This window comes from Aeromicrobium sp. EU05-FHT14F07 (assembly GCF_058790455.1).
On record NZ_JBYTCR010000016.1, the window covers coordinates 32,276 to 86,809 of the forward strand.

Below are 54,534 nucleotides of genomic sequence, written 5' to 3' on the forward strand. Positions count from 1 at the left end.
CCTGCACCCGACTCCTCCCTCCCCCACCCCCCCCCCCCTCCCCCCCCCCACCCCCCCCCCGGGACGCGGATCAGCTCAGGATGCTGACGCCTCCAGGACCGACGAGCAGCGCGACGACGATCAGCACCGCGCCCCACAGGATGTCGCCGCGGATGATGCGCAGCACGCCGAAGATGCCGATGACGACCGCGGCGATCCACAGGATGGTGTCCCACATGATGGTGCTCCCTCCCGCCGGCCCCGGGTGGGCCGAACGTCCCGCCACCGTAGGACCGCGCCGCCCGACCCGCACCTGGAGCGCGGTCCGCTCCTCCGGTGACGGGTGGGAGGATGAGCGGATGCGCGCCATCGTCCTCGACGCCGTCCGCGCGGACCCCCAGGTCCGCGACGTCCCCGCCCCCTCGGCGCCGCCCGGTGGCGTCGTCGTGGAGGTCCGCGCGACCGGCCTGTGCCGGAGCGACTGGCACGCCTGGGCCGGGCACGAGGACCTCGCCTTCCCGCACGTCCCCGGGCACGAGCTGGCGGGCGTGGTCTCCGAGGTCGGCGCTGGCGTCACCCGGTGGGCCGTGGGCGACCGCGTGACCACACCCTTCGTGTGCGGCTGCGGTCGCTGCTCGTGGTGCCGCGGCGGAGACGCGCAGGTCTGCCCCGACCAGCAGCAGCCCGGGTTCACGCACTGGGGCTCGTTCGCGCAGCACGTCGCGCTCCACGCGGCCGACACGAACCTGGTGGCCGTCCCCGACGACGTCGAGCTGGCCACCGCGGCAGCGCTCGGCTGCCGGTTCGCGACCGCCTACCGGGCTCTGGTGGCGCGGGCGCGCGTCGCCGCCGACGAGTGGGTCGTGGTCGTCGGTGCCGGTGGTGTCGGGCTCAGCGCGGTGATGATCGCCCACGCGCTCGGTGCCCGGGTGGTCGCCGTCGACCGCACCACCGCGGCGCTCGACGTCGCACGTCGGCTCGGTGCCGACCACACGCTGCACGCCGGCGACGACGTCGAGAACGCCGTCTTCGAGCTCACCGGCGGAGGCGCCCACGTCTCGGTCGACGCCGTGGGAAGCGAGGCGACGAGTGCCACGGCCCTGCTGAGCCTGCGCCGACGTGGCCGTCTCGTGCAGGTGGGCCTGCTGCCCGGGGTGGAGGGACACCCCCGGGTGCCGATGGAACGCGCAATCGCCTGGGAGCTCGACCTGCTCGGGAGCCACGGCATGGCCGCCCGCGACTACCCCGAGATGATGGCGCTGGTCGCCGACGGGCGCCTACGTCCGGACCTGCTGCTCGAGCGCACCGTCGACCTCGACACCGCGGCCCGCCTCCTGCCGACCTTCGACACCGCCACCGTCGCGGGCCTGACGATCATCGACCCCTGGCGCTGAGTCAGGCGCCGTACCGTTCCCACAGCAGCTGGGAGCCGGCCTCGGCCCCGACGTCGTGGACGCGCTGCAGGTTCCGCCCACCACGCTCGAACGTGGCGTGCACGGCGGCCGGCACCTCCGGCCAGGGCACGGGGTCGTCCAGCCAGCGGCAGTCGCGGACGTGCTGCAGGTCCAGAGACGCTGCCTCGGGTGACACGTCGAAGCGCCACTCCCCTGTCACACGGCCGAGCCACAGCTCACCGGCGACGTCGCGGGTCCAGACGAACGCGCCCCGCTCGACCGCCGCGAAACGGCCCAGCCGTGCGGCCAGGCGGTCGCCGTGACGTCGAGCCACCTGTGCGACGGCGGCGTCGAGATCGTCCGGCGGTTCAGGCAACCGCCCACCGACCCCGACGAGACCACGCCGCAGCGCGTGCGTGACGGCTGCGGCGTGGTCGACGGCGTCGTCACGCGAGCGCAGCGGCGCGCGGAGGACGACGACCATCGTGCGTCGGGTCCGTCAGCCGAGCACCGACGACGCGTCGACGTCGCCGTCCGCCGACTCGATCGCGTCGGCCAACGCGGTCACGTGCTCGTCCTCGAGGCTCACGTCGGCCTCGTCGAGGCCCTTGCGCAGCTCGGTCTCGACGGTCCCCTCGGGAGCACCGTCCTGGTAGGCGCCGACGCGGTCGACGACGTTCTGGATCGCTTCCAGCTTCTCGGGAGTCAGATCAGTCATGACGGTGACGCTACGCAAGACCGGGCGATCCGCATCCCGATCAGGGGGCGCCTCCGTCGTGACGCGTCGTCCCTAGCGGACGCTGCAGTCGACCGACCCGGCACGCTCCTGAGACGCCACGACCCTGCCGTCGCGGCTGATCTCGCAGGAGATGACGGTGGTGGGCGTCGACGATCGCGCGTTGACCCCGACCACCGTCGCCCTCGAGGTGAACCTGACGGAGTCTCCCGAGTCCCACCTGCCGCGGTCCTTCTCGGCGTCCTTCCTGATGATCACGTCGACGGGGTCGGGCGAGACGACCGTGACGGTGTAGGACGCGGACGTGCCGACGGCATCCGCGACGAGCACCACGGCGACAGTGGCGGCAGGGGCGACCATCGCCAGCGCGGAGAGCACGACGGCGGCGACACGGCGGGGACGGGCGGCTGCGGGTCCTGGGTCGCGGAGCGCGAGGGCGAGCGCCACCAGACCGAGCAGCGCCGACACGAGCAGTACGTCCAGGCGTGACCAGAGGAGCAGCCCCGCCGCGAAGAAGACGAGAGCGGCGAGCGACAGCACCATGCTCGCCACGCGGAGCCGCGACACGGTGGGCGGCGGACCATCGGACATCGGCTTCCTCCTTCGAGGCACGACGAGCATAGGGCAGTCGCCCGGCCCGCCCGCCGCCTCACGGCCGCGGGACGGCGACGCGACCGTCCGGCCGTCCCGCGCCACTCCGCACGCTCGAGGAGCGGGCTCGTCCCACCCCGGTGGGCCCGGACCCTGGCGCAACCTGTTGGATGGGTCCACCCCTACCGACCGACGACCGGAAAGCACGTATGAGCCGCATCATCCGCAGGACCTTCGTCGCCGCCCCCGCCGACCTCGTGTGGGAGCTCCTCCAGGACTTCGCCCAGTGGCATCCGCGCCTGAGCATCTACTCCGGAGGGCCCGAGGCCGACGCCGACATCGTCGTCAGCGTGCAGAGCCAGGACGACGAGACCCGCACCCTCAGCTACACGATGCCCGAGCCGCCGTTCCCCATCACCAACGACCGCGCGAGCGTGCAGGTGCAGGCGTTCTCCGACACCACCTGCCACGTCGAGTGGTCGGCGGAGTTCGACTCCGACCCCGGCATCATGCACCTGCTCGAGGACCAGCTGGGCGACGACGTCTTCAAGCTCGCCCTCGACCGGCTCGCGACGGCCGCCCACCAGCGCCAGGCGGAGAACGTCGCCGCCGCGTCGGCCTGACCGTCAGCTGACGTCGAGGTCGAGCAGGCCGCGGGCCGTCGACGTCAACGTGCCGCCGGCCTCCCCACGCTCGACGGCGGTGAGGTAGCCGCGCCGTCGGGCCTCCGCCACGCGGTTGGTCCACGTCCCGGGGCTGCCGCCGTGCCGTTCCGCCATGCGCTTGGCCGGCGCCCGCTCCCCCTGCTCGACGAGCCGCGTGTACTCCAGTGCCACGGCCGCCAGCGCGAGGTCGTCGCGGCCGAGCCGACCCGAGCGCTCCTCGAGCAGCCGACCGACGGTCGTCCGCGGCTCGCTGCCGGGGTCGACGCTGCGGGTCGCGAGCCGTCGCGCCTCGGAGACGACCGCCCCGAGCGGGAGGTCGCGCACCTCGGCCCCCTGGAACGACCGGTCCCCCGCACCCCGACGGACGACGAGCTCACGCATCGCCCACTGCCGGTGACTCCCCTCCCGGTGCAGCCGCACCCCCACCGACCACTCCTCCGCTACCCGCATCGCCACGAGACGCTCCCCGTCCTCCGTGACGCCGACCGCGTGGTCGCGCGTGACCTCGTCCAGCAACGCACCGAGCTCGTCCATCGGGACCCCTCCGTCGATTCGCGTGGTAGTGCATCCACGCTAGCACTCGTCGCGGGTCGAGGACACGCTGATCGCGGGAGGTTCTGGTGGCGCGCTGCCCATAGGGCGGTCTGTGGTTGCTGGTGCGCTGCCGCAGGGGGTCTGTGGTTGCTGGTGCGCTGCCTCGGCTGGCACTGGGTGTGGTCTCCGAAAGGGCCTCGACCGGGCGGCTGGGCGGGAGGCGGCTTCGGGTCTCGGGCTGTGGCCCGCGCTGTGGGACGCAAGATGCTGCGTTCGTGCGCTGGGACTCCAAGGATGCTGCGTTTGCTACGGGATCCCGTCGTGAACGCAGAAGCCTTCAGTCTCGAACGCACGAACGCAGAATCTTGGGTGCCCTTTGCGTTGGGGGGACGAAAGATTCTTCCTTCTCGTGGACCGTTCCACGAGAAGGAAGAATCCTTCACGCCCTCCGCCGCTCAGCGGTGGATCCGCCACCTGCAGAGCGCCCAGAAGGTGGCAGATCCACCGCCGGCACGCGAGAACGCAGAATCTTGCGCCGAGATCGCGCAAGGGAAGAATCGTGCGTCGCTCACGAGCCCAGACCGGACCCCGAGACCCGATGCCACCCCCAGGCCCGCTGCCGGTCGAGGCCCTTTCGGAGACCACCCCCAGCGTGCGCCGAGGCAGCGCACCAGCAACCACAGACCCCCTGCGGCAGCGCATCAGCAGGGCCACGACAAGCGCGGGCGGCGCACCAGCACGCTCACGCAGCAATCTCACGACCAGCCCCTCACCCGGAGTGGCTGTCCCACTTCTCGAACCCGAGGACGATGAGGCGCATCTCGCGGCGCGCCTTGCGCTTGATCTCCTCCTCGAGGTCGGGGCGGCCGTCGGGCATCTGCACGACCTGCTCCGCGCGGTAGACCATGTTGCGGACGAAGAGGCCCGACGCGAGCTTCACGTCCTCCGCCGACCAGGTGTCGAGGTGCGGGAGGCGGGCGAGCACGACGGCGAGCTCGGAGATGAAGAGCTCGAGCTCGCGTTGGATGGCCTGGCGGACGGCCTCGGAGCCGCTGTTGCGCTCGCGGGCGACGAAGCCGAAGTGGGCCTTGTTCTGCTTGACGACGCGGACGAGGATCTCGGCGGAGGCGTCGATGATGTCGGCGAACGTCTCGGGGTCGCGCTGGGCGTCGCGGATCATGGCGCGCAGCGTGCCGAACGACTGCTCGACGAGGGCGAGGCCCAGCTCGTCCATCGAGGCGAAGTGCCGGTAGAAGGCGGTGGGAACGACGCCGGCGTGACGGGCGACCTGGCGCAGGCTGGTCTGGGCGAAGCCCTGGCTCTGGCTGAGCTCGAGCGCCGCGGCGAGGATCGCCTCGCGGGTGCGCTCCTTCTGGGCCTGTCGCGACGTGTCGGCCCGTGCGGCGGACGGGGAGACGCGTGCGGACACGTGGGGAGTCTAGTGGCCCGCGTCGTCGCCCGACTCGGTGAACAGGTGTTCGCGTGCCGGACGTCACGACCGGCGTGTCTTGCCCTGCACCGCTTCATCGCGCCACACTTTGAGTGTACGCTCGTGCACTGAAGCACTGGACGACCGAAGGAGACACGCGATGGGCCTGGTCCGCACCGCACTGTCGTCGCGAGCCGTCGCGTCCCTGACCTCGCCCCACTCGGTCGACCACTACCTCGACCAGCTGCATCCCATGCTCACCGTCGAGGCCGTCCGCGCCCGCGTCGTCGAGGTGCGCCGCGAGACGGGTGCCGCCAGCACGGTCGTCCTGCGACCCAACGGCGCGTGGAGGGGCTTCGTCCCCGGCCAGCACGTCCAGTTCGGCATCGAGGTCGACGGCACCCGCAAGGTGCGCGTGTTCTCGGTGTCCAGCTCCCGCGCCCTGCGCGACGGCACCTTCAGCGTCTCGGTCAAGGCCCACCCCGACGGCTACGTCTCCCAGTTCCTGCACCGTGAGCTCCAGCCGCGCACCATCGTCTACCTCTCCCAGGCCGAGGGCGAGTTCGTGCTCCCGGACGACGTGCCCGACGACCTCGTGCTGTTCAGCGGCGGCTCCGGCATCACGCCGGTCATGTCGATGGCGCGCACGCTGCGCGACCGTGGCCACCGCGGACGCGTCACGTTCCTGCACTACGCTCGCTCCCGCGAGGACGAGATGTTCACGCCCGAGCTCGACCGGCTCGCCGACGAGCTGCCGGGTGCCGTCGTCCACCGCGTCTACACGCGCGAGCCCGAGGTGGGCGCCCCGCTCGAGGGCCGCTTCACCGCCGACCACCTCGACCGGCTCGGGGTCAACCCGACGTCCTCCCCCACCTGGTGCTGCGGCCCGGCCGGCCTCATCGCCGCGGTCCGCGACGTCTACGCCGAGCGTGGCGCGGCCGAGCAGCTCCGCACCGAGTACTTCAAGGTGCCCTCCGTCGACCTCGCGGCCGCCGACGCCACGGGCACCCTCAGCTTCGACGCCTCGGGCACGACCGCCGAGAACTCCGGCGCCACCATCCTCGAGCAGGCCGAGGCCGCCGGCCTCGCGCCCGAGTACGGCTGCCGGATGGGCGTCTGCAACACGTGTGCCGTGAAGAAGCTCAGCGGCGCCGTCCGCCACGTCGTCACCGGCGAGGTCGGCGCCAACACCGACGAGACCATCAAGGTCTGCGTCCAGGTCCCTGTCGGCGACGTCAGCGTCGCACTCTAGGAAGAGGGAGTTCCATGTCTCGCAAGCGCACCCCCATCGCGCCGTACAGCGCGTCGGACCACAACGAGGCGCCCGCACCGCTCGTCGGCGCCGACCGCACCAAGCAGTCGACCATCGGGCTCGAGTACATGAGCTACGAGGAGCTCGAGCGCTTCGGCGAGGAGCTCGACGGCATCCGCCAGAAGACGCTCGACTCGCTCGGCCAGGCCGACGCCGACTACATCCGCCGCGTCATCCGCGTGCAGCAGGTGTGCGAGGTGCTCGGACGCATCGGCATCCTCACGCCGTTCTTCTGGCCGACGTTCGTCGCCGGCATCGTGTTCCTCGGTCTCTCCAAGATCCTCGAGAACATGGAGATCGGCCACAACGTCATGCACGGCCAGTACGACTGGATGAACGACCCGCTGGTCGACGGCAAGCGCTACGAGTGGGACAACGTGGCCCCCGCGCAGGACTGGAAGCACGGCCACAACTACATCCACCACACGTACACGAACATCCACGGCAAGGACCGCGACATCGGCTACGGCCTGCTGCGGATCGACGACGACCAACCCTGGTACCCGAACCACCGGTTCAACCTGCCGCTCGCGTTCGCGCTGATGCTGTTCTTCGAGTGGGGCGTGATGTACCACGGCCTCGAGCTCGACGAGTACCTCGGCGGCAAGATGAGCAAGAAGGAGTTCCGCGACCGCAAGAGCCGCGCGGCCCGCAAGGCCCGCCGCCAGGTCGTGAAGGACTACGTCGCCTACCCGGCCCTCGCGCTCGCCCTCGTGCCGTTCGTCGGCTGGTGGGCCCCGCTGGCGGTCATGGGCGCGAACTTCGTGGCCAACCTGATCCGGAACATCTGGACGTTCCTCATCATCTTCTGCGGGCACTTCCCGGCCGAGGTGCAGACCTTCGCCGAGGAGGACGCGGAGAACGAGTCGCGGGGCCAGTGGTACCTGCGCCAGCTGCTCGGGTCGGCGAACATCAGCGGCAGCCGCACGTTCCACGTGCTCAGCGGCAACCTGAGCCACCAGATCGAGCACCACCTGTTCCCGGACATCCCGGCTCGCCGCTACCCGGAGGTCGCCCAGGAGATCCGCGCGATCTGCGAGCGCCACGGCCTGCAGTACAACAGCGGCCGGCTCAGCAAGCAGCTGGCGAGCGTCGCCCGTCAGCTGGCGGCCTACTCGCGCAAGCCCGACGACCCCTACAAGCAGGGCAAGAGCCCGGAGTCCAAGGCCCTGCGTCGCGCCAAGCGCGAGGCCGCGGCCGCCGCGCAGGCCGAGCGCGAGAACGTCGCCGCCTGACCCGAGCCTGCACCAGCACGACCACGCCGACGCCCCGGTCCACCCCCGGGGCGTCGGCGTGCAGGCGACGGGTGGTGCGCCACAATGGTGCCTGCCGACCGACCGCACGACCACCGAGGAGACGGCCATGGCGCTGAGCCGCCGAGAGATCGCCAAGGACGCGGTCCAGCAGGGCGTGGAGGCTGCGATCACGACCGGCGGTCGGATCAGCGCGATCCTCTTCGACACCGCCCGCCGGGTCACGACGGAGCTGGGCGCGTTCGGCACGGAGCTGTTCGAGATCACCGAGGCCAGCAAGCGCGCCGGCGAGGACCCCGACCCGACCGACCGCGTCACACCGACCCATCCGCAGGACCGGTGAGGGCGAATCCCTCACATGACCACCTCTTCGACGTCCGCGACCGGCAGCACCCGCCCCCGGGCCGCCGTCATCGGGTCCGGCGTCTCCGGCCTGACCGCCGCCTACGTGCTGCGCACCACCCACGACGTCACGCTCTTCGAGTCCGACGACCGCATCGGCGGCCACGCCCACACGCACGACGTCGAGGCTGACGGGACGACGCACCACGTCGACAGCGGCTTCATCGTGCACAACGACCGGACCTACCCGCTGCTGCGTCGGCTGTTCGCCGAGCTTGACGTCGCCGTGCACCCCACCGAGATGTCGATGAGCATCCACTGCGACGGGTGCGGCCTCGAGTACGCCGGCGGGCGCAAGCTCCCCGGGCTGTTCGCGCAGCGTCGCCGGATCGTCGACCCGACCTACCTGCGGCTCCTCACGTCGGTGAAGCGCTTCCAGCGCGCCGCGCTGGCCCTGCTCGAGAGCGAGCCCGACGACGCCGAGCCGCAGACGTACGGCGACTTCCTGCGTCTGCACGGCTTCTCCGACCACTTCGTCGCCCACTACGCGATCCCCGTGGTGGCGTGCGTCTGGTCCTCCGGCCAGGACACCGCGCTGCAGTACCCGGCGCGCTACCTGTTCGCGTTCCTACGCCACCACGGCTTCCTGTCCGTCAGCGGCTCGCCGCAGTGGTTCACCGTGCAGGGCGGCTCGAACGCCTACACGCGCAAGGTGGTCGACGCGATCGGCGACGTCCGCGTCTCCACCGGGGTCCGCGCCGTCTCGCGCAAGCCCGACGGCGTGGTCGTGCTCGACGCAGCCGGGCAGGAGCACGTCGTCGACTCGGTCGTGATCGCGACGCACGCCGACGACGCCCTCGCGCTGCTGACCGACGCCACCGACGACGAGCGTCGCGTGCTGGGCGCGTTCGAGTACTCGCGCAACGAGACCGTCCTGCACCAGGACGCGAGCGTGCTGCCCGACGCCGAGGGCGCCCGCGCGTCGTGGAACTACCGCATGGACTCCTGCCGCGGTCGCGGCGAGGCCACCGACGTCACCTACTGGATGAACCTCCTGCAGGGCATCGAGAGCAGCCGGCCGTACCTCGTGAGCCTGAACTCGAGCGACCGTGTCGACCCGACCACGGTGCTCGCCACGATGCAGTACACGCACCCGGTGTACACGCCCGCGTCCGTGGCGGCCCAGCGTGAGCTGCCCGCCCTGTCGGACGGCCGCACCGCGTTCGCCGGCGCCTACCACGGCTGGGGGTTCCACGAGGACGGCTGCCGTTCCGGCGTCGAGGCCGCCCGCTCCCTCGGAGCGACCTGGTGACCGCCGCCGACGTCGAGCGCAGCGTCGCCGGCGAGGAGGGGCAGCGTCGGCTGCCGGTCCTGCCCGCGCTCGTGGTCGGGTCCGTCGCCCACACCCGACGCGTGCCGCTGCGACACCGCTTCCGCTACCGCGTCTACCAGTGGCTCGTCGACGTCGACGACCTCCCGCGGATGCCTCGCTGGCTCCGTCCGTTCTCGACGTTCCGCGCCGCCGACCACATCGGTGACCCCGACCGCTCGCTGCGCGAGAACGTCGAGACGTTCTGCCGGGCGCAGGGACTCGACGTCACCGGCCGCCGGATCGTCATGCTCGCCAACGCCCGCACCCTGGGCCACGTGTTCGACCCGCTCTCGGTGTTCTGGATCCTCGACGGCGAGCGCACCGAGGCGATCGTCGCGGAGGTGCACAACACCTACGGCGAGCGGCACGCCTACCTGCTGCAGCCCGACGACCAGGGCCGCACCTCCACCGACAAGGCGTTCTACGTCTCGCCGTTCTTCACCGTGGCCGGCCGCTACGACCTGCAGTTCCGGCTGCAGCCCGACGCGGTCGCCAGCACGGTGGTGCTGCGCCAGTCGCCCTCGGACGAGGGCTCCCCCGCCTCCCGTACCGACGAGGCCGTGTTCACGGCGACGTTCCGCGGCCGGCCGCTGCCCGCCACACGCCGTCGACTCGTGCGGCTCCTCGTGACGATGCCCCTCATGACCCATCGGACCAGCCTGCTGATCCGAATCCATGGTGTGTGGCTCTGGCTGCGCCGACTCCCGGTCGTCCCGCGACCGCACCACGAACCCCAGGAAGGCACGACCCGATGACCGACGTACTCGCCACCCGCTGGCCCGGCATCGCGCAGACCCCGCGCACCCCGTTCAAGGCACGCGTCGCCAAGGCGATCCTGCGGCCGGCCGTCTCGCGCACGCCCGTGCGCCTGACGTTCCCCGACGGCACCGTGTGGGGGGCTGGCGGGCCCGGCACCCCCGAGATGGAGGTGCGGCGTCCGGCCGCGTTCTTCAGCCGGCTCGGGCACGACACCAAGATCGGTTTCGGCGAGGCCTACATGGCCGGCGACTGGACCGCCGGACCGGGCACCGACCTGGCCGACCTGCTCACGCCCTTCGCGGAGCGGCTGACGACCATCGTGCCCCCCTCGCTGCAGAAGCTGCGTGGCCTCGTCGACCGCCAGCTCCCCCAGCACGAGCGGAACACCAAGGAAGGGTCGCGCTCGAACATCGAGCGGCACTACGACCTGTCCAACGACCTCTTCGAGCGCTTCCTCGACCCGACGATGACGTACTCGTCGGCCTGGTTCGCCTCGCCGGAGGAGACGCTCGAGCAGGCGCAGCACCGCAAGCTCGACGGCATCCTGGACCAGGCAGGCGTCACCGAGGGCACGCGGGTGCTCGAGATCGGCAGCGGGTGGGGCTCGCTCGCGATCCGCGCCGCGCAGCGCGGCGCCCAGGTCGTCACGATCACCATCTCCGCCGAGCAGGCCGCCCTGGCCCAGGAGCGGTTCGAGGCCGCAGGCGTCGCCGACCGCGTCGAGCTGCGCCTGCAGGACTACCGCGACGTCACCGGCGAGTTCGACGCCGTCGTGAGCTGCGAGATGATCGAGGCCGTCGGCGAGGAGTACTGGCCGACGTACTTCGCCAAGATCGACGAGGTCCTGGCTCCTGGCGGCCGGGTGTCGATCCAGGCCATCACGATGGCGCACCACCGCTACCTCACGACGCGCAACTCCTACGGGTGGATCCAGAAGTACATCTTCCCCGGCGGTCTGATCCCGTCGCTCGAGGCGATCGACGAGACCCTCGCCGCGCACACCCGCGGGCTCGCCGTGACCGACCGCCGCAGCCTCGGACAGGACTACGCGCTCACCCTGCGCCTGTGGCGCGAGCGCTTCCTGTCGAACTGGGACGAGATCGCGACCTTCGGCTTCGACGAGACCTTCCGGCGGCTCTGGGAGTTCTACCTCGCCTACTGCGAGGCCGGCTTCGGCGTCGGCTACATCGACGTGTTCCAGCTGCGCATGGAGCGACCCGCCTGACCCGTGCCCCGTGGGGCCCGTGTGACGCAGGCGACCCATCCACGGGCGGCGTGGCGACGAACTCCTGGTGACGGGATCGTCCGTCACGTCGAACAGGAGGGGCCATGGCGAGCACCAGCCGACTCCCGGACCCGATCCAGGAGTCCTACGAGTGGCAGCACCGCGGCGCGTGTCGCGGTGTGGACCCGGAGACGTTCTTCTCCCCGGAGACAGAACGTGGTCCGCGACGACGCAGCCGCGAGGCGGTGGCGAAGGCGTTGTGCGCCCGCTGCCCGGTGGTGGCCGAGTGCCTCGACCACGCGCTCACGGTGCGTGAGCCGTTCGGCGTGTGGGGTGGCCTGAACCAGACCGAGCGCGAGCACCTGCTGCGCGATGCCGGTTGAGCGGGGCCGGTTGAACGGGCCCGGTTGAACGGGGCCGGTTGAGTGGGGCGACGGGCTCAGAGCTCGTCGCGTCGAGGCCAGGGGTTGGCCCGGCACCCGTGGAGGCCCTTGGACTGCTGCTGCATGATCGGCGCCGCCTGGCCCTGGCCGGGGCAGCCCACGTGGCCGCGCCCGAGGAAGTGGCCGACCTCGTGGTTGACGACCATGTGGCGGTAGTCGCGCACCGAGGCCCGGGCCGAGCGCCACACCCGGGTGGTGTGGACCCACCGGTCCTCGTTGATGATCACGTACCGACCCACCCGGCAGCTGTAGAGCACGCTGCACTGCGTCGAGTAGGACGTGAGGCGCGAGGCCCGCGCGAGCACGAGCGTGAAGTCGCCGCCCGAGCGCACCTCGCGGAACCGGACGCCGGCCCCGGGCCATCCGCGGGCGTCGGCCAGCGTCTCCGCCGCCTGGCGACGGAACGTGGCGAGGCTGCCCCGCGCACCGTCGGAGCGGACGGAGTAGGTGAGGGTGCGTCGCGCGTCGCGACGGTGCCGCACGGGCGCGGTGACGGCGGTCGCCGAGGCGGTGCGGTGGTAGGCCTTCGAGACGGTCACCCGCACGCGGAGCCGGTGGCCGACGTCGGCCGGCGCGATGGCGTACCGACGCTGCGTGGCGCCCCGGATCACGGTGCGGTCGCGGTACCACTGGTAGCGCTTGGTGAGACCGCTGCTGCTCCAGCGCCCGGCCGAGGCCTGGAGCACCTGGCCGTAGCGTCGGGTCCCGGAGATCCGCGGCGCCGTCCGTACGACGAGTGGTGCGGTGGCGACGGCGGCCGTCGGACCGGTGGTCGTGGTGGCCGGCTCGAGCCCGTCGGCGCTGGCGACCACACGGACCGCGACGCGTCGTCCCACGTCGGCCCCGACGAGCCGGTACGTGGCACCTGTCGCGCCGCGGATCGGCGCACCGTCGCGCAGCCACTGGCGCGTGACCTGCGCGGTCCCGGGCTCGTAGCGGCCGGTCGTCGAGGTCAGCGTGGAGCCGTAGCGCGCGGTGCCGGTGACGGCGGTCGGCTCGACGACCTGCACCGCGGTGGCCGGCGTCGGCTCGGTCGGTGTGGGCTCGGTCGGGCTCGGCTCGTCGGCCGAGGCAGGGCCGGCCGCGACGAGCAGCCCGACGGCCAGCACCGTGCTCGTGACGAGGGACGAGGCACGTCGACCGTGGCGGAGGATCGAACCGGTCGACGTCATCGCGCTCACTCCCAGAAGATGCGTTCGACGACCTGCCTCGCGTGCCGGGTGGCGCGCAGGTAGTCGTCGACCATGCGTTCGCTGTGCTGCTGACCGTACCCCAGCAGGTGCGCGACACCCGCTCTTTCCTCGGTCTGCTCCACCAGCGACTCCGCCGGCTTGCCGCGCATGAGCACGACGGCGTTGCGGATCCGGCTCACGAGCCGCCACGCGTGCTGCAGGACCTCGGCGTCGTCCGCGGAGACCAGGCCGGCATCGGCCGCCGCCGCGAGGGCGCCGCAGGTCGACGTCGTGCGCAGGCCGGGCACGGCGTGGGCGTGCTGCAGCTGCAGGAGCTGCACGGTCCACTCGACGTCGGCGATGCCGCCGCGGCCGAGCTTGAGGTGCGTCTTCGGGTTGGCGCCCCGCGGCAGGCGCTCGGCCTCGACGCGCGCCTTGATGCGCCGGATCTCGCGGACCTGGGCGTCCGAGAGGCCGTCGTCCGGCCAGCGCAGCGGGTCGACCAGCGTCTCGAACCGGGCGCACAGGTCCGGGTCGCCGACGCTGGCGCGGGCGCGCAGCAGGGCCTGGGCCTCCCACACCGCCGAGTACTTCTCGTAGTAGGACGCGTAGGCCGCGAACGAGCGGACGAGCGGCCCGTTGCGGCCGTCGGGTCGCAGCTCGGCGTCGACCTCGAGGGCCGGGTCGTCGCCCGGAGCTCCGAGGGTCGTGCGCAGCGACGTGGCGACGGCCGTGGCGGCTGCCGACGCCTCCCCGTCGTCGGCGCCGGGCAGCGGCTCGTGCACGAACATGACGTCGGCGTCGGACCCGTACCCGGACTCGCGCCCCCCGAGGCGGCCCATCAGGACGACGGCCATGCGGGTCGGGAACGGCTCCTTGCCGGCCTCCTCACGCTGGCGGGCGACGGCCCCGATCGAGGCGGTGAGCGCGGCGCCGAGCGTCGCCTCGGTGAGGTCGGACAGCGCGGTGCCGACCTCGTCGATGTCGAGCCGGCCGAGGACGTCGGCGATGCCGATGCGCGAGAGCTCACGCCGGCGGACCCGTCGTACCGCCTTGATCGCCTGGTCGGGGCGGGTGTGGCGGCGTGCTGCGAGCTGCATCTCCCCGCGCAGGCGCTCCGCGTCGCGCGGCACCAGCTCGGCGTCGTCACCGAGCAGCGCGACGGCGTCGGGCGCACGCTGGACCAGGTCGGACACGTAGCGGCTCGAGCCGACGACTGCCGCGAGCTGCTCGGCCCCCTCGCCCTCGTCGCGGAGCTTGCGCAGGTACCAGTGCGACTCCCCCAGCGACTCGCTGATCCGCCGGAACGCGAGCAGACCGGCGTCGGGCGCGGGCGACTCGGCGAACCACTGCAGCATCGCCGGCAGCAGGGAGCGCTGGATCGCCGCCCGCCGGGACACGCCCGCCGTGAGCGCCTGGATGTGCGCGAGGGCGCCCTTCGGGTCCTTGAAGCCGAGCGCCATGAGCCGGGCCTGCGCCGCCTCCGGCGTGAGCCGCAGGCCCTCGTCGGGCAGGGAGGTGACCGCCTCCAGGAGCGGTTGGTAGAAGAGCTTCTCGTGCAGGCGTCGCACGAGCCGCTTGTGCGCCTGCCAGTCCTTGACGAGACCCTCGGCCGGCTTCGCCCGGTAGCCCATCGAGCGGCCAAGGCGTCGCAGGTCCTCCTCGTCGTCGGGGACCACGTGGTTGCGCCGCAGACGGTACAGCTGGATCCGGTGCTCGAGGGTGCGCAGGAACTCGTAGGCGTCCTCCAGAGCGGCACCGTCACGCCGTCCGACGTACCCGCCCTCGGTGAGCTCGCGCAGCGCCTCCAGCGTGGTCGGGCTGCGCAGCGACGCGTCGCCGCGACCGTGCACGAGCTGCAGCAGCTGCACCGAGAACTCGACGTCGCGCAGCCCGCCCGACCCGAGCTTCAGCTGCCGTTCGCGCTGCTGGGACGGGATGTTCTCGATGACGCGCGTGCGCATCGCACGCACGTCGCGCACGAAGTTCTCACGGGTGCTGGCCTCCCAGACCTTCGGCGTCAGCGCGTCGAGGTAGGCCTGGCCGAGCTCCGCGTCGCCCGCGGCGAACCGCGCCTTCAGCAGCGCCTGGAACTCCCACGTCGACGCCCACCGGTCGTAGTAGGCGACGTGGCTGCGCAGCGTCCGGCTGAGCGGGCCCTGGGTGCCCTCGGGCCGCAGGTTCGCGTCGACCTCCCAGATGGTGCCCTCACGGGTGTGGTCGGAGCACAGCCGCATCATGGCCGACGCGAGCCGCGCCGCGATGCGTCCGGCCGCCTGCTCGTCGGCGCCGTCGGCGGGCTCGTGCACGAAGATCACGTCGACGTCGCTGACGTAGTTCAGCTCGCGACCGCCGGTCTTGCCCATCGCCATCACGGCCAGTCGCACGCAGTCGGCGTCGGGCTCCTCGCACCGCGCGAGGTCGAGCGCGGCACCGAGCGTCGCCATGGCGAGGTCGGCAAGCTCCGCCGACGACTCCTCGAAGGTCGTCAGCGCCGTCAGGTCGCGGGCGGCGACGTGCAGCAGCTTGCGGCGGTACGCGACGCGCAAGGCGTCGGCGTCGGCGGCGTCGCCGAGCTGCTGACGCATGACGTCGAGGCCGAGCGGGACGGGCGACAGCCGGTCGGCGGCGAGGTCCTCGACGTGCTGCGGGTGCCGGGCGAGGAAGTCGCCGAGCGCCTCGCTGGTGCCGAGCACGATGAGCAGCCGCTGGCGCAGCTCCGCGTCGCCCCGCAGGGTCGCGAGCAGCCGCTCGACACCCCACGACTCCGCGATCGCCACCAGCGACGCGAGCGCCGTGTCGGGGCTCGCGACCGACGCCACCTGCTCCACCAACGCGTCGTCGACACCCTCGAGCCGGGCGAGGTGGGCCGCAGCCGCCGCCCCGTCGCGGAACCCACGACGCGCCAGGGCCAGCTCGGGAGACTCGGGGGGCACGCTCGCAGGCTACCGGGGGTGCGGCGAGGCGACGTCGGTGCCGGTTGGTGACGTCGCGTCGGCTCGTTTCTCGGGTGGGGGTGCGCCGGTGTGGCTTCTCGTTCGTGTGGGCGTGCGCTGGCGTGGCTTCTCGTTCGGGTGGGGCTGCGTCGGTGTGGCTTCTCGTTCGGGTGGGGCTGCGTCGGTGTGGCTTCGTGGTCGGGTGGGGCTGCGTGGGTGCGGCTTCTCGTGGGTGTGGTCTCCGAAAGGGCCTCGACCGGGCGGCTGGGCGCGAGGTGGTCTGGGTTCTCGGGCTGTGGCCCGCGTGGGACGCAAGATTCTGCGTTCGCGCGTGCCGGCGGTGGATCTGCCACCTTCTGAGCGCTGTTCAGGTGGCGGATCCACCGCTGCGGGGCCAGACGTGTGAAGGATTCTTCCTTCTCGTGGACCGTTCCACGAAAAGGAAGAATCCTTCGTCACCCCAACCCAAAGGGCGCCCAAGATTCTGCATTCACGCGAGTCACGTCGAACGCTTCTGCGTTCACGACGGGATCCCGTAGCAAACGCAGCATCCTTCGAATCCCAGCGCACGAACGCAGATTCTTGCGTCCCACGCGGGCCACAGCCCGAGGACCCAGCCCACTCCGGGCCCAGCCGCCCGGTCGAGGCCCCTTTCTGAGACCACCCCCAGCGAAAGCCGAGGCAGCGCAGTGGTGGGTCGAGACCACCGCAGGCTGCGCACCAGCAAGGACAGATCCCCTACGGCAGCGCACCAGCAAGCACAGCCCAACTGCGGCAGCGCACCAGCACGACAAGCCCCCGCAGGCAGCGCACCCGCAGGCCACGACGAGAAGCCGCCGAACGCGACCCGCCGGCCCCGCCGAGAGAGCTCAGAGAACAGGCAGGAGCCGGTCGATCTCGAACTGGGTGACCTGGGAGCGGTAGGCGTCCCACTCCTGGCGCTTGTTGCGCAGGAAGAAGTCGAAGACGTGCTCGCCCAGCGTCTCGGCGACGAGCTCGCTGCTCTCCATCTCGCGGATGGCCTCGTCGAGGTTGCGCGGCATGGGGGTCAGGCCCATCGTCTTGCGCTCGCGGTCGGTGAGCGACCAGACGTTGTCCTCCGTCTCGGGCGGGAGGGTCGAGCCGTTCTCGATGCCCTTCAGGCCGGCGGCGAGGACGAGCGCGTAGGTGAGGTAGGGGTTGCAGCCGGCGTCGATGCCGCGGTGCTCGACGCGCGCCGAGCCGCTCTTGTGCGGCTTGTACATCGGCACCCGCACGAGGGCGGAGCGGTTGTTGTGGCCCCAGCTCAGGTAGTTGGGAGCCTCGTAGCCGCTCGCGAGCCGCTTGTAGGAGTTGACCCACTGGTTCGTCACGGCGGTGATCTCCGCCGTGTGCTCCAGGACGCCCGCGATGAACGAGCGCCCGGTGGCGCTGAGCTGGTACTCGGCGCCCGCCTCGTAGAAGGCGTTCTCGTCGCCCTCGAACAGCGACAGGTGCGTGTGCATCGCGGACCCGGGGTGCTCGGTGAACGGCTTGGGCATGAACGACGCCCACTTGCCCTGGCTGAGCGCGACCTCTCGGACGACGGTGCGGAACGTCATCACGTTGTCGGCCGTGGAGAGGGCGTCGGCGTAGCGCAGGTCGATCTCCTGCTGCCCCGGTCCGCCCTCGTGGTGGCTGAACTCGACGCTGATGCCCATGTTCTCGAGCATGGTGATGACCTCGCGACGGAAGTCCTGGCCGCCGCCCTGCGCCGTGTGGTCGAAGTAGCCGGAGTCGTCGACCGGCACCGGCCGGCCGCCCACGTCGGGCTTGCCGCGGAAGACGTAGAACTCGATCTCCGGGTGCGTGTAGAAGGTGAAGCCGGCCTCGGCGGCCTTGCCCAGCGTCCGCTTCAGCACGTGCCGCGGGTCGGCGAACGACGGCGACCCGTCGGGCATCGCGATGTCGCAGAACATGCGGGCCGTCGCGGGCGCCTCGCCGCGCCAGGGCAGGATCTGGAAGGTCGACGGGTCGGGCTTGAGCAGCATGTCGGCCTCGTGCACGCGGGCGAACCCCTGGATCGCCGAGCCGTCGAAGCCGATGCCCTCGCTGAAGGCCCCCTCCAGCTCGGCCGGCGCGATGGCGACCGACTTCAACGAGCCGAGCACGTCGGTGAACCACAGCCGCACGAACCGGACGTCACGCTCCTCGAGCGCCCGGAGGACGAAGTCTTCCTGCTTACCCATGGCCTGAGTCTCGCACGGGTCGTGTTACGGCGATGTTTCGTGGTCGAGGCGGCTCAGGGGATCCCCGGCGGGCCGTCCTCGACCATGCGACCACGGACGTACTGCCACCCCTCGTCGGTGCGCGCGAAGCGGCTCACCTCGTGCAGGACACCCGGTTCGTCGTCGACGTAGACGGCCCGGAACTCGACCACGCCGAACGCGTCGCCGACGTCACCGGCCTCGGTGCGCAGCACCTCGAGGCCGAGCCACTCGAGGCCCGGGTCGTGGTCGATGCGCGCCGGCCGGGTGGTCGGGTGCCAGGTGCGCAGCAGGTGCCCGCCGTCGCCACGGACGTAGGCGGTGTACCGCGACCGCATGAGCCGCTCCGCGGTCGGGGCGGGCTGCCCGTCGAGGTACGGGCCGCAGCAGCGGTCGAAGGGTGCGCCGGTGCCGCACGGGCAGGTCCTGGCCATGACGACATGATGCGGCACGCCCCACGCCCTAGGCTGATCACGTGCCTCAGCTCCGACTCGCCCTCGCTCAGGTCAACCCTCGTCTCGGCGACCTCGACGGGAACGTCGAGCTCGTCGTCGCGGCCGCGCACGAGGCGGCGCAGGCGGGTGCTCACCTGCTGGTGCTGCCGGAGATGGTGCTCAACGGCTACCCGGTGGAGGACCTCGCCTACCGCCTCAGCTTCATCGAGGGCACCCGCGCCCACGTGCCGGCGCTGGCCACCCGGCTCGCCGACGAGGGGCTGGGAGACCTCGTCGTGGTCGTCGGGCACCTCGACACCGCGAAGGACCACATCGACACCGATCGGCTCGGGGTGCCGAAGAACGCACCCACGAACTCCGCGTCGGTGATCACCGGTGGCTGCGTCGTCACCCGCTACGACAAGCACCACCTCCCGAACTACGGCGTGTTCGACGAGTTCCGTCACTTCGTCGCAGGCGACGAGACGCAGGTCGTGCAGGTGCACGGCGTCGACGTGGCCATCGCCATCTGCGAGGACATCTGGCAGGACGGTCCCTCCGCCGCCGCCGACGCCGCGGAGGCGGGACTCCTCGTCGTGATCAACGGCTCCCCCTACGAGGCCGCGAAGGACGACACCCGGCTCGAGCTGTGCGCACGACGCGCCCGGGAGGGCAGCTGCGCCCTGGCCTACGTCAACCTCGTCGGCGGCCAGGACGAGCTGGTCTTCGACGGCGACTCCCTCGTGGTCGACGCCGCGGGCGACCTCGTCGCCCGCGCGGCGCAGTTCGAGCCCGAGCTGCTGGTCGTCGACCTCGACCTGCCCGCGGCGACGGCTCCGATGCCCGACCCCGACGCCCGCTTCGCCGGGCTGCGGGTCGAGCGCACGATCGTCTCGTCCGAGCCGCTGGCCCCGTACGAGCCGCTCGAGCCTCGCGTCGCCGAGCGCTGGGACGACCTCGGCGAGCGCTACTGGGCGATCGTTCTCGGACTGCGCGACTACGTGCACAAGAACGGCGGTCGCTCGGTGCTGCTGGGCCTGTCCGGTGGCATCGACTCGACCCTGGTCGGCGCGATCGCCGTCGACGCGCTGGGCGCGGAGAACGTGTTCGGCGTGTCGAACCCGAGCGCGTGGTCGACCGACCACAGCCGCAGCGACGCCGCCGAGCTGGCTCGACGCACCGGGCTGCAGCTCGACACCGTCCCCATCGCCCCGATCTTCGACGCGTTCCAGTCGACCTTGGGCCAGGAGGGGCTGCACCTCGACGGCATCGCCGAGGAGAACCTGCAGGCTCGCATCCGCGCCGTGATCTGGATGGGCCTGTCGAACCAGCACGGCCACCTGGTGCTGGCCTGCGGCAACAAGTCCGAGCTGGCCACCGGCTACTCGACCATTTACGGCGACGCGGTCGGGGCCTACGCGCCCATCAAGGACCTGCCGAAGACGCTGGTCTGGGAGGTCTCGCGCTGGCGCAACCGCTGGGCCGAGGAGCGCGGCGAGCAGCCGCCCATCCCCGAGAACGCGATCGAGAAGGAGCCGTCGGCCGAGCTGCGGCCCGGCCAGCTCGACTCCGACTCCCTGCCGTCCTACGACCTGCTCGACGCCGTCCTCGACGCCTACGTCGAGCGCGACCTGGGCGCCGCGGCCGTGGTGGCCGAGGGCTTCGACCCCGCGCTGGTGGAGCGGGTCGTGACGCTGGTCGACAAGGCCGAGTACAAGCGCCGCCAGTACCCGCCGGGTCCGAAGATCAGCCGTCGCAACTTCGGCCGCGACCGGCGCGTGCCGATCACCAACGGGTGGCGCGAGTCGCTCGACTCCTGACGGGTCGTGACCTGACGCACAACGAGGTGACAACCGTCGCCGATGCGGCAGGATGGAGCTCGTCCGTGGACCCCCACCGAGGGGCTGCGAGAAGGAAGGGAACCACCATGTCTGAACCCACCCCTGCCCCCGCGACCGGCGCGAGCACGTCGGCCGAGGAGCCGGCCCCCTACGGCGGCGGCCCCGCGGCCGCGTCGACGTCCGTCGGCACTGCCGCCACCGGCCCGACGACCGACCCCGCGATCCGCCGCGTGCGCACCCACCACCTGCAGCAGTGGAAGGAGCAGGGCCACAAGTGGGTCATGCTCACGACGTACGACCAGTACACGGCCGCGACGTTCGACGAGGCAGGCGTGCCCGTGCTGTTCATCGGCGACTCCGCCGCGAACAACGTCTTCGGCTACGCGTCGTCGCTGCCGGTGACGGTCGACGAGCTGCTGCCCCTGGTCAAGGCCGTCACCCGCACCGCCCGTCGCGCCCTCGTGGTGGCCGATCTGCCGTTCGGCTCCTACCAACGCTCCCCCGAGCAGGCGTACGACACGGCGGTGCGGTTCATGAAGGAGGGCGAGGCGCACGTCGTCAAGCTCGAGGGCGGTGCCGAGATGGCGCCGCAGATCGAGCTGCTCACGAAGGGCGCGGTGCCCGTGATGGCCCACATCGGCTTCACCCCGCAGGCCGAGCACGCCCTGGGCGGCTACCGGGTGCAGGGTCGCGGCGACGCGGCGTCACGGCTGATGGAGGACGCTCTCGCGGTGCAGGAGGCCGGCGCGTCGTCCGTCGTCATGGAGATGGTGCCGGCGCCCATCGCGGCGCAGATCACCGAGCGGCTGCACATCCCGACCATCGGGATCGGCGCAGGTCCCAGCTGCGACGCCCAGGTGCTGGTCTGGCAGGACATGCTCGGCCTGCGGACGGGCAAGGCGCCCCGCTTCGTCAAGCGGTACGCCGACCTGCACGGCATCATCCTGGGCGCGGCGCAGGAGTTCGCCGCCGACGTCGCGTCCGGCACCTTCCCCGCTCCGGAGCACTCCTTCGACGCCTGACGTGGGGGCCTGTTGACGTGGGGCCCCACGTGAACCGGCTCTCCCCCACGCAACCGTGCGCCCGATCTGCGTGTTTGCGTGGGGCCCCACGTCAACGGTCAGACCTGCCAGCCCCAGGCGAGGACGCCCACCGCGTTGAGGGCGCCCCAGGCCGCGAGGGCGTAGACCGGCACCCACGGGGCGTCGGCGGGGCGTGTGGCGATGCGGCGGCGCAGGACGGGCACGAAGCACGCGAGCACGAGCAGGTGCAGCACGATGCCCCACCAGGGCGCGTAGAGGACCGTGGAGGCGACGAGCCAGAGCATGACCACGAGACCGCCGACCCCGATCCACGGGCCGGACCGCTCCCGCTCGCGTCGGGTGCGCCTCACGGGCGAGGCGCGTCGTCGTTCCAGTTCGGGTCGTTGTCCCACGACTCGTTCCGCTCCTGCACCGTCTCCAGGGCGTGCTCGGCGGCAGCCTGCGTCGGGTACGGGCCGAGACGGTCGGAGGCCTTGCAGCCGTCCTCCCCCTCGACGGTGTGGTGCTTCAGGCAGAAGTAGAAGGCGGGGGCGTCGGCGCTCATGACGCCATCCTGCCGCACCGCGAGCGCCGCCGCCCCTCACCCGGGCCGGCTTCGGCTGCCCTCGTAGCATGCCTGCGTGCCTCTCCTCAGCCCCGGCCACGTCTCTCCCCTGCGTCACGTCCCGTCGACCATCGAGCGTCCCGAGTACGTCGGCCAGGCCGCGCCGCTGCCCTACCGCGGACCGCTGGTGCGCGATGCTGACACCATCGAGCGGATGCGCGTGGCGGGCCGGGTCGCCGCGCAGGCGCTCGACGCCGTCGAGGCGGCCATCGCGCCGGGCGTCACCACCGACGAGCTCGACCGGGTCGGCCACACCTTCCTGCTCGACCACGGCGCCTACCCGTCCACGCTCGGCTACCGCGGCTACCCGAAGTCGCTCTGCAGCAGCGTCAACGAGGTGATCTGCCACGGGATCCCCGACGACCGTCCGCTGGAGGACGGCGACATCGTCAACATCGACATCACGGCCTACGTCGACGGCGTGCACGGCGACACCAACAAGACCTACCTCGTGGGCGACGTCGACGAGGAGTCGCGGCTGCTCGTCGAACGCACCCGCGAGGCCACGCACCGGGCGATCCGGGCGGTGAAGCCCGGCCGGCGCATCAACGTGATCGGCGCCGTGATCGAGGCGTACGCCAAGCGGTTCGGCTACGGCGTCGTGCGCGACTTCACCGGCCACGGCGTGGGCCCGGCGTTCCACGACGGCCTGATCGTCCCGCACTATGACGACCCTGCCGCGGACACCCTCATCGAGGTGGGCATGACGTTCACCATCGAGCCGATGCTGACCCTCGGCACCATCGAGTGGGACCTGTGGGACGACGGCTGGACGGCCGTCACGCGCGACGGCTCGCGCACCGCGCAGTTCGAGCACACCCTGCTCGTCACCCCCGACGGCGCGGAGATCCTCACCCTCCCCTGACCCGACGGCAGGAGCCGCAGGCGCGGAGGAGAGGGAACGAGGCGGCCTGTAAGCCGGATTCTGTCCCCGGCCCGAGGGCCGGGGGGCGACCATCCATCTGGGTCACGCATTGCTGCGCGCCTCGAGCGACCTACCCGCTGACGTCGGACGAGCAGCCCGTCAGCGCAGGCGCCGGAGCGCCCTCTTGGTCTTGCTCCCGGTGGGGTTTACCGAGCCGACGCCGTCACCGACGCCGCTGGTGAGCTCTTACCTCACCGTTTCACCCTTGCCCGCACCCCGTGACCCGAAGGTCGCGGGGCCGCTGGCGGTCTGTTCTCTGTGGCACTGTCCCGCACGTCGCCGTGGGTGGCTGTTGGCCACCACCGTGCTCTGTGGAGTCCGGACTTTCCTCGACGGGCCGGAGCCCGCCGCGGCCGCCCGGCCGCCTCGTTCGTCGTCCAGTCTAGGCCGCACGTGACCCGACCCGGACCCCGCACACGTCTACGCTGGGCGCGTGGAGCTCGAGGACGAGGCACGGACGACGTCGGCGGTCGGCGAGCTGCGCCCGCGCCTGCACCCGGAGCCGGTGGTCTACGCGATCGTCGCGCCCGGCTTCGACACGTCGACGGCACTCGCCACGGTGCGCGAGCGGGAGGGGCTCACGGTCGTGGTCGAGCAGGTCGAGGCTGAGGAGGACGGGCTCGTGTACGAGTTCGTGGGCGCATGGATCACGCTGGCCGTGGTGTCGGCGCTCGACGCCGTCGGGCTCACCAGCTCGATCTCCACCGCCCTCGCAGCCGAGCAGATCGCCTGCAACGTCGTCGCCGGCTTCCACCACGACCACCTCGTCGTCCCGTGGGACCGACGTCACGATGCGCTGCGCATCCTCGATGCCCTAGGGTGAGGGTCGCGAAAGGGAGTAGTCCCCAATCGCTGCGTCGACATACTGATGCCGGGCCCTCGGGCCCCGCCTCCGGTGCAGCGGGCCAGGGCCGTGCGAACGGTCCGGCGGACGAGACTTTCGACCCGAATGTCGTACACACACGACGGTCCGGGTCGAGGCTCGTCGATCATGGCTCCTCGTCCTGGTCCGGACGAGGAGAAACCCATGTTCGAGGCCCTGTGGCTCAGCACGGCTGTCATCTTCGTCGCCGAGCTCGGCGACAAGAGCCAGCTGATGGCGATGACGTTCGCCACCCGGTACCGCGCACGCGACGTGCTGCTCGGCATCACCCTGGCGACGGCGATCGTCCACCTCGCGTCGGTCGGCATCGGCTACGCGATCGGCTCGAGCTTCGAGCAGTACCAGGGACCCATCGCGATCGCGGCCGGTATCGCGTTCCTCGGCTTCGCGGCCTGGACGCTGCGCGGCGACGAGCTGACCGACGACGAGGCCGAGAAGGCGAAGAAGGCCACGGGGTCGGCGCTGCTGGCCGTCGGCCTGGCGTTCTTCCTCGCCGAGCTCGGTGACAAGACGATGCTCGCGACGATCACGCTCGCCGTCCGCGAGAACTGGCTCGGCACGTGGATCGGCAGCACCGTCGGCATGGTCGCCGCCGACGCCCTCGCGATCGTCGTGGGCGCCGTCCTCGGCAAGCACCTGCCCGAGAAGGTCATCAAGATCGGCGCCTCGGCGGCGTTCGCGATCTTCGGCGTGCTGCTCATCATCGAGGGCCTGCGCTGACCCGCCGGAGCGACCGTGCCCGGCGCCGTCGCGTCCCTGCGGGGACGGGCGGCGCCGCGGCTCGACGCGCCCTCGGTAGGCTCGGCGGGTGCTGATCCTGCTCCCGCCCTCCGAGGGCAAGACCGCACCGACCGACGGACCAGCGCTCGACCTCGACGCGTTGTCGTTCCCCCGGCTGCACCGGGTGCGCGACCAGGTGGCCCGTGCGCTCGTGCGACTGGCCGGGACGCGGCGCGCGGCCGAGGTGCTGGGCCTCGGGCCGACGCAGGCCGACGCGATCGAGACCGACGCCCGGCTCTTCGAGGCGCCCTGCGCGCCCGCCGGCTCCGTGTACACGGGAGTGCTGTTCGGCGAGCTCGACCTCGCCTCGCTCGACGCCGACGCGACGGCCCGCGCCGACGCGTCCGTCGCCGTGGCGAGCGCCCTCTTCGGGCTGGTCCGCGTCGGTGACCTGATCCCGGCGTACCGGCTGTCCGGCACGGTCACCCTGCCGCGCCTCGGCCCCGTCGCGGGGCGGTGGCGACCCGTGCTGCCCGACGCACTCGACGAGGCCGCCGACGGTGGGCTCCTCGTCGACCTGCGGTCCGGTGCGTACGTGAACCTCGGCAAGCCGTCCGCCGACCTGGCGCCGCGCACCGCCACCGTGCGGGTGCTGCACGAGCAGGACGGCCGACGCACCGTCGTCAGCCACTTCAACAAGGCGACCAAGGGACGGCTGGTCCGCGCCCTGCTCCTCGACGGGGCGCAGCCCGCGACCGTCGACGAGCTCGTCGAGGCCTGGCGCGGCCTCGGCTGGACGGTCGAGCAGGACGGCACGCGCCTCGACGTCGTCACCACCGGCACGCACTGACCCGTCTGGGCCCGACTCTCTGGGCTGGCGGGCTACTCGGGGACGACCGAGAACCCGCGCAGCGACGGCGTGCCGTCGGGCCACCAGGCGATCGTGGTGATGCTGGCGGGCGCGAGCTCCATGCGGTGGATGATCGACATCGGTCCGTCGAGCGCGAGGCGCGTCATCAGCTTGATGGGGGTGACGTGGCTGACCACCACGACGGTCTCCCCTGCGTGCTGGGCAAGGATCCGGTCGAGTGCCTCCCTGACCCGCTCCTGCACCTCGTCGAAGGACTCGCCACCGGGTGGGGCGACCGCGGTCGAGGCGAGCCAGGCGGACATCTCCTCGGGCCAACGCTGCATGATGTCGCCGAAGCCGTGGCCGTCCCAGTCGCCGAACGCGGCCTCCTCGACACCGTCGTCGACCGAGACCTCCAGCCCGGTCTCCCGGGCGACGAAGCCGGCCGTCTCCCGGGTGCGACGCAGCGGGGAGGCGACGATGGCGTCGACGTCGTGGTGCCGCGCGATCCAGGCCGCCGCGCGGGCGGCCTGCGCCTCGCCCTCGGCGACGAGCCCGGGATCGGAGCCGCCGCGACCGCAGAACAGCTTGCGCTGGGTGTGGGCCGTGACGCCGTGCCGCAGCAGCACCAGCGTGGTCGGCCGTCCGTGCACGTCGCCGCGCCAGCCGAGGAGCGGGTTGGTGTCCTTGCCGGCTGCCGCGGGCGCGTCGACCGGTGCCGTCACGTCGTCGGCGGGTCTCGGCGCACCGGTCTCCTGTCGAGCACCGGTGCCGACGACGGCCGGCTGACCCGTGCGGGCCTGGGCGTCGAGGGCCTCGTTGGCGAGCGCGTCGGCGGCGGCGTTGCGCTCGCGCGGCACCCACGTCCAGTCCGTGACCGATCCCGCGAGCTCGCGGGCCTGGGCAGCCAGCGGCTGCATCGACGGGTGCTTGACCTTCCACCGGCCGGCCATCTGCTCGACGACGAGCTTGGAGTCCATGCGGACCTCGACGTCGGCACCTGGCGCGTGCTCGGCGGCGAGCTCGAGGCCGGCGATGAGGCCGCGGTACTCGGCGACGTTGTTGGTGGCGGTCCCGATCGTCTCGCCCCGCGTGGCGAGCACCTCTCCGCTCTCCGCGTCGCGCACGAGGGCGCCGTACGAGGCGGGTCCCGGGTTGCCCCGTGACCCGCCGTCGGCCTCGACGACGACGCGGGCGGTGCTCACAGTCCCGACTCGGCCGTCCGCACGAGGATGCGGCTGCACTCGGGGCAGCGCAGGACGTCGTCCTCGGGGCGAGCGGCGAGCTCGCGCAGGTCGGCGCCGTTCAGCTCCAGGCGGCAGCCCTCGCAGCGTCGCGCCCGCAGCGCGGCAGCGCCGAGCCCGCCGTACTGCGCCCGGACCTTGTCGTAGAGCGCCAGGAGGTCCTTCGGGACCGCCGGGGCGGTCGACTCGCGCTCGGACTGGACCGCCGCGATCTCGTCGTCGATCGCGGCGAGGGCAGCGTCACGCGCCGCGGTCACGTGCTCGAGCTCCGCGACGAGGGCGTCGTGGTCGGCGGTGACGGCACGCAGCTCCGCCTCGGCGATCTCGAGGTCCTCCATGACGGTGAGCTCCTCGTCCTCGAGCGTCGCGATGCGCCGCTCGAGCGCACCCAGCTCGTGCTGGAGGTTCTCGAGGTCCTTGGGGTTGGTGATCGCTCCGGACGAGAGCCGCTCCTCGTCGCGGGTGCGTCGCGCCTTGACCTGCTCGACCTCAGCCTCGGCCTTGGACTGCACGCGGGCGAGGTCGCTGACCTTCGTCTCGACCTCGATCTGGCGCCCGCGCAGCTGCGCGATCTCCTGCGTCAGCTCCTCGATGCGGGCGATCTCGGGGAGGGTGCCGCGTCGGTGCTGCAGACGGGCGAGCGCGGAGTCCTGGGTCTGCAGCTCCAGCAGCGTCTGCTGGGCGGACGGTTCGGCTTTCAGAGGGTCCTCCTGGGTGCGGGAGCCAGCGCGTGCGACCAGGGGTCGGTCACGAGCGTCGACACGTGGACGTCAACCGTATCGCCCAGCCGGTCCCGCAGCGCGGACGCCGCCACCGGCAGCCAGGTCCACTCCGCGGCCCAGTGGGGCACGTCGACCACGGCACAGGCTCCCGGCCGCTCGAGGTGCTCGCTCACGGGGTGGTGCTTGAGGTCGGATGTGACGTAGACGTCGGCGCCGGCCGCGTCGGCGGTGGGGAGCAGGAAGTCGCCCGATCCGCCGCAGAGGGCGACGGTACGCACCGCGCGCCCGAGGTCGCCGGCCACGCGGGTCGCGCTGCCGTGCGCGGGCAGGGTGCGGTGCACGTGCTCGACGAAGTCACCGAGCGTCGTGGGCTGCGGGAGCACCCCGATGCGGCCGCTCCCCCGGTCGCCCGGGCGGGGCGCCGTGGGCAGCAGGAGGTACGAGACCTCCTCGTAGGGATGGGCCTCCAGCAGCGCGGCGCGGACGGACTCGCGCGCCGCGGTGGGCGCCACGAGCTCGAGCCGGGTCTCCTCGACGTGCTCGAGCGACCCGACCTCGCCGATCGCGGGGTTCGCGCCGGCCAGCGGACGGAAGGACCCCGTGCCGTCGGAGCGGAAGACGGCCGAGTCGTAGTCGCCGATGCTCCCGGCACCCGCGTCGTGCATGGCGGCGGCGACCGTGTCGGCGTCGGCGCGTGGCACGTGCACGACCCAGGCGTCGAGCCCGGGATCGGTGTCGACCTCGAGCGGGCGAACGTCGGTGAGGCCGAGGGCCAGGGCCATCGACTCCGAGACGCCGAGCGGGGGCGAGTCGGCGTTGGTGTGGCAGGTGTGCAGCGCCACGCCGTGCGAGGCGAGCGTGTGCACGACGCGGCCCTTCGGCGTCGTGGCGGCGACCGACGTGACCCCCTTGAGGTACAGGGGGTGGTGCGTGAGGAGCAGGTCGGCTCCGCGGGCGACGGCCTCGTCGGCGACGGCCTGGACGGGGTCGACGGCGAGGAGGATGCGCGACACCGGGGCGTCCGGGTCGCCGACGACGGCGCCCACCGCGTCCCAGTCGTCGGCCCACCGCGGGTCGTAGAGCTCGTCGAGCACGCGGACGACGTCACGCAAGGTCGGCATGCCGGCCACCCTACGACCCGGCGCCGGCGCTACCCGACCGAGCCGAGCGCGAACGGCAGCACCGCGTCGGCCCCGGCGCGGCGCAGCTCGCGCGAGGCCACGGCCATGGTCCAGCGGCTGTCGACGAGGTCGTCGACGAGCAGGACCGGACCGGTGAGCCCGGCCAGGGCCGCCCGCAGGTCGTCGGGCACCACGAACCGCCCCCACACGCCTGCCAGGCGGAACGCGCTGTTGCCTCCCTGCGTGCTCTGCGGGGCCCCGGGCGCGAGCTGCAGGGGCGGCAGCAGCGGGAGTCGACCGAGCCCCGCCAGCCCCTCGGCGACCGAGCCGACCAGCGTCGGGCGCGAGACCGACGGCACCGCGACGACCGCCACCGGACGCTCCGCCCAGGGCCAGTCGCGCAGGGCACGCGCACAGGCGCCCAGCAGGGGCTCGGGCACGGGGACGTCGGGAGCGCCGGTGGCGAACAGCTCGCGCAACGTGCCGCCCCAGCCGAGGTCGGTGAGGCGGGCCACGACCCGCCCGGTCTCCGGACGCTCCGTCGGCGGGATGCGCCCCGACACGTCGACCCCGAGGCGCCCGACGCCGGAGGGCCACTGCGCCCTCGGGTCGACGGGCACCCCGACGCGGTCCAGCGACTGCGTGGCTCGCGCGACGGCCTCGCCGTCGGTGCTCGTCGGGTACCAGGGCCCGGCGCACACGTCGCAGCGGCCGCACGGCGCGGCCGTAGGGTCGTCGAGCTGGCGCTGGAGCAGCTCCATCCGGCAGGTGCGTCCGGCCTGGTACTCGAGCATCGCCTCCTGCTCGGCCTCGCGGGCCTGCGCGATGCGCTCGTACCGCTCCGCGTCGTAGACCCACGGCTGGCCAGTGCTGACCCAGCCGCCCTGCACCCGGCGGACGGCACCGTCGACGTCGAGCACCTTGAGCAGCAGCTCGAGCGGGGTCCGGCGGATGTCGACCTGCGCCTCCAGCGCCGCGACCGACGTCGGCGTGCTGTCGAGGGCGCCGAGCACCGCGTCGACCTTGGCCTGCGTCGGCATCGACGCCGTCGCGAAGTAGCGCCAGATGTCGGCGTCCTCCGGGCCCGGGAGCAGCAGGACGTCGGCCGACTCCGTGGCACGGCCCGCACGCCCGACCTGCTGGTAGTACGCGACCGGCGACGACGGCGCCCCGAGGTGCACGACGAATCCCAGGTTCGGCTTGTCGAAGCCCATGCCGAGCGCGCTGGTGGCGACGAGCGCCTTCAGCTGGTCGTCCTTCAGCGCCTGCTCCAGCCGCACCCGCTCGTCGGGGTCGGTGCGGCCCGTGTAGGCCGCCACCTCGTGGCCCGCCTCGGTGAGCAGCCGCGCGAGGTCCTCCGCGGCCGAGACCGTGAGCGTGTAGACGATGCCGCTGCCCGGCAGCTCGGCCAGGTGTGAGACGAGCCAGCCGAGCCGCTCCTTGGAGCTGGGGAGCCGCAGCGACCCGAGCCTCAGGCTCGTGCGTGCCAGCGACCCCCGCAGCGTGAGGACGCCCGCGTCGCCCGGGGCCCCTGGCCCGGTGGCACCGAGCTGCTCCTCGACGTCGGTGACCACCCGCTGGTTGGCGGTGGCGGTGGTGGCCAGCACCGGGACGCCGTCGGGCATCGAGTCGATGAGGTCGGCCAGGCGGCGGTAGTCGGGCCGGAAGTCGTGGCCCCAGTCGGAGATGCAGTGCGCCTCGTCGACGACGAGCAGGCCGATGCGCTGGCGCAGCTCGGGCAGCTGCTCGTCGCGGAACCGGGGGTTGGTGAGCCGCTCGGGCGACACGAGGAGCACGTCGACGTCGTCGGCGTCGAGCCGTGCGCGCACGTCGTCCCACTCGTGCGCGTTGGCCGAGCTGATCGACACCGCGCGCACGCCCGCGCGGGCCGCCGCGGCGACCTGGTCGCGCATGAGCGCGATCAGCGGTGACACCAGGAGGGTGGGACCGGTGCCACGGGCGCGCAGCAGCGAGGTCGCCACGAAGTAGACCGCCGACTTGCCCCAGCCGGTGCGCTGGACGACGAGCGCGCGCCGGTGGTCGTCGACGAGGGCCGTGATCGCCTCGAGCTGGCCGTCGTGGAACTGGGCGTCGGGTCGTCCGGTGAGTCGACGCAGGGCGTCGAGGGCGTCCGTGGCGGTGGAGGTGGTCACCCGGTCATCGTGTCAGGCGCTGCCGACACCGGCTCCTTGCCGCGACGCGCCCTGTGGACGACAGTGGGCGCATGGGTCGCGCCCTGGCCGTCGGCATCCTCGCCCTGCTCCTCGGCTGCTCGGACGCGCCTGGCGCCGTGACCGCCCCCGATCTGCGGTGCGGGCAGGACCAGACGACGGACGCGGCGAAGGACGTGGTGGAGAAGGTCGGCGGCCTGCGCACCGACGACGTCGTCGTGCGCCTCGCCCGCAGCACGCCTGCCGGTACCGTGGCCCTCGTCGACGGTGACGTCGAGCGGGCGTACCGACTCCTGCACGACCGCTACGGCGTGGCGGTCGTCGCCCAGGCGGACGACGACAGCGTGGCGGGTGGCCTGGCCCAGATCGAGCGCCTCGTGCGCACGTCCTGCCCGGAGGGCTGACCCGCTCGGTGTCCGGGCACGAGACGGGTACGGTCGGACGGTGCCGTACCTCGACGTCGCGTCCGTGACGCACTCCCTGCCCGACGGGCGACCGCTGCTCAGCGACGTGTCGTTCCGGGTGGGTGAGCGTGACCGCGTGGCGTTGGTCGGCGCGAACGGCGCGGGCAAGACCACGCTGCTGCGGATCGTGATCGGCGACCTCAAGCCCGACGAGGGAGCGATCTCCCGTGACGGGACGATGGGCGTCATGCGGCAGTTCCTGTCGCGGGGCACCGTCACCGACGTCCTGCTGCAGGCGTCGCCGACGCGCGTGCGTGACGCCGGCGTGCGGGTGGCCGAGACTGAGGCGGCCATGACCGCGACCTCGACGGAGGCGTCCCAGATCGCCTACGCGGAGGCGCTGGCGGCCTGGGGCGACGCCGGTGGCTACGAGGCCGAGGTGCTGTGGGACGTGTGCACCATGGCCGCCCTGGGCGTGCCGTACGAACGCTGCCGCGACCGCCCGGTCACCACGCTGTCGGGCGGGGAGCAGAAGCGTCTGGCGCTGGAGGTGCTGCTGCGCGGCCCGCACGACCTGCTCCTCCTCGACGAGCCCGACAACTACCTCGACGTCCCCGGGAAGCGATGGCTCGAGGAAAGCCTGGTCGACTCCGACAAGAGCGTGCTGTTCGTGAGCCACGACCGTGAGCTGCTGGCCCGCACCGCCACCGCCGTCGTGACGCTGGAGCTCGGCGCGGCGGGCAACACCGCGTGGACCCACCCCGGTGGTTTCGACAGCTACCACGAGGCCCGCGAGCACCGGTTCGAGCGTCTCGAGGAGCTCGGCCGACGCTGGGACGAGGAGCGGGCCAAGCTGCGCGCCCTCGTGCTCATGTACAAGCAGAAGGCGGCCTACAACTCCGACATGACGTCGCGCTACCGGGCGGCCCAGACGCGGCTCGCGCGGTTCGAGGAGGCTGGGCCGCCCGAGGCGCAGCCACGCACCCAGAAGCTGGCCATGCGCCTCGAGGGCGGTCGGACCGGCAAGCGGGCGGTGGTCTGCGAGGCCCTCGAGCTCACGGGTCTGATGCATCCCTTCGACCTCGAGGCCTGGTTCGGGGACCGCATCGCCGTGCTCGGATCGAACGGGTCGGGGAAGTCGCACTTCCTCCGCCTGCTCGCCGGCGGAGGCACCCGTCCTGAGACGGAGCACCTGCCGGTCGGCGACGTCGAGGTCCCGCCCGTGCCGCACACGGGCACCGCACGACTCGGGGCGCGCGTGCGGCCGGGCTGGTTCGTGCAGACGCACGGTCGCCCCGACCTCGCCGGCCGCACCCTCGTCGACGTGCTTCACCGCGGGGACGACCACCGTCGCGGCATGCCGCGGGAGGAGGCGTCGCGCGCGCTGGCCCGCTACGAGCTGGCTGCCAGCGCGGAGCAGACGTTCGACTCGCTCTCGGGTGGGCAGCAGGCCCGGTTCCAGGTGCTGCTGCTCGAGCTCGGCGGAGCCACCCTGCTGCTCCTCGACGAGCCGACCGACAACCTCGACCTCGAGTCGGCGGAGGCGTTGCAGGCTGCGCTGCGCGGGTTCGAGGGCACCGTCCTGGCCGTGACCCACGACCGCTGGTTCACGCGCGACTTCGACCGGTTCCTCGTGTTCGGCTCGGACGGCGACGTGTACGAGTCCGACGTCCCGGTGTGGGACGAGCGACGTGTCGCGCGCGAGCGCTGACCGGCGCAGCCTGACGGGGTGGGCGAAGAGGGACTCGAACCCCCGACCGCTCGGGTGTAAGCCGAGTGCTCTGACCAGCTGAGCTATTCGCCCCGGGTGGATCCGGCGGATGCCGTCGGACGCCTGGGAACCCTACCGCACGCTAGCGCGACGGCCGGGTCCCGACAGACAGAGGCTGCGGCCGCCGGGGTCTCGGGTCCCGGGCGGCCGCAGCACCCCCATCATGGCGCAGCACCGGTCCCGCGCGCAGCCGTTTGAGCGGGAAACTCGGGCGGATTCAGCCGTCGTCGCGCAGGTGCGCCTCGAGCCGCTCGACCTTGGCGGTCAGCTGGCCCGTGAACCCCGGACGGATGTCCGCCTTCAGCACGAGCGAGACCCGCGACGAGACCGCCGCGACGGCGTCGACGGCCGCCTTCACGACCGCCATCACCTCGTCCCAGTCACCCTCCACCGTCGTGAACATCGACGTCGTCTCGCACGGCAGGCCCGACGCACGGACGACCCGCACGGCCTCGGCGACCGCAGCCGCGACCGACCCCGACTCGTCGGCACTGACCGGGCTGATGCTGAACGCGGCGAGCATCAGAGCTCGGCCAGCGCGGCGCGGTAGGCGTCGAAGTCGCGCGCCTGGCCGATCGGGTGCTCCACCTTCCAGCGCAGGACACCCTCGGCGTCGACGAGGTAGGTGCCGCGCTCGGGGGCACCCGCGCCCTCGTTGAAGATGCCGTAGGCGCGGCTGACCTCGCCGTGCGGCCAGAAGTCGCTCAGCACGGGGAACGTGAGGCCCTCCGCGTCGGCGAAGGCCCGGTTGGAGAAGAAGTGGTCGCACGAGATCGCGAGCACCTCGACGTCGCCGTCCTCGAAGGCGCCGATGTTGTCGCGGATCTCGCAGAGCTCACCCGTGCAGATGCCGCTGAAGGCGAAGGGGAAGAACACCAGCGCCACGGGACGTCCGCGGAAGGACGAGAGCGAGACGTCCTCGCCGTGCTGGCTCTTGAGCGTGAAGTCGGGGGCGGTCTGCCCTACGTCGATCGTCATGCCCCCAGAGTAGGACGCGACGAGCCTCCGGCGCCGCTGCGCCGGCCCCGACGAAACGCCGGGAGTCAGCGCTTGTGGGTGGAGAGCTTGGTGGCGGCCCACTCGGCCGACGCCGAGGAGGTCGTGGTCGTCGACAGGCCGGCGACGGGAGCCGCCTCGGCGATGTCGGCACCGGTCACGTACCCCGGCCGGCCGACCTTGGGCGTGAGCACCCAGATCGACCCGCCCTCGGCGAGGTCGGAGAGCGCGTCGAACAACGCGTCCACGAGGTCGCCGTCGTCGTCGCGCCACCAGAGGATGACGCCGTCGACCACCTCGTCGGACTCACCGTCGACGAGTGCGTGTCCGACGATCTCCTCGATCGCGGACCGGAGCTCGTTGTCGACGTCCTCGTCCCAGCCCAGCTCCTGGATGACGGTGTCGGGGCTGAAGCCCAGCCTCGCGGCGTCCAACGGTTCTCCTCGGGTTCGTCCGGTGGTGTGGTCCCACTCTGGCACGCCTGGAGGGGCGGTGCCGCCCGGGACCGGGTCGGGTTCGACGGTGGTCGAGAACCTACTGCAAAGTAGGGGATTTTCCTACTGATCGGTAGATGTTCACAACGTCCGCCGGTGTCACCCTAGCGAATCCGGCGTGGAAAGATGGAGAGGTCCACAAGACGTCCCAGGAGTCGCACATGCCCACCGGCCAGTCCCCCACCGAGCGCCCCGCTGTCATCCACGAGGGGCTGCCGACGCAGCTGCCCGACATCGATCCCGACGAGACCTCCGAGTGGCTCGCGTCGCTCGACCAGATGGTCGACGAGCGGGGCCGCTCCCGCGCCCGGTACGTCATGCTCAAGCTCCTCGAGCGCGCCCGTGAGCAGAACATCGGCGTGCCGGCCCTGCGCAGCACCGACTTCATCAACTCGATCCCGCCCGAGCACGAGCCGTGGTTCCCCGGCAACGAGGCGATCGAGCGCCGGATCCGCTCCTACATCCGTTGGAACGCGGCCGTCATGGTCTCGCGTGCGAACCGTCCCGGCCTGGGCGTCGGCGGCCACATCGCGACCTACCAGTCGGCGGCCAGCCTCTACGAGGTCGGCTTCAACCACTTCTTCCGGGGCAAGGACCACCCGGGCGGCGGCGACCACATCTACATCCAGGGCCACGCCGCGCCCGGCATCTACGCACGCTCCTTCCTCGAGGGTCGCCTGAGCGAGGAGCAGCTCGACCGCTTCCGCCAGGAGCACTCGCACGGCTTCGGCCAGGGCCTGTCGTCGTACCCGCACCCGCGCCTCATGCCCGACTACTGGGAGTTCCCGACCGTCTCGATGGGTCTGGCGGCGATCAACTCCATCTACCAGGCGCGGTTCAACCGCTACCTGCACGACCGCGGCATCAAGGACACCAGCCAGCAGCACGTCTGGACGTTCCTCGGCGACGGCGAGATGGGCGAGCCGGAGTCGCTCGGCGCCATCGGTCTCGCCGCCCGCGAGGAGCTCGACAACCTCACCTTCGTCGTCAACTGCAACCTGCAGCAGCTCGACGGCCCGGTGCGCGGCAACGGCAAGATCATCCAGGAGCTGGAGTCGTACTTCCGCGGCGCCGGCTGGAACGTCATCAAGGTCGTGTGGGGCCGCGAGTGGGACGACCTCCTCGCCCGCGACGTCGACGGTGTGCTCGTCAACCAGATGAACCGCACGCCCGACGGCGAGTTCCAGACGCTGTCGGTGGAGTCCGGCGCCTACAACCGCGAGAACTTCTTCGGCCCCGACCCGCGCCTGCGCGCCATGGTCGAGCACCTGAGCGACGAGGACATCGAGCGCCTGCCGCGCGGCGGCCACGACTACCGCAAGGTCTACGCCGCGTTCGACGCCGCCCAGAAGCACACCGGCCAGCCGACCGTGATCCTGGCGCACACCATCAAGGGCTGGCTGCTCGAGTCCTTCCAGGGCCGCAACGCCACGCACCAGATGAAGAAACTGACCAAGGACGACCTCAAGCGCTTCCGGGACCGGCTCAACATCCCGGTCAGCGACGCGCAGATCGAGGGCGACGACCTCGCGCCGTTCTACCACCCGGGCGAGGACAGCGAGGAGATCCAGTACATGCGCGCCCGCCGCGACGCGCTGGGCGGCGGACTCCCGTCGCGTCGGGTCGATCCCGTGTCGGTCAAGCTGCCGGAGCCCGACACCTACTCGGCGCTCTCCAAGGGCTCGGGCAAGCAGCAGATCGCGACGACGATGGCCTTCGTGCGGCTCCTGCGCGACCTCATGAAGGACCCCGAGATCGGCCGCCGTATCGTGCCGATCGCGCCCGATGAGTACCGCACCTTCGGTATGGACTCGATGTTTCCGTCGGCCAAGATCTACAACCCGGCCGGCCAGACGTACGAGTCGGTCGACCGCAAGCTGCTGCTGGCCTACAAGGAGTCCGAGAAGGGTCAGCTGCTGCACGAGGGCATCAGCGAGGCCGGGGCCATGGCGTCGGCGATCGCGGCGGGCAGCGCGTACTCCACGCACGGCGAGCCGATGATCCCCGTCTACCTCTTCTACTCGATGTTCGGCTTCCAGCGGACCGCCGACTCGATCTGGGCCATGGCCGACCAGCTGGCGCGCGGGTTCCTCATCGGCGCCACCGCGGGTCGCACCACGCTCACCGGCGAGGGCCTGCAGCACGCCGACGGCCACTCCCCCCTCATCGCACAGACCAACCCGGCGGTCGTGCACTACGACCCCGCGTACGGCTACGAGATCGCACACATCGTCAAGGACGGCATGCGTCGCATGTACGGCACGTCCGACGACCGTCCGCACGGCGAGGACGTCCTCTACTACCTCACGGTCTACAACGAGCCCATCAACCAGCCGGCCGAGCCGGAGGACCTCGACGTCGACGCCCTCCTGAAGGGCGCCTACCTGTACCGCCGCGGCGAGCAGGGACGCCACACGGCCCGCATCATGGCGTCGGGCGTCGCTCTGCCGTGGGCGCTGAAGGCGCAGGAGATGCTCGCCGAGCAGTACGACGTGAAGGCCGACGTCTGGTCGGTCACGTCGTGGAACGAGCTCGCCCGAGACGCGGTCGCCGCGGAGAAGTGGAACCTCAACAACCCGGGCGAGTACCAGCGGGTCCCGTGGATCACGACGCAGCTCATGGACCACGCGAACGTCACGCTCGCGGTCAGCGACTACATGCGGGCCGTCCCCGACCAGATCGCCCGCTGGGTCCCCGGCCCGTGGCAGTCGCTCGGCGCCGACGGCTTCGGCTTCGCCGACACGCGTGCCGCCGCGCGTCGCGTGTTCCAGATCGACGCGGAGTCGATCGTCGTCTCGGTGCTGCAGAGCCTCGCGCAGCAGGAGCTCGTCGACCAGTCGGTCGTGCGCGACGCCTTCACGTCGCTGCGCATCGACGACCCGACCGCCACCCGCGGCGTCGCCCAGGAGGGCGGCGACGCCTGACACGGTGCCCTGGGACGTCGACGCGGGCGGTCGGCGTCTCAGGGAACTCCTAGTCGACGCACCCTAGGATGTTGCCCATGCGTCGTTGGCCGTACACCTTTGCCGTCGCGCTGTCCGTGGCGGTCACGGGCGCCGCGGTGTTCTCCTCCCTCTACCTCGACCTCCCCATGAAGGACCCCGAGGGGTTCCTCGGTCCGGCGTACGTCCGCCTCCCGCTGCTAGCGCTGCTGTTCTTCGCCGCCGGGATCGTGCCCGCCGCGGTGCGTCGTCGCGGCTGGAAGCAGATCGGCGAGGGCGCGCGCGAGGTCGTGCGGGAGGAGTGGTCGCTCAAGCGGGTCGGCTACATCGCGACCGGCCTGATCACCTTCTACGCGAGCTACGTCAGCTACCGCAACCTCAAGAGCTACCTGCCGACCTACCGCGAGGGCGTGCTGTTCGACCGTCAGCTCCTCGAGCTCGACCACTGGCTGATGTTCGGCCACAACCCGGCCACGGTCCTGCACAACCTGCTCGGCACCGACGTGATGGCGCATGTGCTGTCGTTCGCGTACATCGCCTACCTGCCGCTCATCCCCATCACGCTGGGTGCCTTCCTGGTGCTCAACCGCGACTTCTCGATCGGCGCCTGGTACGCGACGGCGCTCTGCCTCAACTGGATCCTCGGCGTCATCAGCTACTACGCGCTCCCGACGCTGGGCCCCGCGTTCGCGCAGCCGTCGATGTACTGGGACCTCGCGACGACCGACGTCACCGAGCTGCAACGGTCGTTGTTCCGCAACCGTGTGGACGTGCTCACCGACCCGTGGGCGAGCGAGAAGATCCACGGTGTCGCAGGGTTCGCGTCGCTGCACGTCTCCGTGACGTTCACGGCGGCCCTGTTCATGCAGCGCACGGGTCAGAAGCTCGCGATCCGCGCGATCACCTGGGCGTTCTTCGTGGTCACCGTGCTGGCCACCATCTACTTCGGCTGGCACTACCTGGCCGACGACGTCGCCGGCATCGTCATCGGCTGGGCGTCGGTGTCGCTCGGCGCCTGGGCGTCGGGGAACCGAGGGCGGCGCAAGCGACGAGGCCTGGCCCCGGTCGACGAGCAGCCGGTTCAGCCGGCGACGGTCACCGCGCCCGGTCCCGGCGGCGGCTCCGGGTCCATCACGGGCTGACCCTGGCGCAGCATCGTGCGCCACGTGCTGCGGTGGTAGGTGGCCGGGTCGGTCGCGGTCACGAAGTCGTGGAGGATCTGCGCGAACTGCTCCGGGTGGTCGCGGTGCGGGAAGTGGCCCGCGTCGGGCAGCACGTGCACGTGCGACCACGCCTGGCTGCGCGCGATGTCGGCGTGCGAGGCGGGGATGACGAGGTCGTCGGCGCCCCAGACGACGAGCACCGGGATGATCCGGGCCAGGTAGGTCCGGTCGATCATCGTGACGAACTGCCCACGCCAGTCGAGCACGTGGCTGGTGACCCGCTGCACCGCGTGACGCGCACGAGGGTCGGCGAAGGACTCGTAGATCGACGCCACCTCGCCGAGGTCGCGCAGCTGCCGGACGCCCGTGCGCGAGAGCCCGCGCATGCTCGCGGCCACCGCGCGCCGCCAGGGACGCAACGTCGCCAGGCCGAGCGCGGTCCCGCTGCCGGGCAGGGTCAGGAAGCGGATGAGCGGCGTGACCTCCCTGCCGAGACCGCCGGAGGACACCAGCGCGATCCGCTCGGTGCGGTCGGGGTACTGGTAGGCGAACTGCATCGCCACGCCGCCGCCGAAGCTGTGGCCCACGACCGTCACCTTGTTGATGCCGAGGATGGTGAGCAGGTCGCGCATGCCGTTGGCGTAGCCGCCGAGCGAGTAGTCGGCGTCGGGCTTGTCGGACTCGCCGTGGCCGAGCAGGTCGGGCGCGATGACCGTGTAGTGCTCCGCGAGCGCGTCCATCACGGGGTCCCAGGTGCTGGACTCGCAGCCGAGCCCGTGCAGCAGGAGGAGGGCGGGACCCTTGCCCCGACGTCGGTAGGCGCGACGGTAGCCGTGCACCACCACGAACTGCAGGTCGTCGCCGCTGGTCATCGGCCCATCGTAGGAGGTGGCGGGTTCGGCCGCGCCGGAACCGTGGAGGTCGGGCGGCTCGTTAGACTGACGTCGTGCCCACCCCAGCCGAGGTCCGCGCACAGCTGACCGACATCCTCGTGACCGTCGTCGAGTGCACCCCTGACGAGGTGCGCGACGACGCGCGGCTCGAGGACCTCGGGGTCGACTCGCTCGCCGCCGTCGAGGTCGCGGACGAGCTGGGCCGCCGGTTCGGCGTCCACCTCGAGGACGCCACGGTCGACACCTTGGTGACCGTCGACGACGCCGTCCGTGCCGTCGTCGACCACCGACCCGCGACCCGACGCGGTCGCCGCGGACCCGCCGTGGCGGTGACCCTGGGCGCCGAGGGCCGCGAGCGGGCGCCGGGCGAGCGCAGCCTCGCCGGCCGTGCCGACGCGCTCTGGCGGCTCGCGATGTGGTTCGTCGTGGCCGGCCTCGTGGTCGGCGGGGGTCTCGGCTTCGCCGGCGCCACCGTGGTGCGCGCGACGGGCCTGGGCGGGGTCGAGCTCCCGCCGATCTCCAGCCCGACCGCCTCCCCCACGCCGTCGAGCAGCCCCTCCGCGAGCCCGTCGCCGACGCCGTCGGCGACGCAGGAGCCGGAGGAGAAGCCGACGTTCTCGGTCGAGAGCGACCGGGTGGCCGCCGGGCAGCGGTTCACCATCTCCGGCAGGTTCCCCTCGCTCGGCGAGGGCCAGCTGCTGCAGGTGCAGTCGCGCGACCCGGGCGCCGACTGGGAGGACTTCCCCGTCTCGCTGCAGACCCGCGAGGGCGGCCGGTTCCAGACCCAGATCTACACGTCACGTCCGGGCGAGCGGGAGTTCCGCGTGTTCCACGAGGACAGCAACACCGCGTCGCCGTCGGCGAAGGTCACGATCGGCTGACCGCCCGCCCGCGCGACCGCGGGACCGAGCGGATCAGACGACCTGGTGGAGCCAGCGCACCGGAGCACCCTCGCCGGCGTGCCGGAACGGCTCCAGCTCGGCGTCCCAGGCCACCCCGAGCAGGCCGTCGAGGGCCTCGTCCATCGTGATCTCGCCCAGCGCCGCCTTCACGCGGAACGCCTTGATGCGGTCCTCGGGGATGAGGACGTCACCGTGCAGACCGGTCATGGCGTGGAAGATGCCGAGGCTCGGCGTGAACGAGAACCGCGCCCCCTCGCTGGAGGCGGTCGGCTCCTCGGTGACCTCGAAGCGCAGCCGGTCCCAGCCGCGCATGGCCGACGCGAGGGCCGCGGCGGAGCCCGCCGGGGCCTGCCACGACAGCTCGGCGCGGTACGTGCCGGCCTCCGCTGGCTGCGACTGCCAGTCGAGGTCGACGCTGTCGCCGAGGACGCCCGCAGCCGCCCACTCGACGTGCGGGCACAGCGCGGACGGCGCGGAGTGGACATACAGGACTCCACGGGTGGGGATGCTCATCGTGCCTCCTAGCTCGAGATCCGCCTTCCCCAGCGACCTCACGGAGCCACGCGTCATCAGTCCGCGTTGCGCCCATGGTAGCCACAGCAGCGTCCTCGGCACCAGCCCCGGCCCGACGCGACGTGCCTGCGCAGGTCGGTCGCGACCCTGGGCGACGCATGTGACGATGAGGTCATGACCTCCGTCGTCCAGGACAACCCGAGCGCCTCCCGCTTCGAGATCACCGTCGACGACGAGCTCGCCGGCTGGGTCGACTACCGCGCCGACGGCGACGTGTACGCCCTGCCCCACACCCGCGTGCTCCCCGCGTTCGAGGGTCGCGGCATCGGCTCCGAGCTCATCGTCGGCACCCTGCGGGAGCTGGCCGACCGTGACGCGCGGGTGCTGCCGTTCTGCCCGTTCGTGCCGAAGGTGATCCGCGAGCACCCCGAGTTCCTCGACCTCGTGCCCGTCGAGCAGCGGGGCATGTTCGGTCTCTGAGCGCGTCGCCGAGGTCGGTTCAGCCGACCACGTGCACGTCGATGCCCCGCGAGCGCCAGAGGTCGGCGATGTCTGCTGCGTCCTCCCACGCCTCGAGCACCCGGTAGCCGTCCTTCTCGAGCAGGTCGAGCATCTCCGCCTTCACGACGTGGTCGGGGCGGTAGTCGCCCACGATCCGCATGACGAGCTGGTCGTAGGGCACGTCGTGCTCCTGCAACCAGTCCAACGTCAGGTCGCGCCACACGAACTCCCGCGACGTCACCACCAGCACCGCGCGCCCCTTCTCGCGGGCCGTGCGGACCGCCTCGACCACCTCCGCCCGCGGTGGGCAGTCCCGCGACGCCGCGTGGAAGGCCGCGAAGTCGCGCTCCTCCCCCGCGACGTGGTGCAGGATCGACGACACGTCGACCAACGTCCCGTCCAGGTCGGCGATCACGGCGTCGGTCATGGACCCAGTCTGCCCGCTCGCTAGGCTGTGCACCCCCGGGGCGGTAGCTCAGCCGGTCAGAGCAGAGGACTCATAATCCTTGGGTCGTGGGTTCGAGCCCCACCCGCCCCACCGGACAGGGAGCATCCTCGTCCGCAGGACGTACGAGGCAACGAGGTGACCATGTCGGGCGTCGAGGAGAGCACGGCGTCGACGCGACGGCCGGGTCCGCTGCAACGGCTCCGCGCGTTCGGCCGACCGCCGCGCGTCGTCGGCATCGACGTCGCCCGCGGGCTGGCCGTCCTCGGGATGGTCGGAGCCCACCTGGGCGACACCCACGACGACATCACCTGGTCCGACCCGTCCACGTGGGACGGCATCGTCAACGGACGCTCCTCGCTGCTGTTCGCGATGCTGGCCGGCGTCTCCATCAGCCTCATCAGCAAGGGACGGGCACGCCCCGGGGACACGCGCCTGCAGATGACGCTCGTGCGGCGAGGTCTGCTGATCCTCGTCATCGGCCTCGCCATCGAGCTGCTGAACACCGGCGTCGGCGTCATCCTGCCGCTCTACGGGCTGCTGTTCGTGGCGTCGACCCTCGTCCTGCACTGGAGCACCCGTCGGCTCTGGACGGTGGCGGTCCTGCTCGCCGTCGTCGCGCCGTTCGCGGTCGCGCTGGCCCACGCGCTCAGCCTCGCCGCGTCGGGCCCCGGCCTCGACCTCACGCTCTTCGGCCTCTACCCCGTCACCGCCTGGCTGGCCGTCCTGCTGGCGGGCATGGCCGTCGGCCGTCTGCCCCTCACCCGTGTGCGCGTCGCGGGAGCGCTCCTGCTGGGCGGGGTCCTGGCCTCGACGCTCGGCTACGGCGCGGGCCACCTCATCGGCTCCGACCGCGACGACCTCGTCGCCTACCTCGGTTGGGCGGCACCGGACTACACCGACGACGTCGGCAACCCCACCAACGAGCCCGGCTACCTCACCCGGCTCGAGCAGTCCGACGAGATCCAGCACGTGTGGAGCACCGCGATGCAGTACAAGCCGCACACGGCCGGTGCTCCCGAGATCGTCGGCTCGGGCGGGCTCGCCGTCGCCGTCATCGGACTCTGCCTGCTCCTGGCCCGGCGGCTGCGTCCCGTGCTGCTGCCCCTCGCGGCACTGGGTTCCATGCCACTGACGGCCTACACCGGGCACCTGCTGCTGCTCACCGCGCTGGCCGGAGGTCCGTTCGGCGGCTACGTCGGCGTCAGCAACACCGTCTGGGCACGCACCAGCGTGGGCCTGGTCGTGCTGGCGACGCTCTGGGTCGCGTTCCTCGGGCGAGGGCCGCTCGAGCGGCTCGTGGCCCGCGCCAGTGGACCCCGCGCCGAGGGCTGAGCGAACTCAGCCCTCGCTCGACCCCGGCCGCGCCCCGTAGCCTGACGTCATGACCGACGAGGCGCCCGTCCCGCTGACCCCGCTCGACGAGGACTGGGAGCGGGCGCTCGTCGTCGTCGCCCATCCCGACGACGTGGAGTTCGGTGCCGCTGCCGCCGTCGCCCGCTGGACCGAGCAGGGCAAGACCGTCGTCTACTGCATGGTCACGAGCGGGGAGGCGGGCATCGACGCGCTCGCCCCGCAGGAGTGCCGGTCGGTACGCGAGGCCGAGCAGGTCGAGTCCGCGCGCGTCGTCGGCGTCGACGTGGTCGAGTTCCTCGGCTTCCCCGACGGCGTCGTCGAGCAGACCGTGGCGCTGCGGGCCGCGATCGCCCTGCAGGTCCGACAGCACCGGCCCGACGTCGTGATCACCGTGAACCACCACGACACGTGGGGCGGCAGCGCCCCGAACCAGCCCGATCACGTCGCCGTCGGGCGCTCGACCATCCACGCCGTGCAGGACGCGGGCAACCGCTGGATCCATCGCGAGCAGCTGCTCGACGGGCTCGAGCCGTGGGGCGGTGTCCGGCAGGTGTGGGTGTCCGGCTCCCCCGTCGCGGCGCACGGCGTCGACACCACCGCGACGTTCGACCGCGGGGTCGCGTCGTTGGAGGCCCACCGCGCCTACATCGACGGGCTCGGCTGGGAGCACTTCGACGCCGCCGAGTTCCTCGAGGGGATGTCCCGTCCCCTCGGGACGCGCATGGGCGTGGCCCACGCGGCCGCGTTCGAGGTCGTGTCGATGACGTGGGGCGACTGAGGTGCCCGAGCGCCACGACGCGACCCTCGACGTCCAGCACGTACCCGCCTTCCTCGTGCGGGAGCGTCCGGCAATCCGTGCGGAGCGGCACGAGGTCCTCGACCCCGACGGCACGCCGCTCGCCTTCGCCGAACGTCGGCGCTCATGGGGGTCGGGCTCGACCACCGTGTTCCACGCCGACGAGGCCCGCACGCGCGAGGCGTTCCGCAGCGAGGTCCGGGGTCGTCCGAACCTCGGTGCCCGTCATGTGGTCGTCGCCGCCGACGGTCGTCCGCTCGGGTCCTTCCGCAAGCAGGCGGCCCGCAGCCTCGTCCGCACCACCTTCGTGCTCGAGGCCGACGGCCTGGCGGGCACGGCTCAGGAGCGCAGCGGCTTCCTCGCCCTGGAGCGGCGACTCAGCAGCGACACCCCGACCCGCCGCATCGCCGTCGACGTCCTCGACGACGCCACCGCGAAGCCACTGCTGTCCGTCGCCCGCGCACCCCGGGAGCGCACGACGTACGCCGTCGACGTCCCCGACCCGCGTGTCGACGTGCGTCTCGCTGCGGCCTTCGTCGTGGGACTGCTCGGCATGATCGACCACTGAACGCACCGTCGAGCCTCTAGGCTCTCGGTGTGACCACTGTGCAGCACGTCCCGTCGTTCACCGTCAACCAGAAGCTGGCGATGACGACCAACCGCTACGAGGTCGTCGGCCCCGACGGCGCCCTCCTCGCCGTCGCGCAGCAGAAGCGGCTGGCGCTCAAGGAGAAGGTGACGTTCTACACGGACGAGTCCCGTACACGCGAGGCGTTCACGTTCGGGGCGCGCAACGTCATGGACCTGCGCGGCGCCTACGACGTCGTCGCGGCCGACGGGTCGCCGATCGGCACCTTCCGCAAGCAGTTCGGGGCGTCGCTGATGCGCACCACCTTCACTCTCGAGGGCGACGGCTTCGTCGGCACCGGCCAGGAGCGCAGCCAGCTCGTCGCGGTGCTGCGCCGCTTCACTGATCTGCCGTTCCTCACGATGCACTTCGACGTCGTCGACGACGCGACCGGCCAGCCCCTGCTCTCGGTCGAGCGCGCCACCTCGGTGCGCGACCGCTACGAGGTCTCCGTGCCCGACCCCCGCGTCGACGTCCGCCTCGCCGCGGCGTTCGCGGTGGGCATGGACGCGTTGCTCGGCCGCTGACGCGAGAAGGGGACCGACGCTGCTGCGTCGGTCCCCTTCTCGCTGCCCTGGCGGGCCTGTGCTCCCCCGATTGGACTCGAACCAATAACCCTTCGATTAACAGTCGAATGCTCTGCCAATTGAGCTACGGGGGAATGCCTCCCACTCGGGGAGCACGGTCGGTAACTCTACCAACACCCTCGCGCAGTCTCGACAGGGCCTGGTCACCGACCCGACGGACCGTCGAGACGGGGAGGTCGAGGCGGCTCGCGACGTCGGTCCACGGCGTCGGGCAGGCGCCGTCGGGGGTCCGGCTGAACCGCGCGAGGAGCACGGCACGTTCACGGCCTGGCAGACCTGCGAGGCAGCCGGCGACGTCGGCAGCCGAGTCGCGGGGCGACGCACGGGGCTCGGGGACGACGTCGTGGGGCACCTCCGGACGCGCCTGGCGGTGGGCGTGCAGGGCCCGCGTGATCCACGGCCACGCGTACGTCGCGAGCCGGGCGCCACGGTCGGGGTCGAAACGCGCGACGGCCGACATCAGCGCCAGCACGGCCACCTGCAGCGCGTCGTCCACGTCGTCGCCGCGGAAGCCGAGCGCCCACACGCGCAGGGCGGCCAGACGCAGCGAACCCCGCAGCAGCGCCGCCCGGGCAGCATCGTCGCCCGCACGGGCGAGGGTGGCCAGCCGGTGCTCCTCCTCCGCGGTCAGTGACGGTTCCCCCAGCAGACGACGCACCAGGTCCATGACCCCACTCTGGCGGCGGCGCCGCACGCGCTCCAGGAGCGCGGCACGACCTGTGGACGTCGGTCGGCGAGACCTCCACCGTCGGGCGACCCTGGGGACTACTCGCCGCCGAGGGTCCGGTTGCGCAGCTGGCGGAACTCCGCCTCCTGCGCGAGCAGGTCGGTGAAGACCGCGCGGTACTCGTCCGGCTGCTCCGCCGGGTCGGTGCGCTGCAGCTTGGAGCGCAGGTCCTCGACCCGTCGCCCCACCGTCAGCAGCCGCAGCCGCGTCATGATCGCCGCGACCACGCGTCCCGTGGCACCCTCGGTCGAGCTGAGCGGCTCCATCGCGGCGACGGAGAGCACGCGCCGCAGGTCGTCGGAGACGAGCGCGTCCGACACCCGCGGCACGAAGGTGGGGTCGGGCTGGGCCGGGAGCCCGACCGTCGTCATCGTGCGCCACAGCTCCTGCGCGACGGGGTGCGTGAAGTCGCCGTCGTCGAGCTGCTCGGCGTGCGGGCGTGCCAGATGCGGGTGCTGCGCCAGGGCCTTCAGCGCCTCGCGCTCGTCCGCGAACTGCGGCGCACCGAAGCTGACGAAGGGCTGCGGCGGCGGCGCAGGTGCCGGCTCGGCGGCCTGCTGGACCGGCGCTCGACGCTCCGGCTTCACCGGGGGGCGGTACCGACGGTGCTCGGCCCGCACCTGGTCGACGTCGACCCCGACGCGCGTCGAGATCTCGCGCAGGAACTCCTCCACCTTGCTCTTGTCGCGGATCGACGTCGCAAGACCGACCACCTCGCGCACGGCGTCGATCCGCTGGTCGGCGCGGTCGAGGTCGTAGCGCAGCAGCACGTTCTCGAGCACGAAGCGGTAGAGCGGGATCCGCGCCTCCACGAGCGCCCTCACCCCGGCGTCGCCGTCGGCGATCCGCAGGTCGCACGGGTCCATGCCGCGCGGCTCGACCGCGACGTACGTCTGCGCGGCGAACTGCTGGTCGCCCTCGAACGCCTTCATGGCGGCCCGCTGACCCGCCTCGTCGCCGTCGAAGGTGAACACCACCTCGCCGTGCATCGCGCCGTCGTCGAGCAGGATCCGCCGCAGCACCTTCGCGTGCCCCTCGCCGAACGCCGTGCCGCAGGTGGCGACCGCGGTGCGGACCCCGGCCTCGTGGCACGCCATCACGTCGGTGTAGCCCTCGACGACCACCGCGCGGCTCTCCGAGGAGATCCGACGGCGCGCGAGGTCGATCCCGTAGAGCACCTGGCTCTTCTTGTAGATCGGCGTCTCGGAGGTGTTGACGTACTTGCCCTGCATGAAGTCGTCGTCGAACATGCGGCGGGCGCCGAAGCCGATGATCTCGCTCGTCATCTCGCGGATCGGCCACAGCAGGCGTCCCTGGAAGACGTCGAACAGGCCGCGGCTCGATCGGCGGGCCAGGCCGCCGGCGACCAGCTCGTCGTCGGTGAAGCCCTTGCCCTTGAGGTGCCCGAGGAGCGCCGTGCCCGACTTCGGCGCCCAGCCCATGGCGAACGTCTCGGCCGCCCGCTGGTCGAAGCCGCGGTCGGTGACGAACTGGCGCCCCACCGACGCCTCGGGCGACGACGCGAGCGTCTGGGCGTAGAACTCCCCGGCGAGGCGGTGCGCCTCGAGCAGACGCTGCCGCTGCTGCGGATCACGACGCGGTCCGCGGGACTCGCCCTCCTCGTAGCGGAGCTGGATGCCGTACTTCGCCGCGAGCCGCTCCATCGCCTCCACGAAGCTGAGACCCTCGATCTTCTGGATGAAGGCGATCGCGTCGCCGCCCTCCCCGCAGCCGAAGCAGTGGAAGGTGCCGCGCGCCGGGTTCGCGTGGAACGACGGCGTCTTCTCGTCGTGGAACGGGCACAGGCCCTTCATCGTGCCGCCGGAGCGGCGCAGGGTGACGTACTGCTCGACGACCTCGTCGATGCGGGCGCGTTCGCGGACGAGCTGGATGTCCTCGTCGTTGATCAGGCCCGCCACGGGTCGATCCTAGGCGGTGCCGGTCAACCGAGGAGCCGGTCGGCCCACAGCCTCGCCGAGCCGTCGGTCAGGCTCGCCACCTGGTCGATGACGACACGCGTGCGGGCGGCGTCGTCGGCAGCGCGGCGCAGGTCGGCGCGGAACTCCGGCTCGAGGTGCTCCTCCCCCGACGCGAGGAGGCACGTGACGAGGGCGCCGAGGGCCTCGCGCTGCGTCGCGAGCTGGCGCGCGCGGTCGTCGGCGAGCATCACGTAGTGCGCGGCCACGGCCTTCAGGACGGTGATCTCGTCGCGCGTCGCCTGCGGCACCTCCAGGTCGGCCGTGTACCGGGTGAGCGGACCCGGCCCCCAGCGCTCGACGGTGGCACGCTGCGCGCTCACCGCGAACCGGCCGATGAGCGCGCTCGTCAGGCTCTTCAGCACGGCGAGGGCCTCACGGCTGCCGTCGAACTCGGCGCGCGGCCACTCCGGCAGCGCTCGCAGGCGTTCGAGCGCGCCGCCGAGCCGGTCGTCGTCGGCGCCGGCGTCGTACCAGTCGCGCGCGACGGCGTGCACGGCGTCGAGGTCGAGCCGGCCGGGCAGGAGGCTGAACCAGCCGCCCACGACCGCGTCCTCGACGTCGTGCACGGAGTACGCGATGTCGTCGGCGAGGTCCATCACCTGGGCCTCGATGGGGCGTCGCCAGGCGGGCGCGTCGGCCCGCAGCCAGTCGAAGACCGGTCGGTCGTCGGCGTAGACGCCGAACTTGGGTCCGCCGTCGGGCGCCTCGCCGCGGGCCCACGGGTACTTGACGCAGGCGGCCAACGTCGCGCGCGTGAGGTTCAGCCCGACGCTGCGGCCGGCACCGTCGACCGTCTTGGCCTCGAGCCGCGTGAGGATGCGCAACGTCTGCGCGTTGCCCTCGAACCCGCCGACCTCGGCGGCCGCCTCGTCCAGCGCGACCTCCCCGTTGTGGCCGAACGGAGGATGGCCGAGGTCGTGGGAGAGGGCCGCGCAGTCGACGACGTCAGGATCGCAGCCGAGCGACGCCCCGAGCTCGCGCGCCACCTGTGCCACCTCGAGCGTGTGGGTCAGCCGGTTGCGCACGAAGTCGTCGAACCCGGCGCCCATGACCTGTGTCTTGGCCGAGAGACGGCGCAGCGCTGCGGAGTGGACCACCCGGCCACGGTCGCGCTCGAACGGCGTGCGCCCGGCCCGCTTGGTCGGCTCCGCCACGACCCGGGCACGCGCCTCGATGCCGTAGGGACTCTCCACGGGACGCAGGCTACCGAAGCGCCCTGACGGCGCACGCACCGTCGTCCACGCGTCGTGGCACAGTGGCGTCATGACCCGATCGGTCGCGGTGCTCTCCGACGTCCACGGGGTCCTGCCCGCCCTCGACGCGGTGCTGGCCGAGCCCACCGTGAGGGCCGCGGACCTCGTCGTCGTCACCGGCGACCACACCTGGGGGCCGCAGCCGAGCGAGGTGCTCGACCGACTCGTGGACCTCGGCGACCGTGCCGTGCTCGTGCGCGGCAACGCCGACCGCGAGCTGCTGCAGATGGCGCGAGGTCTCGACGTGGGCCTCGACGACGACCCGCTGTCGGTCTGGGGTGCCGCGCAGCTCACGCAGGACCATCTCGTCCTTCTGGAGTCGATGCCGGAGCAGGTGACGCTCGAGCTACCGGACTTCGGGCAAGTCCGCTTCTGCCATGCCACGCCGCGCGACGACGCGGAGGTCGTGCTCGTCGACAGCAGGCTCGAGCGCTGGGACGAGGTCCTCGCCGACCTGCCCGCCGAGGTCACGACGGTCGTCTGCGGCCACACCCACATGCCGTTCCTGCGCCTCGTGGACCGCAGGCTGGTGGTGAACCCCGGCAGCGTGGGCCTGCCGTACGGCCACGCGGGCGCGAGCTGGGCCCTCCTCTCCGGCGGCCAGGTCACCTTCGGCCGCACGCCGCTCGACGTCGAGCGCCTCGTCCGCGAGGTCGTCGACGGGTCGAGCTGGCCGGGTGTCGACGCGTGGGCCGACGAGACGTTCCGCCGCCCGGCCGGCAACGTCGAGGCGCTCGCCGCGTTCGGACCGCGCGACGGGCGCTGACTCAGAAGCGGCCGTTGCGGGGTCGGGGCTGGCAGCGGGGGCAGGTGAAGGAGCTGCGGTTCATGAAGGCGTCGCGGCGGATCGGCGTCCCGCACCGCGGGCACGGCTCGCCCTCCTGGCCGTAGGCGGCGAGGGACCGGTCGAAGTAGCCGCTCTGGCCGTTGACGTTGACGTACAGCGCGTCGAACGACGTGCCGCCCTGCTCGAGCGCCTCGCCCATCACGTCGACGACGTGGTCGAGCAGCGCGTCGACCTCCTTGGCGCGCAGGTTCTCCGTCGCGCGCGCGTAGTGCAGCGGAACGCGCCAGAGCGACTCGTCGGCGTAGATGTTGCCGACGCCGGAGATCAACGTCTGGTCGAGCAGGGCGCGCTTGACGCCCGTGCGCCGACGACGCAGCCGCTGCGCGAAGAGCTCGCGGTCGAACGCCGGGTCGAGCGGGTCGCGGGCGATGTGCCCGATCGTGACCGGCACCTGCTCGTCGTCGACGTCGGCGAGCATCATGCCGCCGAAGATCCGCTGGTCGACGAACCGCAGCTGACGGCCGTCGTCGAGGTCGAGGACGATCCGCAGGTGACGCGGTGCCGGCGCGTCGGCGTCGCTGATCAGCATCTGCCCGCTCATGCCGAGGTGGCACAGCAGCGCCTCGTGACCGTCGAGCACGAGCCACAGGTACTTCCCACGACGTCGGGCCGCGTCGACCCGTCGGCCGACGAGACGCGGGACGAAGTCGGCCGTGCCGGGCAGGTGCCGCTTCAGGGACCGGACGTCGTGCACCGTGACGGCCACGACCGTCCGGCCGACGACGTGCGCGTCGAGGCCGCGGCGGACCACCTCGACCTCCGGCAGCTCAGGCACGGACCGCTCAGACCTCGACGGCGTCCGCCGGGGTCACCTCGGCGGTGATGGCACGCCACGCGATCTCGGCGACCTGCTGCTCGGCTTCCTTCTTCGACCGGCCGGTGCCGCCGTCGTAGCGCTTCTCGCCCACCACGACGGACGCCGTGAACGTCTTGTCGTGGTCGGGTCCCTCGCTCTCGAGGACGTAGCGCGGGACGCCGAGGTCGTGGTTGGCGGCGATCTCCTGCAAGGACGTCTTCCAGTCCAACCCGGCGCCCAGGTCGGCCGCGCGGGCGATGAACGGGTCGAACACCGCGTGCACGACCTGCGACGCACGCTCGATGCCGAACTGCACGTACACGGCGCCGATCACGGCCTCGACGGTGTCGGACAGGATCGACGCCTTGTTCCGGCCGCCGGTGGCCTCCTCGCCCCGCCCGAGGCGCAGGTGCGCGCCGAGGTCGAGCGTGTGCGCCACCTCCGCGAGCGCCTTGGCGCTCACGACGGCAGCACGCAGCTTCGCGAGCCGGCCCTCGGCGAGGTCGGGGTGGTTGGTGAAGAGCGCGTCGGTGACGACGAGCCCCAGCACCGAGTCGCCCAGGAACTCCAGACGCTCGTTGTTGGGCAGTCCCCCGTTCTCGTACGCGTACGAACGGTGCGTGAGGGCGTGCTCCAGCAGCCCGGCGTCCAGGTCGGGGACGCCGAGCACCTCCTTCAGGGCCTCGTGGCCCTGAGGATCAGAGGACCTGGCGACGCTCGCCACGCGCGCCGTACTGTCCGCACTCGCCGCACGCACGGTGCGGGACGACCTTGGAGTCGCAGGCGGGGTTGGCGCAGTCGACGAGGGTGGTCGCCGTGGTCTTCCACTGCGACCGGCGGTGGCGCGTGTTGCTGCGCGACATCTTCCGCTTCGGAACGGCCACGATCTACTCCTTGTTCGGCCCCGGGACGTCGCCCGGGAGGTTCTGGGTCAGCTGGCTCAACGACGCCCACCGGGGGTCGATCGGATCGCCGTGTGTGTGGTCTGGATCGTCCGCGAGTCGCGCCCCGCACTCGGGGCACAGTCCCGGACACTCCGGATCACACACGGGGTTGAGCGGCAGTGCGAGCACCACCGCGTCCCGCAGGACGGGTTCGAGGTCGAGCAGGTCGTCCTCGAGGGCCGGAAGCTCGTCTTCCTCCCCGTCCTCCTCGGCACCGTCGCCGGTGCCGATCGGGTCGTACAGGTACAGCTCCTGCAGGTCCACCACGACGGTGTCGTCGAGGACGTCCAGGCAGCGGACGCACTCCCCCACCACGCGCGCCGAGGCGGTGCCGGTGGCCAGCACCCCGTCCATGACGGCCTCGAGCCGCAGCTCCAGGTCGATGGACGAGTCCTCGGGCACGCCGTAGACGTCGTGGCCCAGATCCGCAGGCGCCGCGACGGTGCGCGTGAACGTACGCTCGGTCCCAGGTCGACGACCCAGAACCTGGGTGTCGAAGACCAAGGGGCCCGGTTGCACGGTCACGTCCGTCCGTCGAGGTGCACAACAGATCACGGCCTGTTTCCAGGCCGCCGTCCATCATAACCGGTGCAGGTCACGCGACACCAATCGCTCCCCCGCCCGTCGAGCCGCGGGGGGCTGGACGGGCGCAGCCCGGACGACGCACGGGAATCTCAGCGAGGCACAGAGAGCTTTTCGGGCGCGGCCGAGGAAACCGTGCCTGACAGGAGATTCCCAGGTCGACCTGGGAATCTCCGCACGCCGAACCGTCAGGCACGAGAATCTCAGCCACGCACGGAGAGCATTCCGGGCGCGGCTGAGGAAACCGTGCCTAGCGGGAGATTCCCAGGTCGACCTGGGAATCTCCGCGCGCTGAACTGTCGGTGGGGGCTGGGAGGATGCGCAGGTGCAGACGTCGGCAGAGCGGGAGGGGACGGTGCTGCACGCCGACCTCGACAGCTTCTTCGCGTCCGTCGAGATCCGCGACGACCCGCGCCTGCGGGGGCGGCCGGTGGCGGTGGGCGGCGGGGTGGTCATGGCGGCCAGCTACGAGGCACGGGCGCTCGGCGTCAAGGGAGCGATGGGGCTGCGGCAAGCGCTGCGGCTCTGCCCCGACCTGCTGGTGGTGCCCCCTCGTCCGCAGGCGTACAGCGAGGCCAGTCGCGCCGTGTTCGCGGTCTTCGCCGACACGACGCCGCTGGTGGAGGGGGTCTCGATCGACGAGGCCTTCCTCGAGGTCGGTGGGCTCCGACGGATCCGCGGCGCACCCTCGCAGATCGCCACCACGCTGCGCGAGCAGGTGCGCGAACGGGTCGGGCTGCCGATCTCGGTGGGCGTGGCCCGCACCAAGTACCTCGCGAAGGTGGCGAGCGCGATGGCGAAGCCCGACGGGCTGCTGGTCGTGCCCCTCGACGACGAAGAACGCTTCCTGCTGTCGCTGCCCGTCCAGGCGCTCTGGGGCGTCGGCCCGCGCAACACGGAGAAGCTGCACGCCGCCCGCGTGCGCACCGTCGCCGACGTCGCGCGCATGCAGCCCGGTGAGCTCGCCACGCTGGTCGGCGGCGGAGCGGCCGGCCACCTGCACGCGCTCGCCTCCGGACACGACCCCCGGCCGGTCCGGGCGCGACCGTCGCGTCGCTCGATGGGCGCACAGCACGCCCTCGGACGCGACGAACGCACGCCCGAGGGCGTCGAGATCGTGCTCCTGGGCCTGGTCGACCGCGTCGCCCGACGGCTGCGAGCGGCCGGACGCACCGCCGCGACCGTCACGCTGCGCGTCCGGTTCGGCGACTTCACCAGCTCCACCGCGTCGCACACGCTCCCCCGCCCCACCGCCCACACGCAGGTCCTCCTCGACGCCACGCTCCAGCTCCTGCGCGGCCGCCACGGCGAGATCGCCAGGCGCGGCGTCACGTTGGTGGGCTTCCAGGCGTCCGGGCTCGACAACCAGGGCGAACAGCTGCTGCTCCCGCTCACGCCGGCCTCCGACCCCGGCCTCGACACCGCCCTCGACGCGGTCCGCGACCGGTTCGGGACACGCGCCGTGCGCCGCGGCGTGCAGCTCGGGCGCGGCGAGCGCGCGGCCATGCCGATCCTGCCCGACGAGGAGGACGACGGGTAGCCCTCGGCGCGGGGTCAGGCTCGGCCGAACTCCCGGTCGAGGCGCTGGAGCACGAAGTCGGGCACGAGCCCGCTCACGTCGCCGCCGCCTCGTGCGACCTCCTTGACCAGGCTGGAGGCCAGGAAGGAGTACTCGGGGCTCGTCGGGATGAAGACGGTGTCGACGTCGGTGAGGCTGCCGTTCATCTGCGCCATCTGCAGCTCGTAGTCGAAGTCCGACACGGCGCGCAGACCCTTCACGATCGCGCTGATCCCGTGCTCGGTGCAGAAGTTCACCAGCAGGCCGCGGAACGAAGCCACCGACACGTTCGGCAGGTCCTCGGTGGCCTGGGCGAGAAGGTCCATCCGCTCCTCGAGCGAGAACAGGCTCTTCTTGCTCTCGTTCACCAGGACCGCCACGACCACCTCGTCGAACAGCCGGGAGGCCCGGCGCACGATGTCGAGGTGTCCGTTGGTCACCGGGTCGAAGGAGCCGGGGCACACGACGCGCGTCACGGCGGCGACGCTATCAGGACTCGTCGGAGCGGGCACCGAACCACACGGTCGTCTCG

58 protein-coding genes, 3 tRNA genes and 1 other RNA gene (1 of these 62 running past the window's edge) are annotated in these 54,534 nt (G+C 72.1%); 28 read left to right on the forward strand and 34 right to left on the reverse strand.

The window, feature by feature from the left end; genetic code table 11:
• Window positions 1-70 precede the first annotated feature (70 nt).
• Window positions 71-217: a GPGG-motif small membrane protein gene (locus AC3WRM_RS13945; protein ID WP_169795972.1), complete on the reverse strand. Its 147-nt coding sequence runs from the start codon at window positions 215-217 to the stop codon at window positions 71-73.
• Window positions 218-338: 121 nt separating this feature from the next.
• Here AC3WRM_RS13945 and AC3WRM_RS13950 point away from each other — a divergent pair, with 121 nt between their 5' ends.
• Window positions 339-1,373 carry a zinc-binding dehydrogenase gene (locus AC3WRM_RS13950; protein ID WP_492249031.1) on the forward strand — a complete coding sequence of 345 codons (1,035 nt, stop codon included), beginning with the start codon at window positions 339-341 and terminating at the stop codon, window positions 1,371-1,373.
• A 1-nt stretch (window position 1,374) separates the two neighbouring features.
• On the opposite strand, the gene AC3WRM_RS13955 is transcribed toward AC3WRM_RS13950, so the two are convergent.
• From AC3WRM_RS13955 to AC3WRM_RS13965, 3 genes are all read right to left on the reverse strand, one after another.
• Window positions 1,375-1,857 carry a GAF domain-containing protein gene (locus tag AC3WRM_RS13955; RefSeq protein ID WP_492249032.1) on the reverse strand — a complete coding sequence of 161 codons (483 nt, stop codon included), beginning with the start codon at window positions 1,855-1,857 and terminating at the stop codon, window positions 1,375-1,377.
• 15 nt (window positions 1,858-1,872) lie between these two features.
• A complete protein-coding gene (locus AC3WRM_RS13960; RefSeq protein WP_492249033.1) occupies window positions 1,873-2,091 on the reverse strand; it encodes a hypothetical protein in 219 nt (72 codons plus the stop codon).
• A gap of 72 nt (window positions 2,092-2,163) precedes the next feature.
• A complete protein-coding gene (locus AC3WRM_RS13965) occupies window positions 2,164-2,700 on the reverse strand; it encodes a hypothetical protein (protein ID WP_492249034.1) in 537 nt (178 codons plus the stop codon).
• Window positions 2,701-2,909: 209 nt separating this feature from the next.
• Here AC3WRM_RS13965 and AC3WRM_RS13970 point away from each other — a divergent pair, with 209 nt between their 5' ends.
• Window positions 2,910-3,323, forward strand: a complete 414-nt coding sequence (locus tag AC3WRM_RS13970; RefSeq protein ID WP_492249035.1) for an SRPBCC family protein — start codon at window positions 2,910-2,912, stop codon at window positions 3,321-3,323.
• A 3-nt stretch (window positions 3,324-3,326) separates the two neighbouring features.
• Here the strand turns inward: AC3WRM_RS13970 and AC3WRM_RS13975 are convergent, their stop codons facing one another.
• Both AC3WRM_RS13975 and AC3WRM_RS13980 read right to left on the reverse strand, forming a co-directional pair.
• Window positions 3,327-3,899 carry a hypothetical protein gene (locus tag AC3WRM_RS13975; protein WP_492249036.1) on the reverse strand — a complete coding sequence of 191 codons (573 nt, stop codon included), beginning with the start codon at window positions 3,897-3,899 and terminating at the stop codon, window positions 3,327-3,329.
• A gap of 769 nt (window positions 3,900-4,668) precedes the next feature.
• Window positions 4,669-5,328: a TetR family transcriptional regulator gene (locus AC3WRM_RS13980; RefSeq protein ID WP_492249037.1), complete on the reverse strand. Its 660-nt coding sequence runs from the start codon at window positions 5,326-5,328 to the stop codon at window positions 4,669-4,671.
• Between the two features lie 160 nt (window positions 5,329-5,488).
• Here AC3WRM_RS13980 and AC3WRM_RS13985 point away from each other — a divergent pair, with 160 nt between their 5' ends.
• The 7 genes from AC3WRM_RS13985 (at window position 5,489) to AC3WRM_RS14015 (ending at window position 11,974) form a co-directional block, all read left to right on the forward strand.
• Entirely contained in the window at window positions 5,489-6,580 is a 1,092-nt protein-coding gene (locus AC3WRM_RS13985) for a ferredoxin reductase (RefSeq protein ID WP_492249038.1), read from the forward strand.
• Between the two features lie 14 nt (window positions 6,581-6,594).
• Complete coding sequence (locus AC3WRM_RS13990) at window positions 6,595-7,875, forward strand: fatty acid desaturase family protein (RefSeq protein WP_492249039.1); 1,281 nt, start codon at window positions 6,595-6,597, stop codon at window positions 7,873-7,875.
• Window positions 7,876-8,002: 127 nt separating this feature from the next.
• Entirely contained in the window at window positions 8,003-8,236 is a 234-nt protein-coding gene (locus AC3WRM_RS13995) for a hypothetical protein (RefSeq protein WP_253023168.1), read from the forward strand.
• Window positions 8,237-8,251: 15 nt separating this feature from the next.
• On the forward strand, window positions 8,252-9,547 hold the full coding sequence (locus AC3WRM_RS14000; protein ID WP_492249040.1) for an NAD(P)/FAD-dependent oxidoreductase: 1,296 nt from the start codon (window positions 8,252-8,254) through the stop codon (window positions 9,545-9,547).
• Window positions 9,544-10,362, forward strand: coding sequence for a DUF1365 domain-containing protein (locus tag AC3WRM_RS14005; RefSeq protein WP_492249041.1), 819 nt, complete (start codon window positions 9,544-9,546; stop codon window positions 10,360-10,362). The genes AC3WRM_RS14000 and AC3WRM_RS14005 overlap by 4 nt, the downstream gene beginning before the upstream one ends.
• The gene (locus AC3WRM_RS14010) at window positions 10,359-11,591 is read left to right on the forward strand and encodes a class I SAM-dependent methyltransferase (protein WP_492249042.1); all 1,233 of its coding nucleotides are present in this window, start codon (window positions 10,359-10,361) and stop codon (window positions 11,589-11,591) included. The genes AC3WRM_RS14005 and AC3WRM_RS14010 overlap by 4 nt, the downstream gene beginning before the upstream one ends.
• A gap of 104 nt (window positions 11,592-11,695) precedes the next feature.
• A complete protein-coding gene (locus tag AC3WRM_RS14015; protein WP_067858509.1) occupies window positions 11,696-11,974 on the forward strand; it encodes a WhiB family transcriptional regulator in 279 nt (92 codons plus the stop codon).
• A 56-nt stretch (window positions 11,975-12,030) separates the two neighbouring features.
• Here AC3WRM_RS14015 and AC3WRM_RS14020 read toward each other — a convergent pair whose 3' ends face one another.
• From AC3WRM_RS14020 to AC3WRM_RS14035, 4 genes are all read right to left on the reverse strand, one after another.
• Complete coding sequence (locus tag AC3WRM_RS14020; protein ID WP_492249043.1) at window positions 12,031-13,206, reverse strand: DUF3152 domain-containing protein; 1,176 nt, start codon at window positions 13,204-13,206, stop codon at window positions 12,031-12,033.
• Window positions 13,207-13,211: 5 nt separating this feature from the next.
• Complete coding sequence (locus tag AC3WRM_RS14025; protein WP_492249044.1) at window positions 13,212-16,142, reverse strand: bifunctional [glutamine synthetase] adenylyltransferase/[glutamine synthetase]-adenylyl-L-tyrosine phosphorylase; 2,931 nt, start codon at window positions 16,140-16,142, stop codon at window positions 13,212-13,214.
• Window positions 16,143-17,011: 869 nt separating this feature from the next.
• Window positions 17,012-18,349 carry a glutamine synthetase family protein gene (locus tag AC3WRM_RS14030; protein ID WP_492249045.1) on the reverse strand — a complete coding sequence of 446 codons (1,338 nt, stop codon included), beginning with the start codon at window positions 18,347-18,349 and terminating at the stop codon, window positions 17,012-17,014.
• Between the two features lie 53 nt (window positions 18,350-18,402).
• Window positions 18,403-18,801 (reverse strand): YchJ family protein, encoded by a 399-nt coding sequence (locus AC3WRM_RS14035; protein WP_492249046.1) that lies wholly within the window; start codon window positions 18,799-18,801, stop codon window positions 18,403-18,405.
• 41 nt (window positions 18,802-18,842) lie between these two features.
• Here AC3WRM_RS14035 and AC3WRM_RS14040 point away from each other — a divergent pair, with 41 nt between their 5' ends.
• Window positions 18,843-20,621: an NAD+ synthase gene (locus AC3WRM_RS14040; protein WP_492249047.1), complete on the forward strand. Its 1,779-nt coding sequence runs from the start codon at window positions 18,843-18,845 to the stop codon at window positions 20,619-20,621.
• A 107-nt stretch (window positions 20,622-20,728) separates the two neighbouring features.
• Window positions 20,729-21,664, forward strand: coding sequence for a 3-methyl-2-oxobutanoate hydroxymethyltransferase (gene panB, locus AC3WRM_RS14045; protein WP_492249048.1), 936 nt, complete (start codon window positions 20,729-20,731; stop codon window positions 21,662-21,664).
• 98 nt (window positions 21,665-21,762) lie between these two features.
• Here panB and AC3WRM_RS14050 read toward each other — a convergent pair whose 3' ends face one another.
• Together AC3WRM_RS14050 and AC3WRM_RS14055 are read right to left on the reverse strand one after the other, a co-directional pair.
• Window positions 21,763-22,035: a hypothetical protein gene (locus AC3WRM_RS14050; protein WP_492249049.1), complete on the reverse strand. Its 273-nt coding sequence runs from the start codon at window positions 22,033-22,035 to the stop codon at window positions 21,763-21,765.
• Window positions 22,032-22,229, reverse strand: coding sequence for a hypothetical protein (locus tag AC3WRM_RS14055; protein WP_492249050.1), 198 nt, complete (start codon window positions 22,227-22,229; stop codon window positions 22,032-22,034). The genes AC3WRM_RS14050 and AC3WRM_RS14055 overlap by 4 nt, the downstream gene beginning before the upstream one ends.
• A gap of 76 nt (window positions 22,230-22,305) precedes the next feature.
• Here AC3WRM_RS14055 and map point away from each other — a divergent pair, with 76 nt between their 5' ends.
• On the forward strand, window positions 22,306-23,154 hold the full coding sequence (gene map, locus AC3WRM_RS14060) for a type I methionyl aminopeptidase (protein ID WP_492249051.1): 849 nt from the start codon (window positions 22,306-22,308) through the stop codon (window positions 23,152-23,154).
• Between the two features lie 33 nt (window positions 23,155-23,187).
• On the opposite strand, the gene rnpB is transcribed toward map, so the two are convergent.
• Window positions 23,188-23,583, reverse strand: an RNA gene (gene rnpB / locus AC3WRM_RS14065) — RNase P RNA component class A.
• Window positions 23,584-23,647: 64 nt separating this feature from the next.
• On the opposite strand from rnpB, the gene AC3WRM_RS14070 reads away from it, so the two are divergent.
• From AC3WRM_RS14070 to AC3WRM_RS14080, 3 genes are all read left to right on the forward strand, one after another.
• Complete coding sequence (locus AC3WRM_RS14070; protein WP_286689421.1) at window positions 23,648-24,037, forward strand: ACT domain-containing protein; 390 nt, start codon at window positions 23,648-23,650, stop codon at window positions 24,035-24,037.
• A 204-nt stretch (window positions 24,038-24,241) separates the two neighbouring features.
• Entirely contained in the window at window positions 24,242-24,817 is a 576-nt protein-coding gene (locus AC3WRM_RS14075; protein ID WP_492249052.1) for a TMEM165/GDT1 family protein, read from the forward strand.
• Between the two features lie 88 nt (window positions 24,818-24,905).
• Window positions 24,906-25,667, forward strand: coding sequence for a YaaA family protein (locus AC3WRM_RS14080; protein WP_492249053.1), 762 nt, complete (start codon window positions 24,906-24,908; stop codon window positions 25,665-25,667).
• Between the two features lie 32 nt (window positions 25,668-25,699).
• Here AC3WRM_RS14080 and AC3WRM_RS14085 read toward each other — a convergent pair whose 3' ends face one another.
• The 4 genes from AC3WRM_RS14085 to AC3WRM_RS14100 are packed head-to-tail and all read right to left on the reverse strand — an operon-like array spanning window position 25,700 to window position 30,907.
• Window positions 25,700-26,872, reverse strand: a complete 1,173-nt coding sequence (locus AC3WRM_RS14085; protein ID WP_492249054.1) for a bifunctional RNase H/acid phosphatase — start codon at window positions 26,870-26,872, stop codon at window positions 25,700-25,702.
• On the reverse strand, window positions 26,869-27,651 hold the full coding sequence (locus AC3WRM_RS14090; protein WP_492249101.1) for a zinc ribbon domain-containing protein: 783 nt from the start codon (window positions 27,649-27,651) through the stop codon (window positions 26,869-26,871). Before AC3WRM_RS14090 ends, AC3WRM_RS14085 begins: the two co-directional genes overlap by 4 nt.
• A complete protein-coding gene (locus tag AC3WRM_RS14095) occupies window positions 27,609-28,754 on the reverse strand; it encodes a Nif3-like dinuclear metal center hexameric protein (RefSeq protein ID WP_492249055.1) in 1,146 nt (381 codons plus the stop codon). Before AC3WRM_RS14095 ends, AC3WRM_RS14090 begins: the two co-directional genes overlap by 43 nt.
• 29 nt (window positions 28,755-28,783) lie before the next feature.
• The gene (locus AC3WRM_RS14100; RefSeq protein ID WP_492249056.1) at window positions 28,784-30,907 is read right to left on the reverse strand and encodes a RecQ family ATP-dependent DNA helicase; all 2,124 of its coding nucleotides are present in this window, start codon (window positions 30,905-30,907) and stop codon (window positions 28,784-28,786) included.
• A 71-nt stretch (window positions 30,908-30,978) separates the two neighbouring features.
• Here AC3WRM_RS14100 and AC3WRM_RS14105 point away from each other — a divergent pair, with 71 nt between their 5' ends.
• Together AC3WRM_RS14105 and AC3WRM_RS14110 are read left to right on the forward strand one after the other, a co-directional pair.
• The gene (locus AC3WRM_RS14105) at window positions 30,979-31,329 is read left to right on the forward strand and encodes a hypothetical protein (RefSeq protein ID WP_492249057.1); all 351 of its coding nucleotides are present in this window, start codon (window positions 30,979-30,981) and stop codon (window positions 31,327-31,329) included.
• A 40-nt stretch (window positions 31,330-31,369) separates the two neighbouring features.
• Entirely contained in the window at window positions 31,370-33,040 is a 1,671-nt protein-coding gene (locus AC3WRM_RS14110) for an ABC-F family ATP-binding cassette domain-containing protein (RefSeq protein ID WP_492249058.1), read from the forward strand.
• Between the two features lie 19 nt (window positions 33,041-33,059).
• Here AC3WRM_RS14110 and AC3WRM_RS14115 read toward each other — a convergent pair.
• The 4 genes from AC3WRM_RS14115 to AC3WRM_RS14130 all read right to left on the reverse strand — a co-directional run bounded on the left by AC3WRM_RS14115 (window position 33,060) and on the right by AC3WRM_RS14130 (window position 34,530).
• Window positions 33,060-33,133, reverse strand: a tRNA-Val gene (locus tag AC3WRM_RS14115).
• A 184-nt stretch (window positions 33,134-33,317) separates the two neighbouring features.
• Window positions 33,318-33,623 (reverse strand): thiamine-binding protein, encoded by a 306-nt coding sequence (locus tag AC3WRM_RS14120; RefSeq protein ID WP_492249059.1) that lies wholly within the window; start codon window positions 33,621-33,623, stop codon window positions 33,318-33,320.
• Window positions 33,623-34,078: a peroxiredoxin gene (locus AC3WRM_RS14125; RefSeq protein WP_492249060.1), complete on the reverse strand. Its 456-nt coding sequence runs from the start codon at window positions 34,076-34,078 to the stop codon at window positions 33,623-33,625. Before AC3WRM_RS14125 ends, AC3WRM_RS14120 begins: the two co-directional genes overlap by 1 nt.
• A 65-nt stretch (window positions 34,079-34,143) precedes the next feature.
• Window positions 34,144-34,530 (reverse strand): DUF3052 domain-containing protein, encoded by a 387-nt coding sequence (locus AC3WRM_RS14130; protein WP_067858566.1) that lies wholly within the window; start codon window positions 34,528-34,530, stop codon window positions 34,144-34,146.
• 221 nt (window positions 34,531-34,751) lie between these two features.
• Here AC3WRM_RS14130 and aceE point away from each other — a divergent pair, with 221 nt between their 5' ends.
• Together aceE and AC3WRM_RS14140 are read left to right on the forward strand one after the other, a co-directional pair.
• On the forward strand, window positions 34,752-37,514 hold the full coding sequence (gene aceE / locus AC3WRM_RS14135; RefSeq protein ID WP_492249061.1) for a pyruvate dehydrogenase (acetyl-transferring), homodimeric type: 2,763 nt from the start codon (window positions 34,752-34,754) through the stop codon (window positions 37,512-37,514).
• Window positions 37,515-37,591: 77 nt separating this feature from the next.
• Complete coding sequence (locus AC3WRM_RS14140) at window positions 37,592-38,674, forward strand: phosphatase PAP2 family protein (protein WP_492249062.1); 1,083 nt, start codon at window positions 37,592-37,594, stop codon at window positions 38,672-38,674.
• On the opposite strand, the gene AC3WRM_RS14145 is transcribed toward AC3WRM_RS14140, so the two are convergent.
• Window positions 38,614-39,567, reverse strand: a complete 954-nt coding sequence (locus tag AC3WRM_RS14145) for an alpha/beta fold hydrolase (RefSeq protein WP_492249063.1) — start codon at window positions 39,565-39,567, stop codon at window positions 38,614-38,616. The genes AC3WRM_RS14140 and AC3WRM_RS14145 overlap by 61 nt on opposite strands.
• A gap of 74 nt (window positions 39,568-39,641) precedes the next feature.
• On the opposite strand from AC3WRM_RS14145, the gene AC3WRM_RS14150 reads away from it, so the two are divergent.
• Window positions 39,642-40,469: an acyl carrier protein gene (locus tag AC3WRM_RS14150; protein ID WP_492249064.1), complete on the forward strand. Its 828-nt coding sequence runs from the start codon at window positions 39,642-39,644 to the stop codon at window positions 40,467-40,469.
• 33 nt (window positions 40,470-40,502) lie between these two features.
• Here the strand turns inward: AC3WRM_RS14150 and AC3WRM_RS14155 are convergent, their stop codons facing one another.
• Window positions 40,503-41,003, reverse strand: a complete 501-nt coding sequence (locus AC3WRM_RS14155) for a DUF3145 domain-containing protein (RefSeq protein WP_492249065.1) — start codon at window positions 41,001-41,003, stop codon at window positions 40,503-40,505.
• A 174-nt stretch (window positions 41,004-41,177) separates the two neighbouring features.
• On the opposite strand from AC3WRM_RS14155, the gene AC3WRM_RS14160 reads away from it, so the two are divergent.
• Entirely contained in the window at window positions 41,178-41,483 is a 306-nt protein-coding gene (locus AC3WRM_RS14160; RefSeq protein ID WP_492249066.1) for a GNAT family N-acetyltransferase, read from the forward strand.
• A 19-nt stretch (window positions 41,484-41,502) separates the two neighbouring features.
• On the opposite strand, the gene AC3WRM_RS14165 is transcribed toward AC3WRM_RS14160, so the two are convergent.
• Window positions 41,503-41,931, reverse strand: a complete 429-nt coding sequence (locus AC3WRM_RS14165) for a phosphatase domain-containing protein (RefSeq protein WP_492249067.1) — start codon at window positions 41,929-41,931, stop codon at window positions 41,503-41,505.
• A 37-nt stretch (window positions 41,932-41,968) separates the two neighbouring features.
• Between AC3WRM_RS14165 and AC3WRM_RS14170 the strand changes: the two genes are divergently transcribed.
• The 5 genes from AC3WRM_RS14170 (at window position 41,969) to AC3WRM_RS14190 (ending at window position 45,256) form a co-directional block, all read left to right on the forward strand.
• Window positions 41,969-42,042 (forward strand) — tRNA-Ile (locus AC3WRM_RS14170).
• Between the two features lie 51 nt (window positions 42,043-42,093).
• Entirely contained in the window at window positions 42,094-43,284 is a 1,191-nt protein-coding gene (locus AC3WRM_RS14175) for a heparan-alpha-glucosaminide N-acetyltransferase domain-containing protein (protein WP_492249068.1), read from the forward strand.
• A 49-nt stretch (window positions 43,285-43,333) separates the two neighbouring features.
• Window positions 43,334-44,083: a PIG-L deacetylase family protein gene (locus tag AC3WRM_RS14180; protein WP_492249069.1), complete on the forward strand. Its 750-nt coding sequence runs from the start codon at window positions 43,334-43,336 to the stop codon at window positions 44,081-44,083.
• 1 nt (window position 44,084) lies between these two features.
• Window positions 44,085-44,669 (forward strand): hypothetical protein, encoded by a 585-nt coding sequence (locus AC3WRM_RS14185; RefSeq protein WP_492249070.1) that lies wholly within the window; start codon window positions 44,085-44,087, stop codon window positions 44,667-44,669.
• Between the two features lie 29 nt (window positions 44,670-44,698).
• Entirely contained in the window at window positions 44,699-45,256 is a 558-nt protein-coding gene (locus AC3WRM_RS14190; RefSeq protein ID WP_492249071.1) for an LURP-one-related family protein, read from the forward strand.
• 61 nt (window positions 45,257-45,317) lie between these two features.
• Here AC3WRM_RS14190 and AC3WRM_RS14195 read toward each other — a convergent pair.
• From AC3WRM_RS14195 to AC3WRM_RS14210, 4 genes are all read right to left on the reverse strand, one after another.
• Window positions 45,318-45,390: transfer RNA gene (locus AC3WRM_RS14195), tRNA-Asn, on the reverse strand.
• Window positions 45,381-45,983 (reverse strand): sigma-70 family RNA polymerase sigma factor, encoded by a 603-nt coding sequence (locus AC3WRM_RS14200; protein WP_492249072.1) that lies wholly within the window; start codon window positions 45,981-45,983, stop codon window positions 45,381-45,383. The genes AC3WRM_RS14195 and AC3WRM_RS14200 overlap by 10 nt, the downstream gene beginning before the upstream one ends.
• A gap of 98 nt (window positions 45,984-46,081) precedes the next feature.
• Entirely contained in the window at window positions 46,082-47,962 is a 1,881-nt protein-coding gene (dnaG, locus tag AC3WRM_RS14205; protein WP_492249073.1) for a DNA primase, read from the reverse strand.
• A gap of 23 nt (window positions 47,963-47,985) precedes the next feature.
• A complete protein-coding gene (locus tag AC3WRM_RS14210) occupies window positions 47,986-49,215 on the reverse strand; it encodes a deoxyguanosinetriphosphate triphosphohydrolase (protein ID WP_492249074.1) in 1,230 nt (409 codons plus the stop codon).
• Window positions 49,216-49,285: 70 nt separating this feature from the next.
• On the opposite strand from AC3WRM_RS14210, the gene AC3WRM_RS14215 reads away from it, so the two are divergent.
• On the forward strand, window positions 49,286-50,041 hold the full coding sequence (locus AC3WRM_RS14215) for a metallophosphoesterase family protein (RefSeq protein ID WP_492249075.1): 756 nt from the start codon (window positions 49,286-49,288) through the stop codon (window positions 50,039-50,041).
• A gap of 1 nt (window position 50,042) precedes the next feature.
• Here AC3WRM_RS14215 and mutM read toward each other — a convergent pair whose 3' ends face one another.
• From mutM to AC3WRM_RS14235, 4 genes are read right to left on the reverse strand one after another with little or no spacing between them, the layout of a single operon-like run.
• On the reverse strand, window positions 50,043-50,897 hold the full coding sequence (gene mutM / locus AC3WRM_RS14220; protein WP_492249076.1) for a bifunctional DNA-formamidopyrimidine glycosylase/DNA-(apurinic or apyrimidinic site) lyase: 855 nt from the start codon (window positions 50,895-50,897) through the stop codon (window positions 50,043-50,045).
• Window positions 50,898-50,904: 7 nt separating this feature from the next.
• Window positions 50,905-51,642, reverse strand: a complete 738-nt coding sequence (gene rnc / locus AC3WRM_RS14225) for a ribonuclease III (RefSeq protein ID WP_492249077.1) — start codon at window positions 51,640-51,642, stop codon at window positions 50,905-50,907.
• Entirely contained in the window at window positions 51,617-51,802 is a 186-nt protein-coding gene (gene rpmF / locus AC3WRM_RS14230; protein WP_055965465.1) for a 50S ribosomal protein L32, read from the reverse strand. The genes rnc and rpmF overlap by 26 nt, the downstream gene beginning before the upstream one ends.
• 3 nt (window positions 51,803-51,805) lie before the next feature.
• Window positions 51,806-52,264 carry a YceD family protein gene (locus AC3WRM_RS14235; protein WP_492249078.1) on the reverse strand — a complete coding sequence of 153 codons (459 nt, stop codon included), beginning with the start codon at window positions 52,262-52,264 and terminating at the stop codon, window positions 51,806-51,808.
• 505 nt (window positions 52,265-52,769) lie between these two features.
• On the opposite strand from AC3WRM_RS14235, the gene dinB reads away from it, so the two are divergent.
• On the forward strand, window positions 52,770-53,984 hold the full coding sequence (gene dinB / locus AC3WRM_RS14240; RefSeq protein ID WP_492249079.1) for a DNA polymerase IV: 1,215 nt from the start codon (window positions 52,770-52,772) through the stop codon (window positions 53,982-53,984).
• Window positions 53,985-53,998: 14 nt separating this feature from the next.
• Here the strand turns inward: dinB and coaD are convergent, their stop codons facing one another.
• The gene (gene coaD, locus AC3WRM_RS14245) at window positions 53,999-54,478 is read right to left on the reverse strand and encodes a pantetheine-phosphate adenylyltransferase (RefSeq protein ID WP_492249080.1); all 480 of its coding nucleotides are present in this window, start codon (window positions 54,476-54,478) and stop codon (window positions 53,999-54,001) included.
• A 13-nt stretch (window positions 54,479-54,491) separates the two neighbouring features.
• Window positions 54,492-54,534, reverse strand: the 3' end of a protein-coding gene (gene rsmD, locus AC3WRM_RS14250) for a 16S rRNA (guanine(966)-N(2))-methyltransferase RsmD (protein WP_492249081.1). It continues 512 nt past the right edge of the window; 43 of the gene's 555 nt are visible here — the last part of the coding sequence; the start codon falls outside the window, past its right edge; it ends in the stop codon at window positions 54,492-54,494.

Coding starts and splice junctions, on each gene's coding strand:
- AC3WRM_RS13945 (WP_169795972.1), bottom strand. CDS start 217: ATGTGGGACACCATCCTGTGGATCGCCGCGGTCGTCATCGGCATCTTC.
- AC3WRM_RS13950 (WP_492249031.1), top strand. CDS start 339: ATGCGCGCCATCGTCCTCGACGCCGTCCGCGCGGACCCCCAGGTCCGC.
- AC3WRM_RS13955 (WP_492249032.1), bottom strand. CDS start 1,857: ATGGTCGTCGTCCTCCGCGCGCCGCTGCGCTCGCGTGACGACGCCGTC.
- AC3WRM_RS13960 (WP_492249033.1), bottom strand. CDS start 2,091: ATGACTGATCTGACTCCCGAGAAGCTGGAAGCGATCCAGAACGTCGTC.
- AC3WRM_RS13965 (WP_492249034.1), bottom strand. CDS start 2,700: ATGTCCGATGGTCCGCCGCCCACCGTGTCGCGGCTCCGCGTGGCGAGC.
- AC3WRM_RS13970 (WP_492249035.1), top strand. CDS start 2,910: ATGAGCCGCATCATCCGCAGGACCTTCGTCGCCGCCCCCGCCGACCTC.
- AC3WRM_RS13975 (WP_492249036.1), bottom strand. CDS start 3,899: ATGGACGAGCTCGGTGCGTTGCTGGACGAGGTCACGCGCGACCACGCG.
- AC3WRM_RS13985 (WP_492249038.1), top strand. CDS start 5,489: ATGGGCCTGGTCCGCACCGCACTGTCGTCGCGAGCCGTCGCGTCCCTG.
- AC3WRM_RS13990 (WP_492249039.1), top strand. CDS start 6,595: ATGTCTCGCAAGCGCACCCCCATCGCGCCGTACAGCGCGTCGGACCAC.
- AC3WRM_RS13995 (WP_253023168.1), top strand. CDS start 8,003: ATGGCGCTGAGCCGCCGAGAGATCGCCAAGGACGCGGTCCAGCAGGGC.
- AC3WRM_RS14000 (WP_492249040.1), top strand. CDS start 8,252: ATGACCACCTCTTCGACGTCCGCGACCGGCAGCACCCGCCCCCGGGCC.
- AC3WRM_RS14010 (WP_492249042.1), top strand. CDS start 10,359: ATGACCGACGTACTCGCCACCCGCTGGCCCGGCATCGCGCAGACCCCG.
- AC3WRM_RS14015 (WP_067858509.1), top strand. CDS start 11,696: ATGGCGAGCACCAGCCGACTCCCGGACCCGATCCAGGAGTCCTACGAG.
- AC3WRM_RS14020 (WP_492249043.1), bottom strand. CDS start 13,206: ATGACGTCGACCGGTTCGATCCTCCGCCACGGTCGACGTGCCTCGTCC.
- AC3WRM_RS14030 (WP_492249045.1), bottom strand. CDS start 18,349: ATGGGTAAGCAGGAAGACTTCGTCCTCCGGGCGCTCGAGGAGCGTGAC.
- AC3WRM_RS14035 (WP_492249046.1), bottom strand. CDS start 18,801: ATGGCCAGGACCTGCCCGTGCGGCACCGGCGCACCCTTCGACCGCTGC.
- panB (WP_492249048.1), top strand. CDS start 20,729: ATGTCTGAACCCACCCCTGCCCCCGCGACCGGCGCGAGCACGTCGGCC.
- AC3WRM_RS14055 (WP_492249050.1), bottom strand. CDS start 22,229: ATGAGCGCCGACGCCCCCGCCTTCTACTTCTGCCTGAAGCACCACACC.
- AC3WRM_RS14075 (WP_492249052.1), top strand. CDS start 24,242: ATGTTCGAGGCCCTGTGGCTCAGCACGGCTGTCATCTTCGTCGCCGAG.
- AC3WRM_RS14095 (WP_492249055.1), bottom strand. CDS start 28,754: ATGCCGACCTTGCGTGACGTCGTCCGCGTGCTCGACGAGCTCTACGAC.
- AC3WRM_RS14105 (WP_492249057.1), top strand. CDS start 30,979: ATGGGTCGCGCCCTGGCCGTCGGCATCCTCGCCCTGCTCCTCGGCTGC.
- AC3WRM_RS14120 (WP_492249059.1), bottom strand. CDS start 33,623: ATGCTCGCCGCGTTCAGCATCAGCCCGGTCAGTGCCGACGAGTCGGGG.
- AC3WRM_RS14125 (WP_492249060.1), bottom strand. CDS start 34,078: ATGACGATCGACGTAGGGCAGACCGCCCCCGACTTCACGCTCAAGAGC.
- aceE (WP_492249061.1), top strand. CDS start 34,752: ATGCCCACCGGCCAGTCCCCCACCGAGCGCCCCGCTGTCATCCACGAG.
- AC3WRM_RS14140 (WP_492249062.1), top strand. CDS start 37,592: ATGCGTCGTTGGCCGTACACCTTTGCCGTCGCGCTGTCCGTGGCGGTC.
- AC3WRM_RS14145 (WP_492249063.1), bottom strand. CDS start 39,567: ATGACCAGCGGCGACGACCTGCAGTTCGTGGTGGTGCACGGCTACCGT.
- AC3WRM_RS14155 (WP_492249065.1), bottom strand. CDS start 41,003: ATGAGCATCCCCACCCGTGGAGTCCTGTATGTCCACTCCGCGCCGTCC.
- AC3WRM_RS14160 (WP_492249066.1), top strand. CDS start 41,178: ATGACCTCCGTCGTCCAGGACAACCCGAGCGCCTCCCGCTTCGAGATC.
- AC3WRM_RS14165 (WP_492249067.1), bottom strand. CDS start 41,931: ATGACCGACGCCGTGATCGCCGACCTGGACGGGACGTTGGTCGACGTG.
- AC3WRM_RS14175 (WP_492249068.1), top strand. CDS start 42,094: ATGTCGGGCGTCGAGGAGAGCACGGCGTCGACGCGACGGCCGGGTCCG.
- AC3WRM_RS14180 (WP_492249069.1), top strand. CDS start 43,334: ATGACCGACGAGGCGCCCGTCCCGCTGACCCCGCTCGACGAGGACTGG.
- AC3WRM_RS14200 (WP_492249072.1), bottom strand. CDS start 45,983: ATGGACCTGGTGCGTCGTCTGCTGGGGGAACCGTCACTGACCGCGGAG.
- AC3WRM_RS14215 (WP_492249075.1), top strand. CDS start 49,286: ATGACCCGATCGGTCGCGGTGCTCTCCGACGTCCACGGGGTCCTGCCC.